Annotated in this window: 53 protein-coding genes, 9 pseudogenes and 2 CRISPR repeat arrays (1 of these 64 running past the window's edge); of the genes and pseudogenes, 13 read left to right on the forward strand and 49 right to left on the reverse strand. The window is 47.8% G+C overall.

The window, feature by feature from the left end; all coding sequences use genetic code 11:
* Positions 1-4 precede the first annotated feature (4 nt).
* Positions 5-568: a CRISPR direct-repeat array (repeat unit 37 nt; unit sequence GTTTCAATTCCCAGAGGGAATTATTTTGTTTTTGGAC).
* Between the two features lie 197 nt (positions 569-765).
* The 26 genes and pseudogenes from cas2 to P378_RS08460 form a co-directional block, all read right to left on the reverse strand.
* A complete protein-coding gene (gene cas2, locus P378_RS08335; protein ID WP_338013874.1) occupies positions 766-1,047 on the reverse strand; it encodes a CRISPR-associated endonuclease Cas2 in 282 nt (93 codons plus the stop codon).
* A 2-nt stretch (positions 1,048-1,049) separates the two neighbouring features.
* On the reverse strand, positions 1,050-2,036 hold the full coding sequence (gene cas1, locus P378_RS08340) for a CRISPR-associated endonuclease Cas1 (RefSeq protein WP_180261029.1): 987 nt from the start codon (positions 2,034-2,036) through the stop codon (positions 1,050-1,052).
* Positions 1,985-2,682: pseudogene (gene cas4 / locus P378_RS24075) on the reverse strand (CRISPR-associated protein Cas4). Before cas4 ends, cas1 begins: the two are co-directional and overlap by 52 nt.
* A gap of 89 nt (positions 2,683-2,771) precedes the next feature.
* Positions 2,772-4,100: a CRISPR direct-repeat array (repeat unit 37 nt; unit sequence GTTTCAATTCCCAGAGGGAATTATTTTGTTTTTAGAC).
* A gap of 611 nt (positions 4,101-4,711) precedes the next feature.
* On the reverse strand, positions 4,712-5,020 hold the full coding sequence (locus P378_RS08355) for a type II toxin-antitoxin system RelE/ParE family toxin (protein ID WP_099082923.1): 309 nt from the start codon (positions 5,018-5,020) through the stop codon (positions 4,712-4,714).
* A complete protein-coding gene (locus tag P378_RS08360) occupies positions 5,013-5,273 on the reverse strand; it encodes a type II toxin-antitoxin system prevent-host-death family antitoxin (protein WP_099082924.1) in 261 nt (86 codons plus the stop codon). The genes P378_RS08355 and P378_RS08360 overlap by 8 nt, the downstream gene beginning before the upstream one ends.
* A gap of 45 nt (positions 5,274-5,318) precedes the next feature.
* A complete protein-coding gene (locus P378_RS21425) occupies positions 5,319-5,705 on the reverse strand; it encodes a hypothetical protein (protein ID WP_238473045.1) in 387 nt (128 codons plus the stop codon).
* Complete coding sequence (locus P378_RS08365) at positions 5,669-6,271, reverse strand: vWA domain-containing protein (protein WP_238473046.1); 603 nt, start codon at positions 6,269-6,271, stop codon at positions 5,669-5,671. The genes P378_RS21425 and P378_RS08365 overlap by 37 nt, the downstream gene beginning before the upstream one ends.
* Before the next feature lie 290 nt (positions 6,272-6,561).
* Positions 6,562-6,765 carry a hypothetical protein gene (locus tag P378_RS08370; protein ID WP_180261030.1) on the reverse strand — a complete coding sequence of 68 codons (204 nt, stop codon included), beginning with the start codon at positions 6,763-6,765 and terminating at the stop codon, positions 6,562-6,564.
* Between the two features lie 67 nt (positions 6,766-6,832).
* On the reverse strand, positions 6,833-7,171 hold the full coding sequence (locus tag P378_RS24080; RefSeq protein ID WP_420795986.1) for a topoisomerase DNA-binding C4 zinc finger domain-containing protein: 339 nt from the start codon (positions 7,169-7,171) through the stop codon (positions 6,833-6,835).
* A 227-nt stretch (positions 7,172-7,398) separates the two neighbouring features.
* Positions 7,399-8,867, reverse strand: a pseudogene (locus P378_RS08385) (DEAD/DEAH box helicase).
* Complete coding sequence (locus tag P378_RS24085) at positions 8,858-8,977, reverse strand: DEAD/DEAH box helicase family protein (RefSeq protein WP_420795987.1); 120 nt, start codon at positions 8,975-8,977, stop codon at positions 8,858-8,860. Before P378_RS24085 ends, P378_RS08385 begins: the two are co-directional and overlap by 10 nt.
* A 2-nt stretch (positions 8,978-8,979) precedes the next feature.
* Positions 8,980-9,429 (reverse strand): hypothetical protein, encoded by a 450-nt coding sequence (locus P378_RS19495; RefSeq protein ID WP_099082928.1) that lies wholly within the window; start codon positions 9,427-9,429, stop codon positions 8,980-8,982.
* Between the two features lie 61 nt (positions 9,430-9,490).
* Positions 9,491-9,646 carry a type I restriction enzyme endonuclease domain-containing protein gene (locus tag P378_RS20095; protein WP_476588326.1) on the reverse strand — a complete coding sequence of 52 codons (156 nt, stop codon included), beginning with the start codon at positions 9,644-9,646 and terminating at the stop codon, positions 9,491-9,493.
* A 53-nt stretch (positions 9,647-9,699) separates the two neighbouring features.
* Positions 9,700-10,224, reverse strand: a complete 525-nt coding sequence (locus tag P378_RS08400) for a hypothetical protein (protein WP_099082929.1) — start codon at positions 10,222-10,224, stop codon at positions 9,700-9,702.
* On the reverse strand, positions 10,221-10,661 hold the full coding sequence (locus tag P378_RS08405) for a protein-export chaperone SecB (RefSeq protein WP_099082930.1): 441 nt from the start codon (positions 10,659-10,661) through the stop codon (positions 10,221-10,223). The genes P378_RS08400 and P378_RS08405 overlap by 4 nt, the downstream gene beginning before the upstream one ends.
* Positions 10,621-11,505, reverse strand: coding sequence for a hypothetical protein (locus P378_RS08410; RefSeq protein ID WP_099082931.1), 885 nt, complete (start codon positions 11,503-11,505; stop codon positions 10,621-10,623). The genes P378_RS08405 and P378_RS08410 overlap by 41 nt, the downstream gene beginning before the upstream one ends.
* 242 nt (positions 11,506-11,747) lie before the next feature.
* Positions 11,748-12,293, reverse strand: a complete 546-nt coding sequence (locus P378_RS08415; RefSeq protein WP_099082932.1) for a hypothetical protein — start codon at positions 12,291-12,293, stop codon at positions 11,748-11,750.
* A gap of 80 nt (positions 12,294-12,373) precedes the next feature.
* The gene (locus P378_RS08420) at positions 12,374-12,898 is read right to left on the reverse strand and encodes an HNH endonuclease (RefSeq protein ID WP_143338442.1); all 525 of its coding nucleotides are present in this window, start codon (positions 12,896-12,898) and stop codon (positions 12,374-12,376) included.
* A 212-nt stretch (positions 12,899-13,110) separates the two neighbouring features.
* On the reverse strand, positions 13,111-15,291 hold the full coding sequence (locus tag P378_RS08425; protein WP_180261032.1) for a helicase-related protein: 2,181 nt from the start codon (positions 15,289-15,291) through the stop codon (positions 13,111-13,113).
* On the reverse strand, positions 15,249-16,763 hold the full coding sequence (locus P378_RS08430; RefSeq protein WP_099082935.1) for an SNF2-related protein: 1,515 nt from the start codon (positions 16,761-16,763) through the stop codon (positions 15,249-15,251). The genes P378_RS08425 and P378_RS08430 overlap by 43 nt, the downstream gene beginning before the upstream one ends.
* A gap of 67 nt (positions 16,764-16,830) precedes the next feature.
* On the reverse strand, positions 16,831-18,417 hold the full coding sequence (locus P378_RS08435; protein WP_143338443.1) for a DUF1156 domain-containing protein: 1,587 nt from the start codon (positions 18,415-18,417) through the stop codon (positions 16,831-16,833).
* Between the two features lie 230 nt (positions 18,418-18,647).
* Positions 18,648-19,529: a DUF1156 domain-containing protein gene (locus tag P378_RS08440; protein WP_099082937.1), complete on the reverse strand. Its 882-nt coding sequence runs from the start codon at positions 19,527-19,529 to the stop codon at positions 18,648-18,650.
* Entirely contained in the window at positions 19,526-19,963 is a 438-nt protein-coding gene (locus tag P378_RS08445) for a DUF7680 family protein (protein ID WP_099082938.1), read from the reverse strand. Before P378_RS08445 ends, P378_RS08440 begins: the two co-directional genes overlap by 4 nt.
* Positions 19,964-19,966: 3 nt before the next feature.
* Complete coding sequence (locus P378_RS08450) at positions 19,967-21,604, reverse strand: hypothetical protein (RefSeq protein WP_099082939.1); 1,638 nt, start codon at positions 21,602-21,604, stop codon at positions 19,967-19,969.
* Between the two features lie 17 nt (positions 21,605-21,621).
* Positions 21,622-23,007: a DUF499 domain-containing protein gene (locus P378_RS08455; protein WP_099082940.1), complete on the reverse strand. Its 1,386-nt coding sequence runs from the start codon at positions 23,005-23,007 to the stop codon at positions 21,622-21,624.
* 210 nt (positions 23,008-23,217) lie between these two features.
* The gene (locus tag P378_RS08460) at positions 23,218-23,406 is read right to left on the reverse strand and encodes a D-Ala-D-Ala carboxypeptidase family metallohydrolase (RefSeq protein ID WP_238473047.1); all 189 of its coding nucleotides are present in this window, start codon (positions 23,404-23,406) and stop codon (positions 23,218-23,220) included.
* Positions 23,407-23,536: 130 nt separating this feature from the next.
* Between P378_RS08460 and P378_RS08465 the strand changes: the two genes are divergently transcribed.
* The 7 genes from P378_RS08465 to P378_RS08495 all read left to right on the forward strand — a co-directional run bounded on the left by P378_RS08465 (position 23,537) and on the right by P378_RS08495 (position 28,090).
* Complete coding sequence (locus P378_RS08465; RefSeq protein ID WP_073234029.1) at positions 23,537-24,121, forward strand: phosphatase PAP2 family protein; 585 nt, start codon at positions 23,537-23,539, stop codon at positions 24,119-24,121.
* Between the two features lie 14 nt (positions 24,122-24,135).
* Positions 24,136-24,678 carry an RNA polymerase sigma factor gene (locus P378_RS08470; RefSeq protein ID WP_073234027.1) on the forward strand — a complete coding sequence of 181 codons (543 nt, stop codon included), beginning with the start codon at positions 24,136-24,138 and terminating at the stop codon, positions 24,676-24,678.
* A gap of 1 nt (position 24,679) precedes the next feature.
* Entirely contained in the window at positions 24,680-25,195 is a 516-nt protein-coding gene (locus P378_RS08475; protein WP_073234025.1) for an anti-sigma factor family protein, read from the forward strand.
* The gene (locus P378_RS08480; protein ID WP_073234023.1) at positions 25,192-26,019 is read left to right on the forward strand and encodes a hypothetical protein; all 828 of its coding nucleotides are present in this window, start codon (positions 25,192-25,194) and stop codon (positions 26,017-26,019) included. Before P378_RS08475 ends, P378_RS08480 begins: the two co-directional genes overlap by 4 nt.
* A 231-nt stretch (positions 26,020-26,250) precedes the next feature.
* Positions 26,251-27,309 carry a phosphatase PAP2 family protein gene (locus tag P378_RS08485; RefSeq protein WP_238473048.1) on the forward strand — a complete coding sequence of 353 codons (1,059 nt, stop codon included), beginning with the start codon at positions 26,251-26,253 and terminating at the stop codon, positions 27,307-27,309.
* Between the two features lie 40 nt (positions 27,310-27,349).
* Positions 27,350-27,742 (forward strand): YkvA family protein, encoded by a 393-nt coding sequence (locus P378_RS08490; protein WP_099083002.1) that lies wholly within the window; start codon positions 27,350-27,352, stop codon positions 27,740-27,742.
* Between the two features lie 51 nt (positions 27,743-27,793).
* Positions 27,794-28,090 (forward strand): glycerate kinase, encoded by a 297-nt coding sequence (locus tag P378_RS08495; protein WP_099082943.1) that lies wholly within the window; start codon positions 27,794-27,796, stop codon positions 28,088-28,090.
* Here the strand turns inward: P378_RS08495 and P378_RS08500 are convergent.
* The 16 genes and pseudogenes from P378_RS08500 to P378_RS08575 form a co-directional block, all read right to left on the reverse strand.
* Positions 28,080-28,937, reverse strand: a complete 858-nt coding sequence (locus P378_RS08500; protein ID WP_099082944.1) for a damage-control phosphatase ARMT1 family protein — start codon at positions 28,935-28,937, stop codon at positions 28,080-28,082. The genes P378_RS08495 and P378_RS08500 overlap by 11 nt on opposite strands.
* 117 nt (positions 28,938-29,054) lie before the next feature.
* Positions 29,055-30,295, reverse strand: a pseudogene (locus tag P378_RS08505) (methionine gamma-lyase family protein).
* 41 nt (positions 30,296-30,336) lie between these two features.
* Entirely contained in the window at positions 30,337-31,281 is a 945-nt protein-coding gene (locus tag P378_RS08510) for an AAA family ATPase (protein ID WP_180261034.1), read from the reverse strand.
* A 127-nt stretch (positions 31,282-31,408) separates the two neighbouring features.
* Complete coding sequence (gene hfq / locus P378_RS08515; RefSeq protein ID WP_073234805.1) at positions 31,409-31,651, reverse strand: RNA chaperone Hfq; 243 nt, start codon at positions 31,649-31,651, stop codon at positions 31,409-31,411.
* Between the two features lie 51 nt (positions 31,652-31,702).
* Complete coding sequence (miaA, locus tag P378_RS08520; RefSeq protein WP_099082945.1) at positions 31,703-32,650, reverse strand: tRNA (adenosine(37)-N6)-dimethylallyltransferase MiaA; 948 nt, start codon at positions 32,648-32,650, stop codon at positions 31,703-31,705.
* Positions 32,651-32,652: 2 nt separating this feature from the next.
* Positions 32,653-33,090, reverse strand: a complete 438-nt coding sequence (locus tag P378_RS23505; RefSeq protein ID WP_338013875.1) for a class I SAM-dependent methyltransferase — start codon at positions 33,088-33,090, stop codon at positions 32,653-32,655.
* Entirely contained in the window at positions 33,015-33,446 is a 432-nt protein-coding gene (locus P378_RS23510; RefSeq protein ID WP_338013876.1) for a hypothetical protein, read from the reverse strand. Before P378_RS23510 ends, P378_RS23505 begins: the two co-directional genes overlap by 76 nt.
* A pseudogene (gene mutL / locus P378_RS08535) lies at positions 33,443-35,358 on the reverse strand (DNA mismatch repair endonuclease MutL). The gene P378_RS23510 and the pseudogene mutL overlap by 4 nt, the downstream one beginning before the upstream one ends.
* A gap of 10 nt (positions 35,359-35,368) precedes the next feature.
* Positions 35,369-36,724 carry a histone deacetylase family protein gene (locus P378_RS08540; RefSeq protein ID WP_099082948.1) on the reverse strand — a complete coding sequence of 452 codons (1,356 nt, stop codon included), beginning with the start codon at positions 36,722-36,724 and terminating at the stop codon, positions 35,369-35,371.
* Positions 36,721-38,403, reverse strand: a complete 1,683-nt coding sequence (locus P378_RS08545) for a hydantoinase/oxoprolinase family protein (protein WP_099082949.1) — start codon at positions 38,401-38,403, stop codon at positions 36,721-36,723. Before P378_RS08545 ends, P378_RS08540 begins: the two co-directional genes overlap by 4 nt.
* Before the next feature lie 138 nt (positions 38,404-38,541).
* Positions 38,542-41,135 (reverse strand): annotated as a pseudogene (mutS, locus tag P378_RS08550) (DNA mismatch repair protein MutS).
* Between the two features lie 172 nt (positions 41,136-41,307).
* Complete coding sequence (locus tag P378_RS08555; protein ID WP_099082950.1) at positions 41,308-41,685, reverse strand: YlbF/YmcA family competence regulator; 378 nt, start codon at positions 41,683-41,685, stop codon at positions 41,308-41,310.
* Positions 41,686-41,718: 33 nt separating this feature from the next.
* The gene (miaB, locus tag P378_RS08560; RefSeq protein ID WP_099082951.1) at positions 41,719-43,098 is read right to left on the reverse strand and encodes a tRNA (N6-isopentenyl adenosine(37)-C2)-methylthiotransferase MiaB; all 1,380 of its coding nucleotides are present in this window, start codon (positions 43,096-43,098) and stop codon (positions 41,719-41,721) included.
* Between the two features lie 590 nt (positions 43,099-43,688).
* A pseudogene (locus tag P378_RS08565) lies at positions 43,689-43,967 on the reverse strand (NAD-dependent epimerase/dehydratase family protein); the annotation flags it as partial.
* 34 nt (positions 43,968-44,001) lie between these two features.
* Positions 44,002-44,991, reverse strand: a complete 990-nt coding sequence (locus P378_RS08570; RefSeq protein WP_099082953.1) for a GDP-mannose 4,6-dehydratase — start codon at positions 44,989-44,991, stop codon at positions 44,002-44,004.
* On the reverse strand, positions 44,972-45,709 hold the full coding sequence (locus tag P378_RS08575; RefSeq protein WP_238473049.1) for a glycosyltransferase family 2 protein: 738 nt from the start codon (positions 45,707-45,709) through the stop codon (positions 44,972-44,974). The genes P378_RS08570 and P378_RS08575 overlap by 20 nt, the downstream gene beginning before the upstream one ends.
* 204 nt (positions 45,710-45,913) lie before the next feature.
* On the opposite strand from P378_RS08575, the pseudogene minC reads away from it, so the two are divergent.
* A pseudogene (gene minC, locus P378_RS08580) lies at positions 45,914-46,605 on the forward strand (septum site-determining protein MinC).
* Positions 46,606-46,781: 176 nt separating this feature from the next.
* On the opposite strand, the gene P378_RS08585 reads toward minC, so the two are convergent.
* The 6 genes and pseudogenes from P378_RS08585 to P378_RS18970 form a co-directional block, all read right to left on the reverse strand.
* A complete protein-coding gene (locus tag P378_RS08585) occupies positions 46,782-47,096 on the reverse strand; it encodes a hypothetical protein (RefSeq protein WP_099082954.1) in 315 nt (104 codons plus the stop codon).
* Positions 47,097-47,184: 88 nt separating this feature from the next.
* Positions 47,185-48,378: a sulfite exporter TauE/SafE family protein gene (locus P378_RS08590; RefSeq protein WP_099082955.1), complete on the reverse strand. Its 1,194-nt coding sequence runs from the start codon at positions 48,376-48,378 to the stop codon at positions 47,185-47,187.
* 47 nt (positions 48,379-48,425) lie between these two features.
* Positions 48,426-48,614 (reverse strand): hypothetical protein, encoded by a 189-nt coding sequence (locus P378_RS08595; protein WP_099082956.1) that lies wholly within the window; start codon positions 48,612-48,614, stop codon positions 48,426-48,428.
* Between the two features lie 648 nt (positions 48,615-49,262).
* On the reverse strand, positions 49,263-49,559 hold the full coding sequence (locus P378_RS08600) for a hypothetical protein (protein WP_099082957.1): 297 nt from the start codon (positions 49,557-49,559) through the stop codon (positions 49,263-49,265).
* Positions 49,560-49,820: 261 nt separating this feature from the next.
* Positions 49,821-50,191, reverse strand: a pseudogene (locus P378_RS24090) (response regulator).
* Between the two features lie 121 nt (positions 50,192-50,312).
* A pseudogene (locus tag P378_RS18970) lies at positions 50,313-51,805 on the reverse strand (ATP-binding protein).
* 1,028 nt (positions 51,806-52,833) lie between these two features.
* Here P378_RS18970 and P378_RS08615 point away from each other — a divergent pair.
* A complete protein-coding gene (locus P378_RS08615) occupies positions 52,834-53,331 on the forward strand; it encodes a hypothetical protein (protein WP_099082958.1) in 498 nt (165 codons plus the stop codon).
* Between the two features lie 189 nt (positions 53,332-53,520).
* On the opposite strand, the gene P378_RS08620 is transcribed toward P378_RS08615, so the two are convergent.
* Positions 53,521-54,060 carry an NUDIX hydrolase gene (locus P378_RS08620; RefSeq protein WP_099082959.1) on the reverse strand — a complete coding sequence of 180 codons (540 nt, stop codon included), beginning with the start codon at positions 54,058-54,060 and terminating at the stop codon, positions 53,521-53,523.
* A gap of 618 nt (positions 54,061-54,678) precedes the next feature.
* On the opposite strand from P378_RS08620, the gene P378_RS08625 reads away from it, so the two are divergent.
* From P378_RS08625 to P378_RS08635, 4 genes are all read left to right on the forward strand, one after another.
* A complete protein-coding gene (locus P378_RS08625; protein ID WP_099082960.1) occupies positions 54,679-55,677 on the forward strand; it encodes an acyl-CoA dehydratase activase-related protein in 999 nt (332 codons plus the stop codon).
* 85 nt (positions 55,678-55,762) lie between these two features.
* A complete protein-coding gene (locus tag P378_RS23515) occupies positions 55,763-55,978 on the forward strand; it encodes a hypothetical protein (RefSeq protein WP_338013877.1) in 216 nt (71 codons plus the stop codon).
* Positions 55,963-56,784, forward strand: coding sequence for a CoA protein activase (locus tag P378_RS08630; RefSeq protein ID WP_338013878.1), 822 nt, complete (start codon positions 55,963-55,965; stop codon positions 56,782-56,784). The genes P378_RS23515 and P378_RS08630 overlap by 16 nt, the downstream gene beginning before the upstream one ends.
* Positions 56,785-56,793: 9 nt before the next feature.
* Positions 56,794-57,671, forward strand: the 5' portion of a protein-coding gene (locus P378_RS08635) for an acyl-CoA dehydratase activase (protein WP_099082961.1). 82 nt of this gene lie beyond the right edge of the window; only the first 878 of its 960 coding nucleotides appear in the window; the start codon lies at positions 56,794-56,796; its stop codon lies off the right edge, out of view.

Consider the following 57,671-nt stretch of genomic DNA (forward strand, 5'->3'; position numbering starts at 1 on the left):
CCAAGTTTCAATTCCCAGAGGGAATTATTTTGTTTTTGGACATGTGGAAGATCCGGAGCCTTTCAGGGATGATTGTTATGGTTTCAATTCCCAGAGGGAATTATTTTGTTTTTGGACCCGCTTGGCACCACTGTGCCAGCCACGCCCGTGAATTGTTTCAATTCCCAGAGGGAATTATTTTGTTTTTGGACCTACGAATTCAATACCGCCCTGTCATCCCCATCGTGGGAAGTTTCAATTCCCAGAGGGAATTATTTTGTTTTTGGACCAGACAGGCACTGGCCGCATTGGACGGTGATAACGCAGTTTCAATTCCCAGAGGGAATTATTTTGTTTTTGGACATCACGCACCCGCTCGTAGTTGGTCAGCAAGATTGGGACGTTTCAATTCCCAGAGGGAATTATTTTGTTTTTGGACATTATTTCCCTTGAGAGGCCGGGCGGGGTTTGGGTGCTGTTTCAATTCCCAGAGGGAATTATTTTGTTTTTGGACAAAAGTTGCCATACAGCCCTCTACCAGATTAAGAAAAAGTTTCAATTCCCAGAGGGAATTATTTTGTTTTTGGACCCTATCCGCTGGAGCTCTTAAAATACATGGGCTGACAACCTATTTTGCGAGAATCACCATAAATCTGGTTACTTTTTCCTATTTTACACTATATCTTTATACCCGTAAACCCCTTATCCCTTATATTTCAAGGGTTTTTAAAAATCGAGCAACCCCCGGGTTTTTGACACACCGGCAGGTGCTCGATGTTTGAATATTCATACAATATATACTCCATCTCCAAAGGGGTCGCTGCATTTGCCTATTCTTATTATATCATCTCTGCACCTGGCACACTGCTTGTAAAAAATGACGCTGTCTTCGTCTTTTTGCAGGAGACGAGATAATTTATGCCGCAGCATAACATAATCTTCCTCGCTCAGACGTGCTTCAAAAACACTGTACTGAACTGGTACCGCATAGTCGCATAATACCTTGTGTATTTTATTTCGTCTCTTGTCATCTGTTATATCATAGCTAATAATGTAATGCGTCATCATCACTACCGGATTAAAAATGGTTTATAATCAGTAATTTCCTTAGTCAAGACCTTGGCTAAAAATCGTGCCTGCAGCTCAATGTTGCGCAGGTAGGGTATTCGGTAACCAAAAATCGGATGGGTAATGACTTCCTTCCTGCGTTCTTCATAACACCGGTATATTTTTTTACGTCCGTTTTCATTAAGAAAACATCCCCCCATCATATAGTCAAAATCCCCCTCGGTAATGATACCCTTGTTTAAGACCATTAGCACAACTGAATCAGCTATTACCGGTCGGAACTCTTCCATTATATCCAGGGCTAGGGCTGGTCTGCCGAAATCTGACCGGTGAAAAAACCCTACAAAAGGATCAAATCCCACTACCTGAACTGATGCGACTACGTCTTTCAACAGTAATGAATAGCAAAAACTTAATAAGGCATTCACCGGGTCTTCCGGTGGACGCCTGCTGCGCTTGTTAAAATCAAAGGGGACTTTATCTTTGATTAGCAGTCCAAATACCCTAAAATATTCATGAGAACCAGCACCCTCCAATCCCATTAACTCATTCAGATTTCCGGCCTTCTCCAGCTTTTTTACAATATTTTTCATTTTTGATGACGCCTTCTCAAGCGCAGGGTCATTCAGAGACCGATTATATCTTAATAGAAGGGTACGCATGTTGGAAAGCTTACCACGAACAAATTCTCTGGCATAGATCATACGCTCACTGTTATGCTGATACGTGCTGTGTTGAGCTATACGCAGGACAGAATTTTTGGAAAGAGTTGGCTGCAGGCATCCATAGTATTTTCCCTTCGTTGAAATAAAATGAACCTCAACACCTCTTTCCAGAAAAAGCTTTGTTAATTGAGAAGAAACATTAACTGTTCCTACCAGAACAACCTGATCCAAGTTGCACAGAGGCATATCTGTTAACTTAACTTCATCTTTAATTACCAGTACCCGTTCCCCTTTTTTATGCAGTGATGCGCCCTGTTGATCCACATACAATACTCTTCCCAAATTGATTCCCGGCAGCGTCGAGTTACTATCTTTTTTGGGCCTGAAAGTTGTTTTACCTCAAAAGGAAGGCATCGGTTTATAAGGGCACATCCTTCACAACGGTTATCAGCCATTGGCGGAGGTATCTCCCCTGAGGTCATAATTTCTCTGGCTTTGTTAACTGCATTTTCCACCATCCGACGGATGGCTTCATCAATCAATACTTCCCGCCTTGCATTGGACTGGGAATAGTAAATATACCCTTGGTGATATCATGTCCCAGTTTTTCTTCCAGAGCCATAGCTTGGGCACATACCTGTATATCATCATTCAGGCTTTCCTTCAGGATACCTTTTTTGTATTCGACCGGATAGATTTCATTCCCCTGCTCCAGGACGTCAATAACACCTATAATGCCTAGCTTTTCCGATGCAACACAAATGCAACGTTCCTGGCGGTATCCTTCCCTCACGATACTCTGCCTTTCATTTCGCCGCTCCTCCTGCAGCTTACCCTCCAGCAGATGGTGATTTGAGTCTTCTGCCGCTTCAACTACCCTGTAATAAAAATTTCGGGGGCAATAAAGAATTTCCGAAACCGCAGATACAGGAAGATACTGCTGCTCCCTGGTTAATTTCTGTCCTTGCATGGTCTCACACACCTTATGATGCAGTGTAGCGGTATATTTGAATATTAAATAATTACAACATTAAATATGATAATGCTCAAGATAAATTAGTTTCAATTCCCAGAGGGAATTATTTTGTTTTTGGACAAAACAGGGGGCAACGTGCTAATTCTAGCGCCGTTGGCGTTTCAATTCCCAGAGGGAATTATTTTGTTTTTGGACGCCAGTATAAATACATTAACGCTGATGTAGTCTATGAAGGGTTTCAATTCCCAGAGGGAATTATTTTGTTTTTGGACGGGAGAAGGAGGAAATATGAAATGGGCCAAAAGAGATGTTTCAATTCCCAGAGGGAATTATTTTGTTTTTGGACATCCCGGACCCGTCCAGCGAGAAAACCGTTCGGCGTTGGTGTTTCAATTCCCAGAGGGAATTATTTTGTTTTTGGACATTGGTGCCCGAATCAGAAGAAAATTAGGAAAGGAGGTGGCCATGTTTCAATTCCCAGAGGGAATTATTTTGTTTTTAGACGTAAAAGCAGTTCCACCACCAGAACGACAACTAACTGAGTTTCAATTCCCAGAGGGAATTATTTTGTTTTTAGACAGACCACAAGTACGACAACCCCGTCCCGGTCATCTGGGGTTTCAATTCCCAGAGGGAATTATTTTGTTTTTAGACTGGGCGAATCAAGGTGGATACTTGTGTGTCCACATGGGTAGTTTCAATTCCCAGAGGGAATTATTTTGTTTTTAGACTGTGGCTGAGCAGTAAAGCCAAAAACAGGGTGGCAGCCATGTTTCAATTCCCAGAGGGAATTATTTTGTTTTTAGACAAAGAAGTATCGACTTAGAACTAGAACACCTGCTGGTGATGTTTCAATTCCCAGAGGGAATTATTTTGTTTTTAGACTGATTGACCAGATACTAATGGCCGGCGGAGGGGCAATGTTTCAATTCCCAGAGGGAATTATTTTGTTTTTAGACCGAACCACAGGTACACATCAGCCGGAGACATTTCCGGGTTTCAATTCCCAGAGGGAATTATTTTGTTTTTAGACACGCCGATCAGGTTCTCGCAGATGACAACGACGAGCTGGTCGAGTTTCAATTCCCAGAGGGAATTATTTTGTTTTTAGACGAGATTGGCGGCTCATCTGCCAAACAGCTGCGGGCGCGTTTCAATTCCCAGAGGGAATTATTTTGTTTTTAGACTCATCCAGGGCCATAGATGAAGGATATGTTTCCGTGGCGTTTCAATTCCCAGAGGGAATTATTTTGTTTTTAGACGGACTGATTACCGCCGACACTGAGTTTGACCTGATGGAGTTTCAATTCCCAGAGGGAATTATTTTGTTTTTAGACGGCCGGGCTGGAGCTGGTGCGGCCGCTGTCGGCTACTTGTTTCAATTCCCAGAGGGAATTATTTTGTTTTTAGACCCTATCCGCTGGAGTTCTTAAAATACATGGGCTGACAACCTATTTTGCGAGAATCACCATAAATCTGGTTACTTTTTCCTATTTTACACTATCTCTTTATACCCGTAAACCCCTTACCCCTTATATTTCAAGGGTTTTTAAAAATCGAGCAACCCCCGGGTTTTTGACACACCGGCAGGTGTTCGATGTTTGAATATTCATGCAACATATACTCCATCTCCAAAGGGGTCGCTGCATTTGCCTGTAGCGAATCACGCTACTAGGGTTATGTATAAGCAGAATTATCTGTCAGTTTACCATTGTATAACAGGGGCCGGTCAACTTTTACTCTATCACAAGTGGTCAACTTAGCACAAGTTACTTGAGAGACATGTAGGTTTCCGGCCAGTTACCCACTTGGGGGACTGGCTTTTTTATCGGGACTGACGGACTGACTAAGCCTATTTATTGATATAGTTTAAGTAGTTGCCATATACAGATATTAGTGCAATAGAATGCCACCTTATTGCCAAACACTACGGTAATTTGCTGCTTTTTACATTGTATTGAATAAAGTAAAAATTTCGAGCATAAAAAAGCACCTCCGAAGAAGTGCTTTTTTCATGTTTTGCTTATATCAATTTGGCATAGTCTTGAGCTCCGTAAAAGAAACGCAGAATGTTTACTTTTTTATCGTTTTCATCCACTTTGTAGATGATGATATAATTTTTTACGACAACCTTGCGATAACCCTCTTTTTCCAATCGGCTGTCCTGACACTTGGAATACATCAGCGGATTCCTTTTCAAATAGCCGTAACACTTGTCGACCTCATCAAGAAAATCTGATGCGGCTGTCAGATTTGCCAATTGAACGGCAATGTATGAAACGATATTGTCCAAATCCTGATGAGCAAGTTCTGTGACAATCAATTTATACATTGTATTTTTCTCTTATACTCTTCAGAGAAGCATCTCCGTCAAGTATTTTTCCTTCCGCCAATTGTTCCTCGGCAGCGTTCAGTTTGCGGTAGACATCTGACATGAACATCTTTTCCTCGTACATTTTCATGCTCATGATAACCATATCGCCATATCCGTTTTTAGTTATGAAAATAGGCTCATCGGAAGCGTGACACATTTGTGAAATCTCACTTGTTTTTTTTAAATCACGAATTGGAATTATCTTAGGCACAATACTCACTCCTTTTTGTGGCTTTATTGTACCATAATTATATCCTTAATTCAAATATATTATTTGTTTGGCTTTTACGCTCAGGTCGGCCTTTAGGTTAACCAGGGCCAGGTTTTCCCGAACGTCTGCATAATCCAGCTCTACACTAAAGAGCTTATGGGTCCCTTCAGCCAGCGGCAATATCACCAGTTCCAGCAGCAGAATTTTTGTTTCCCCACTATATATATCAGGCAGGCTCACGGTAAGCCCTTCACCGGTGGTAAAGGGATAGCCAAGTACCCCGGTTATTGATACATCCTGACCCGGTTTCACTTTCACTGACAGGTTTTGGGCTACAATACTGAGTAAACCGGTCAGCTTTTGATCAAAGATACCAGGGATTTGGTCCGGTGTTTCTATATAATAAAAGTTACCTCCGCCGGCCTCGGCCATTGCCTGCAGCAAATCTTCTTCAAAGTCATCACCCAATCCAAAGGTAGAGAGATTAACCTCACCGGCTGCCATTTGCCGCGCCTTCTCCACCAGGCACCGTGGTCCGTCACTCCCACATTGGCCATACCATCCGTCAACAGCAGCACCCTATTAATTTGGTTTTCCTTGTGAGCCAGCTTAACTTCCCTTAAACCCAGCAGCATGCCTCCGCTTAAATTGGTGCTGCCACCGGGATAGATACTTTCCACCGCCATTTTAAGAGCATCTTTGTTCTCCACCTTGTGGGATGGGGCCACCATCGTAACCATGTCATCAAAGGCCACCACCGAACAATAATCCTGAGGTCTAAGATGGCCAACTGCAAAGGTAACTGCCTTTTTGGTGTAGTCCAGCTTTTCTCCGGACATACTGCCGCTACGATCAATGACAAAGGAAAAATTCTGCACAGGTCTTTCTTTAACTATTTGCTCCGGTGCAGCAAGTTTAACCATGAGATAGGCCACCTGCTTATTGCCGTGTAGCAGAAAAGTTTTATCTAACGCCAGATCAACTTTAATTTGTTCCATTAGGGTTGACCTCCTTATCTCTCTTTTTCTCCCTAAGCGGCTGGCATGGCTCTTTACTAATATCACTGCCACAGTAGGGGCAAATCCACTGTCTTTCCGAAGCTGCACTGTAGGATTTGTTGTTACCACACACGGGACAAATTTTCAGATACATAGGCAACTCCGTTTAATTGATAACCACCGGGATTTTCTGCAACACAAGGCTGCATTTATACCAATTCTTTTGCTTAAATGGTAACAGTCCGGCACGACCACAGCATGTCAGTGGCATAAAAAACACCTGAAAAAATTCAGGCGTTACTTCCATTGTCTTTTAAGAAAGAAGTATTTAAGTTTTCAATCAGTCTATTCCCCGCAACCTCAAGATCACCTTCCAAAGGAAATACCAGCGTTCTAACGGTAATATCTCCAATGGTTTCTTTAAAAGTCCTAATATTAGAAGAGGGATAAATAAGCACCGCCTCCCGACACTCTTTTGCCACCGCATAGGTCACTACCTGGTTAGTATCCGCTTGGGACGGGCACCAGCGGGGCTGTCAAAACAATTGACCATCAAAAAACTTATAAATCCTTAACGCTAATTTTATTTTTACATGCCCAAAAATTTTCACAACTAATGTACAGGCCGTATTGTGAAACCCTTGCATAAAAGGGGCTACCGCATTTATGGCACACTTTTTGGGTAGTGGTCAGATATTTGTTCACTAAGTCAACCGGTATATATGGGAATATATAATTACATTTTGGGTAACCTGTACACCCAAGCAACAGCTTACGGTTTTTCGGGTTCTCAACAATCCTGAGGGGTCTACCGCAATTTGGGCACTTTTCGTTACTTCCTATAAACTCATTAAAACCGAGGCCGACTCCTGATCCTGTCCCAAGCAGAGTGGTAAGCATTTGGGCTGTCCTTTTGCCCTTAAAACGAACGCTTACAAAATATTCTACCTTATCTTTCTTAACCAATGGTTGCCCGTACCATATAATTTCTTGGTCTATTATGATAAGTGGAGCCGGGACAAAATACTTTAATTCCGCATAATGATTAAGAGGTGATGGCAAATCAGCAGGCTTCCCTGCCCTAATTTTTAGCTGTACGCCTCTTTTTTGAACGTCTTGTAAATACTTTAACCAACTAGTGTCAACCAGTGTGCCTCGGGTATATCCATATAAATACTTCCCCTGGCATTTCTTAAATCATAGATAAAATGCTCCTTATAATTTCCCTTGCTATAGAATTGGAGGGCATGCTTTAACTCAAGGGGTTTTAATAAATAATTCTCAAGATCATAACTGGCGTACTGTCGGCCTTTCTCTTCCAGATATCGCAGCAAAACGGATAGAATCTTATCATTATTTATTTTGCTTTTCCAATAAGATCTATTAGTAATAGCAACAAATTTTCCCCTGGCCCTGCTTACGGCAACATTTATTAAACGGGTGGCCTGTTCCAGGTTATCGCTGGTTAGCAACACGCCGGGTCTTTCTTGAGGATAGTTATCAACGCAGTCAAAAATAATAATGTCTTTCTCAGAACCTTGAAATTGGTGTACCGTAGCCGCAAAAATAGGTAATTTGCTTAAATTTTCTTCCCTAAAAACATCCCTAATCATGGACCTAACCAGCCGTGATTGGTACTGTAGGGTGTAATGATACCAATCGGGCTATCTTCCTCCAACTGCTTGCTTGTCTTTGATGGCAATGCCTGTAAAGCCAGGTACAAAGACACAAGGGCTGTAAACGGGTTATACCTGGAACCGGAGCTGTCTTTATAGCAAAAAGCTGGAAAAAGTCTAACATTTATGAGTGATAAGTTTTCTCCAAGCATAGGTGTTGATTTTTTTATGTCTTCAGTTTTTTGAGCCATAGCCGGATCATCATTTAATAAGCCGTGGTAAATATGGTAGCTCACAAAGCCGGATATCTTTGGATGCATCCTCCGCTGGACATCCAGCATTACCATCAGGGGATGATATCTCCTTTCATCTACACCCTCCTTAATTTTTGCTTGTTCAAAAACATCCCTCTTCAGCCATTTTTTAACCTTCTCATCATCAGATAAAGCAATAGGGGCCAGTTGGCGAAAATCACCAATGTAGATTATATGTTTTTTAGCCAGAGAAGCTGCATAAAAGGCTTGAGGAATATAAGCCATACTTACCTCATCTAACAACACTACATCGAAGTGACTATCGTAAATACAACTATCTATTGTAGCCTTGGCTAAACTGGTGGCCACTAATTTGGCATCTTGGAGAAACTGGCTTTCCAGTTCCTTAATTCGTCTTTTCAGAACCGTCAATTCTTTAGAAACTTTCGCCAGTTCCGGGTCGTTCAGTCTTTGTTTTTTAATAATAAATCTCTGCTGTTCCAGCTCTTCTTTCTGCTTTTTAAGCTCTGGATACTTGCGCAGAACCAAATTAAAAGAAGTTAACTCCTCATTATTACGAACATCCGGCATCTTTGGGTAGCCGTAACGAAGGATACTGCCGGGTTTATATTTAAAATTTTTGGGAGTGCCAGGTTCCCATATTTTTTTATATATTCTTCTTATTGCTTCATCAACCGCCACATTACTATGGGAGATCACCAGCACCGGTGTCCCTTAGCCAGGTGATTTATGGCGATTCGAGAAAGAGTTTCCGTTTTACCTGTTCCAGGCGGTCCCCATATATAAAGAACTGGTTCTTGTAAAGCCTTTTTGATGGCTAAATCAGAACCACGTTGGGGAGTGGATAAGAAGTCATAAGATGTTTTCCTATTAACTGCTTTTTAGCCAAATCCACATTTCCTTTTCCCTGTTCTATCTCCCTTAATCGATTCTGCAAACCCTCTAACAACTTCCAGGGTTCACAATACATATTTCCCTGAACAACGGATTGGCCAAAATAATCATCTAAGGCGATTAAAATTTCGAAGTTCTCACAATATATAATCTGGCCTTCTGATTTTTTACCCTCTATCTCCACCCTAATAGGTGAGTCATCAACAATAGATAATTCAACTTCTAAGTTAAATAAATATATATAGGTTGCCTTGTCAGTGGTAATAAACTGGCCATCCATGATACGGTAAGCTTTGCCGCCCGTCTCCTGGGCACACTTTATTTCAATTTCTAAAGCCTGACAAAAAACATCAACTGCATCTTTAACTAACAAGTTAACATCTCCCCTGCTTTCTGATTAAAAAGCCGCACCCTGCGGTACGGCCTGTCCTTCCTTAGTTCGTCCAATACTGGGTCAACATTTCCGCCTGCTTAATCACAGTACTTACCGCCTTTTCCTGCTGATCCGGGGGGTATTTGTATTTATTCAGGGTGCGGCGAACCAGCACCTTTAGCTTGGCCCGCACCGATTCCTTGATATTCCAGTCAATGGAGCATTAGCCGCACCTTATCCGCCAGCTCCCGGGCAATCTGCCGCAGGACCTCATCCCCCAGTACTGACTTTACACTCGTACCATTCGCCAATTTGAGTATCAGCCAGCTTGTCTACTCCTGCTACGTCCATTGTTTTACCTGCCGTGTCTTCCGGCTTAGCCTTCAGCAACTGGCCATCAACACAAACCAGACAGTTTGAGCTAAGACAACAGTATCGTTCAACCAGAAATCGGCTTACTAATACCTCCAGTATGCCACCACGCAGCTTTTTCAAAAATTGCTCCTCACTCTCTCCCTCCGGTGGGGTTAGTGCCAGATCAAAAACCTTTTTTAGCATGGTGGCAAACCTTTCTTGCTTGGCTCTCTTGGCTTTCGCCTTGGCAAGATTATTTAGATTTAAATAACTCATTCGCCATTTTTCAAACTCTCCTAATTTATAGCTTTTTAATACAGCCGCTGCAACCTCTGGCAAGAACTCCGGCTCTGAAAGTAAAAAGTCAGCAAGATCATGAATTTCCTGCTGACTGTGTACGTAGTCCATATATTCATCTGTATGAATAAAATTGACCTTCATCCCTTTGACCCCTTACTTTCTTCTTTTACTGGTTCATTGGAACGAATCGTGGCAAAAACATCAATTAAAGGTAAAAGCAACGGGGGCAACCCCATAGACAAGGTTAATGAAGCTACTGCCTGCCTGGCCCAAGGCAGTAATAGAGGTAAACCCTGTTGTTCCACAAATCTCTTTAGCTCTGTTCGGTTTGTTGTTTTCTCACACTTGAATTCACCACGCACTGTAATATCCAAGTTAAAAATTTTCGGTTCCTTGTCAAATAATATCTTTATTCTAAAGTAACCGTATGCCAAATTATTATTAATAGTCTTGGCCTTTACACTAAAAACTACATCGTAAGGGATACCACTTTGGAAGTCTGCTACCCTTTGGCAATTAATTTTTTCTATAAAAACATCAAGCAGCTGGACTTTGTGGGCAACTACTTGTTTCTTCATTTTTGCCACTCCCTGGTATTACTTTGCTTAAATCTCTGATTGTAACTTCTTTATTCCATTTGTTGCCGTAAGATGATGTCATATATCTTTTTTCTGTGCCGTATCTATCAGACGGAAGATATTCTTGCCTGAAATCAGGTAATGATTGGTTGTTTTCTTCAACAGTTACAGAAAGCCTAATGGTTATCTGATTAACTGACGGAAAAACAACTTCAGTTTCTCTACCTTTGTACCTAAGTAGTTCCATCCATACCTGGTCGATCCGCAGGAGTTCCAACTCCTCCATATCCTTAGGCAATCTTTCCAGAATGTCCACTAAAAAGCTAAAGCTTTCGCACTTCTCCGGGTCATCTGTAAAATACTGCACATAATACTCAAGCTGGCGCACCAAATCACTCAGTTGTTCAATGTTTGAAACACTTAGTTGCTTTCGCACCTGGTTTAGGTTAGGTGCACCTGTAGCCACAAACCACTCCAGTACCGGATCGTCCAATGTCAATACTTCCAGGTAGTTAAGCACATGATCCAGGGATATTTCTTTATCTTTACTCTCTGGCAATTTTGCTTCCACTGCGGTTTCGCGAATCACCATTGAGACGTAAGCACACAACTGCTCCAGATAGGCTTTAGCAAAACTGTCATAGGCAGCAAAGGCCAGTGTCTCATATAAAGAGCTATCCGGTTTACCCTTGCCAGCTAACAATAAATTAAAGGAGCCCTTGGGCAACAGCGGGGACTGGATAAACGATTTTTGCACCTGCTCGTGATATTCAGGTGCAAATTGCTGGCAAAGATTAAGCAAAAACTCACTTTCTTGCCGGAAAAAATCTTTGATTTCGGACAAATTATCGCCCTCTTTTAATTAATCGTACAGGCAAAATATTGCCTGTAATATATTTATTTATTCACTCAATAAAAAATTTGTTACTTTTTAGTACAATATCAATTCTACACCAGGAAGAGTTTTCCTGCCTGTAGACAATAAAAATCTGCTAAACATACATTAGCAGATCATGAATATTCTGCACTGTGTGGCTGCCACTGGTCTTTACATTAGCTGAGATTAGAATGTGGAAGACCAATCCCTTAGATCATAAATGGTGGCAAACCATTATTCCTGCTCATTTCATTTTCCAGTTCTGACAAATCAGGGTCAGAAAAATCTCCTTCAATTTTATGTGCTATAAATGTTCCTATGTTTTTAGGACCTACATATCTTTGTAAGCCAGGAGATATGACATAGACAAATCCTTCTTCTTTAATTATACCTTCCCAATGTTCCGGTTCGGAGGATATTATAATAGTCGCTGCCTGTGTTTCGTAGAGGGATAAAAATAAACTTAAACTGGACTGATATCTCAAAATACAGATTAAATGTCCCCCAGGCCAGTGAAAGAAATTTTGTAACTCTTTCAAATTACCCCTGAAGAAGCTTGAGCCTCGAACAGGAATATTGGATCTTTCGTTGAAGTCTTTCGTCCACATAAATTTCCTTAGGATGTCAGCAGAGGAACTGGTTTTAAAACTATCTCTAAGTAATATTGCCCCTAAGCCCAGAGCAACTTTCGCTATAAATCTGTCTCCATAGCTCACGTTCATCTTTACACTTAAGCTGTGTTCTTTACCAGACATACTTTTTAGCCTTTGATGTAAACCTTGAAGTTCAAGAGGTATATCTGAAAAACGACCCCCTTGCGGCGTGGGCCCATTTCCTAAAAATATAACAGATTGTTTGAATTGTTCATTAAAGGAATGCAGGATGCAGGATGCCAAACCGGATTATTGGAGCGGACAAAAAGAAACGCAAAGCCATGATCGATTTGATCATTCCGGGCATAGGTAGGTATTCCTACCATTGGGGGAACATCAGGTTCTTCCGGGTAAGGTTCATGAAAGTGATAAATTGTATCACCAGTGGGTCCTAACCACAATTCACATATTTTTTCTTTATAGACAAGTCCATTAACTGGGCCACAGTAGATTAGTGGTAGAATGGGGTTACTATTAATGTTTACGTATTTTTTAGCGATTTCGGCCCTGTAGTTCTGGGTCAACCAGTTCTTAACAAAGGGACCATCGATGTACGCACCACATATGCTATTACACCTTTTACATACCTGATTTAATGTAAAAGGGTTATAAGGTCTTAAATTACCTCCAATGGCCCTAGGGATAACATGTTCTCGCGAAAATTGTTCAGCAGGCTTTTCTTGACCACAATAAACACATAGAGGCATGATCCAACCCCCTTGTATCATATTGACCAACAAATAATTTCCAGTTGGTCATTTTTTTAAATAAAGTAATTAACCTTTGGGTTATCCCTTCCGACAATCACGGTAGAACCGATATATGTCTATTCATTACTAATATTGATATAATCTTGATGAGTAGATTAATCATAAAGGGTATCCCGGCCCAAAACGACCGGGATACTTTGGTACAATGATTAGTTCTTAAAACTCCCCGTTAAATACTTGTACTCCTCCACCAGATTATCTGCCTCTATGTACAGGGCACCGGTTTTAGCAAATAGTGATTCTGGTTTCATTCCTTTATACCCGGCCACCTCTGCAGCATTGAGTTTGATGCTGGCCGGAGATGCCTGCGCCATTTTGAGCAAAGGACCATAGTGAATATCTCCCCGCTGAATTTTGGTATCCAGGATTTTTTGCACATTCAGGGTATCCTGGCGGACCGCTTCATAACACAGCAGCTTATATAAAATCTGCCGCGCCTTCTCCCGGACCGCTGCCAGGCGCTCCTGCCTGCGTTTTTCCGGGATTTGTGCTGCAACTTGAAGCTCACTGGCTCTGGTTCTGATCAAACGGTTCTGTAACTCCGCTCTTTCCTCTTCTGTTATTTCTACCTGGCCGTTGCCATTGACCAGTTCCTCGTATTGTGTGGCATTGGTGATCTCCTGCCACTGGTTTGCTTCGTCTTTATAGAAATATCCCACCAGGGGTGGATCCTGTGCTGCCTCTATCCTGACCACCGGTAACGGATTTGTCTGTTCCAAAGAGATCCCTTTTAGCAATTGTTCAAAAAGCGGTTCCCCATAGGCCAATAGTTTTACGCTGTCTGGTCTTCGATCGTACACCCTGGGATTAAAGGTAACTCTATAGATTTGGTTTTTAAACGATAGAAGGTAAACACCTTTTTCCTGCCCCGGCTGGAGGGATACTCCCTCCGGCAAAAGTGTGGCTGTAAAAATTCTTTCTAACTCCAGAGGGGTCACCGGCGGTCGTTGCTTCTCCGGTAGAGCGCTGAGCTGCTGGGCATAAATATCCAAATTAATGGCGTTATCTTTCGCCTTCTCAGCCTCTTCCAACAGGTCGGCCACCACTTCTGCCAACACCGCTTCCTTTTCCTCACCCCCGGACATAGCCACCTTTTTAATGGCCAGCGGGATTTTAGCCGCCAGGGAACCCAGGGACAGGATGGGCTGCAGTTCCCCCACCACCTGGTTGAACCAACCGATGCGGTGTGACAGGCGTTGGTAGATGGTTTCCTCCACCGTATCCTTGTAGAAATAGTTGAGGATTTCCACTGTTTTAAACTGCTGGCCGATGCGGTCAATACGGCCGATGCGCTGTTCCACCCGCATGGGGTTCCAGGGCATATCGTAATTGATCAAGAGACCACAAGTCTGTAAGTTCAAACCCTCACTGGCAGCGTCTGTACAGAGAAGAATCTGATATTGCCCGGCGGCGAACTTTTCCTTAATATCTTCTTTGGTGGTCAACCGCCAGCTATGGCCGTCCCAATATTCACCCCCATCGCCTGAATAACAGGCCAGGCGGTTGCGGTAGGACTGCAATTGCTCCCGCAGGTACCTCATGGTGTCGGTGTACTGGGTAAAAATAATTACTTTAGAATGGCGGTTAAGGTAGTCCCGCAAGTGGTTATCCAGTTGCGCATATTTAGAATCTTTGCCTAAAGATTGCAGGTCGTAGAGGAAATTCTCCAGAAATTCAATTTCCTCATCGGCATTTCCCCTCTGATCCAGTAATTTTTTACTGTCCTCGCTGAGCTCTTGTCGTTCATCATCAAACAATTCTTCCAGTTCATCCAGCCATTCCTGAGCAGCCGTGTCATCTCCCTTAAGAAACGCCAGCCTGCGCTCCAGGCTTTTGGTATTGGCGAAAAAACTACTGGTTAGACGCCGGCGGTAAATGGTCATAATAAAACCCAGGCCGCTTCGTTTTTCTTCCAACGCCTTTTTGTAATATTTGCTGATGTATTCCTCAATCCGATCGTAAAGGGGTTTCTCATCCACCGGATCAAGATCAATAAACACATCTTTTACATCCCGGTTGGGAATGTTCTGGTCCAGCCAACCTTTCTTTTGGTAATATCGCAACACATTGCGAGTGTTGCGCAACATAAAATGCTTGATGGGTGTGTTGCTTGACAGGATTTTAGTTAAGACTTCCTTATCCTTCTGATTAAGAGATTTATATTCCAGCGCAGGAACATTGCTTTGGAACAGGCTTGCCAGCTTGCGCCTGGTAATTAACCCCACGTTATCGTTGCCAGGTAGTTGGCAGAGATCAGCCTCCGGACCAGCTAGTCGTTGGTAATCCTTCAGCATCTTAATGAGAAAATCAATTTCTCCGGCTTCCGGCATTTTTCGGACTTCCAGGAAGTATCTTTTGAAATCCTCCGCCCGGGCTCCCACAAACCGCCCATACCCAGAATTACCAGCAAGTCCCATAACTCCACCGGGTCCAACTGCATAGGTGTTGCCGACAGCAGCAGCAACCCCCGGGTCTTGCGCTCCAGCTGATCCATCAACTGCAGCAACTTGTTGCGGTCACTGTACTTATTAGACACCCCGCTGCGGCGGGCGTTGTGTGCCTCGTCCAGGATGATTAAATCCCAATCCTTAGCTGTCAGCAGTTCGCTCCAGCGGTCCTCACGCTTCATGAGCTGGCAGGAAGCCAATGCCACATCCGTGCTGTCCCAGGGATTGCCCCCCGGCACCGGTATTTGCCGTCCCTTCGCATCCCAAAAGGCATTTTGCTCGTAACGAGGAATATGCAGGTTGAATTTCTCACGCAATTCCTCCTGCCACTGCCGTATTACCGACTTTGGGGTTAAAATAAGACACCGCCGTACCAGCCCGGTAAGCAGTAGCTTCTTGAGCACCAAACCAGCTTCGATGGTTTTCCCCAAACCTACCTCATCGGACAACAGGAACCGCCCGGTATAATTGGCAACCACTTTGTTGACCACCTGCCGCTGGTGGGGCCAGGGGTCCACCGTACTGAAAGCCTCCGCCAGGGCATGCCCGTTTTTCAGGTAAGGCGCATCTTTAATAAACTGCCATAGGAAACCGGGGTTACCGGTTGTCACTTGTTCGAGTTCACTAACTTCCAGCGGGTCCTGGCGGGGTTCCTCCTCCGGCTTGTATTTCAGCAGTTCCTTCTCTACCGCCTGGGGAAAATCCACCACCAGGGTATACCGCCCGGCCCCCTGCCAGAGCAAACGAAATTCCTCTTCTTCCTCTACCAGGTGTGCTGCATCCTGTGACCAGGATTTAAACACGTGAAAACTCTCCCGGTTTTTCAACCAACCTTGTTTGGTTTCATTGATACTGCCGCTAAAAGCCAGCTTTTGACCCAGGGCATCGGTAAAGATGCCTACCTTTTCATGGAAAATACCTTCGTCGCCGTCACTGGCTACCACCTGGCCGTTGCCATCGGTGGGTAAGGCCACTTTGATTTCCAACGTGCCTTTCGCCACCATGTAGGCCAGGGCGGCCAACCGGTCTTGCATAATCTGATCCACCGGCTGGTTGAACTTGTCCAGTAAGTTCCGGGCCACCTTTTCTTTCAGATCATATCCTTCCTGAATGGCCTGGACATCCTCTGGTGACAGTTGGCAGCCAACTAAAAGCTGCATGCGTCCGCCGTTGGCAATGAGCCGGGCCACCCCCTGGGCAGCCACCGCCAGCGCAGTACTGCTGAAATAACCGGCCTTGCGCTGGTACAGTACACTGCGGGAGAGAGCCGGCACATAGAAATCTTTTACCGGATTACTCACTTCCCAGCTATAGCGGTGACGCCAGGGATATTCCCGTAAGTTCAGGTGGGTCATGGTTTACTCACCTACCATAAAGACAATTGATCCAGCTTCTCATCCATTGCAGCAAGGGCCATATCCTTTAACTGCCGGTGCTCGGGCTGCCCTGCCGGAATGGCCCGCACCAGGCCGCATAAGCCGAGAGAAAATCATCGCTCTGCAACAGGTTTGCCTGCTGGACAAAGCGGCGAAGGGCTGCCGCCCCGTCCTCTTCATAAATCAAAAGAGCGGTGTGGATGGCGTCAATATAACTGGTAAAGGACTGGGCATTGACGTCTACCTGTCCTCGGCGGGAGCGTTCTTTGGGGCTGGTAAGAACAATAAAGTTGCCGTCCTTTTTATAAATTTGTTTCTGGGTGCGCAGGGCATCGATATCCACACCCACACTCAGTGCCAGCTTGTGTCCCTCGTCAAAGGGGAACTGGGGTGCTTGGTAGATATCCCAGGCCAGGATGTACCAGCGGGTCACCGGGTCAAACCGGCCCCGCCGCCCCTGCAGCAGGCTCTGCACCCGGTAATCGGTGACCACCCGGCGGGCTTCGTCCAGGGCTTTGTCCGGGCTGATGGGTTCGCCGCTGCGGTCCTGTACCGGCCAGTGGCGGGAAAGAACTCCCAGCACCGGACCGAAGGTGGCCAGGTAAAGGTCCACACCGGTGATATCCGCTGCCATAAATTCCTGCACCTTTTGCAGTGCAGTCCGCCGTACTTCCGGCAGGATATCCTCCCACCAGCCGCCGGAACCGTCGGTTTCCCGCTTGCGGCAAACCAGCAGGATGGTGCTGGCAGCGGCATTTTTCCGGGCCTGGTGCAGGCTGTGCTCGCTTTCGGTATGCACCGGCCAGGAAGCCGTGATTTCAAAACCGGCGCTGATGAGGGCGGTGGCCAGGGTGTCCCAGGCATCCACCTTTTTGTGGGTGAACATGATGGTAAGTACACCATCTGGGCGCAGTACCCGGTACATTTCCTGGAAGCAGAGTTGCATCTTTTGCTGATAATCCTGCCTGGCCAGTTCCGCCGGTGAGACATCGAAGCCCCGGAAACGGGCCGGGTTGGCCACTGCTTCGTCGTCTTTGTTGGTTAACTCGTCAGAGAAGGCCTCGGGATAAATATCTCCCAGGGTGCGTTTCATCCAGACGTAGAAAAAGTCGCTTAGTTCGGCATACATGACGTTGTCATAATAGGGCGGGTCCACGACAATGGCGTGAATGGTGTTGTCTTGGATGTGGTGCAGGTTGGCTGCGGAACCCTGGGTAAGAATTAGTTTATTATTAATCTTCTCGTCAGGAAATAACTGTCCCCCGTTACCATTTAGCAGTTCACAAATTCCCTTGTAGGCATCTAATACCTGATCTTTTACCCAGGGCCAAAGCATACGGCTGTGATCAAATTCACCGTGACTCCATTTAAATGAAAAATCGTGGCGATCGAATGTATTTGCTATTTTATTTCTAGTACCATCCCATCGAACCAATCGTGAATTATAGTCAACTGCCTTGTCAAACATAATTGCCAGGTAAGTGATAATTGCCGCTGCTTTTGATGGTTCATATTGTTCTTTAATTTTATCTTTGACCTGAAGTATTGCGTCTAAATATGTTAAGTGGGAGAGAAGTTGTCGGGGACTAAAAATGTTATGCCATAATTTAAATCCATATCTTATAGCCTCCACAGTTTTCTCTCCTATCGGTATAGTTTCGTCAGGTACGTATCCCTTCATTTGCAACTCTAGAATTCTTGTTATTAAAACCATTTCTGCTTCTTTAGCGGTCGCTAAATCATCATCTGCTGGCGCTCTAAACATTCGTTTAGGTCTTTTTCCAACTAACTTCTTATAACTTATAGAGTAAAGCTGTTGATCCATCTGTCCTGTTTGGGCTTGTTCCTTTATATAGTCACCTTTCAGAACGCCAGCACACCGTGGCACTTACCAATACCTCGTGCGACAGTTCCCTGGTCGGGGTCGTACTGATGCTTTTTTACGTTTTCAATCAGCTCAAAAGAACATTCATTAGATTCCTTGCTAACTATAAGTTTAACTGCAACCTTTTTCTTTTCAGTTTTTTCCAGCCACCAGTTGGGGCTCAGTGGTACTTTCAACTGGCAATCTGGACAGGTTACCGTTCTTGCCCAGATATAGGCAAAGATATTTTCATCATCCCCTTTAGGAAAAAACTCCTCCAATTGGGGACCGGCGATTTCTTGAACCCGTTGTGCCCACTTCTCTATCTCATCATATAGTTCTTTCCCAAACAAGGCCGGGTATTCGATGGTTGCCCGTTCAATGACATGTGCCACTGGGTTTAACTCGTTAGCATATGTATCAAAGCCAAGCCTATATGCCTCAAGAGGAATACTTCCACCACCGGCCATTGGATCTAAAACAGAAATATCTGCATTCCCCCATACTTCCGATGCTTTCTTTTTTATCTCTTCTTGTTTATTAGCATCCAATACATATTTAAAAGCACGTTCATAACCAAAAGGATCTTTTAACTTTTCACCAGTTTTAGCTGCTTCTTCAATTCTTTTTTTTGCTTCTATAGGAAGCCCTAAAATACCTATAGATCTATTAAACCATTCTTTATTGGTGGTAGTAGGTAGTACACTGGCAAGAACTGCTGCTTTACATAATGTTAAAGGACGACGTGCCCACCAAACATGAAGAAAGCTAATGGGTGGAAGTGCACTGCTTGCTCCCCGCTCCCTTTGACACTCAATGCCCAACTCCTGCACCGGAAACCACTTCTCTATTAAAACCGCCGGTCGCTTCTCCTTGGTCACTTAATTCTCCTCCTCGGAAAGTAAAATCCTGAGGCTCGTAAGGCCCGCTGTCGTTCACCGTTACGGCACTTGGCAAACCAGTAATAGGCCTCCTCATCACTCATGCGGCTGATGCCCAGGTATATTTCCTCCACCCGCTGGATTTTTTGCAGCGGTTTCACCGCCAGGAAAATTAATCCGATTTTTATGCCGCTGATTTCTTTTATATTGTAAGGGGCCCGGCGTCCGGCCTTCAAAGTAGACGGGTCGTAGCCGTTTTTCCTTAGTTCCTCCAGCAGCACCGGCCGCACAGCCTGCAGCCGCCAGCCGGCGAGAGTCTCAATTTTCATCGGCAGCTGGGGCATTTGGCCCTTGAGGTGATAGGGTACCTGGTATAAGGTCACCTGGTAGTCGTTATCCGGTAACTGCTCCACCTGTAGTGTGAAAACCTGCATTGACTATTCATCCTTTGTCTCTTTAGCCTCAATTTCTATTTTTTCCACTTTAAAGGTATTGAGCGATTCATTCATCTTGGCCAGCTCTTCCCCCTGCGGAGAAACCGGTTCGGGATACTCAAAGGTCAGCCTGGTTTCCACATAAGTTTCCCTGGCTGATTTGGCCAGCCGCTCGGTAAAGTTCTTTACTTCCCGGTAATTTTGCCAGCCACCGCTAAATTTCAACTCCAGGCTGCCATCGGGTAGTTCCACTGTAAAGTCCTGCTCAATAACCGGATTTTGCTTCTGGTATTGGGGCAGCATCAAGGCTACCGCCTGGACGGACTTAATATCTTTTAATTTAATGGTGAGGCTGGCCAATGCCTCAACCTTTTCCTTTTCGCAGAGGTCCCTTAAATCTGCAAAGGCTTTGTTGGGGACCCCGGCAGCCACCAGAGGCTTTTTCTCATGGAAGTACCCCTCACCCCCACCGGAATTAAGACAAACACAGGGGTTTTGGCCGCAGAGAGGACACACCTGTTTGGGAGGTTTGGGGCCCGTCGTACCGCCGCCTCCGGTCGCCGGTTGGGCTGGTTTTGGCCTTTCCAGGATGCCGTCTCGTAACGCCTTTTCTCTGGTATAGAGCTTATGGCCGGGGGTTAATTGTACCATTAAGCCAGCGGCATTATCCCGGGTAAAGGCCTTCTGGCCGTTATAATAAACCCACAGGCCCTTTTGCACGCCCTCTTTAATAGTTTCTTTCACCTGTTCCGGATCAAACAGGATGGGCAATACCCGCTTCTGGCAGAAAGCCTGCCGGAATTCCTCGGTGGTCATTTCTTCTTTGGTGCCGGTCCAAATCTTGCTCTGGGCGTAGGCTGCCGCCAGGGGTTTGTCCTGGGAGGTCAGGGTCTTGCCCAGTTCCGATAATACCTGCAGCAGCAAGTCCTGCTGGTTGGTATTATTGATTTGACCCACATCCTGGGGTGGCAGCACATGCTGGGCCAGGCCGGCCACCGCACCGGCCTCTCCGCTGGGATAGAACAGGTGCCGGTAGGCCGAAGCCACCCGGACTTTCAGGTCCAGCTCGGCGGCCGCCGCCCGGTTTTTCAATTCCTCTCGCTGCTCTTTGGTAAAGTCCTTGAGCCTTTCTTTATCGGTTAAGGCCGCCAGGGCTTTGTACTTGCGGGCTTGTTCGATCATCGGGGCTACTTCGTTGGCGTTGGCCACCAGAAAAATCAAGTTATTTTGGTTTATGCGGAAGGCCTGCTGTGCACCGGCCTTCTGGTAAATGCGGTCCACCAGCACCGGCGGATCATCATAAGCCTGGCTCTGGCTGGCATTGACCGTTTCACTGTCAAAATGTATAATCACCAGTTTAGGCTTGCCGGTATCATCGTCCACACTTTCCGGCCCTTCAGGAAAGAAAACCGGTTTGAAATGCTTTTCAGCGTAATAGTTTTTAATGCGGGCAGCCAGTTCCTGTTTAGCCACTGCCTTGGTGTAGTTGTCGGTTTCGTCGGCGACTATTTTGTTGATGGACGGTTCGGTTTTAAACCGGTAGCGGGCCCCGTCAAACTCCATATACCAGCAGGTTTTTTCCAGGTCTGTTAGGGCTTTGCTGATAAATTGGTAATCCAGCCCCGGCTGCCCAACCGCCAAATTTAATAAAGCCGGTTCTACACCGGAGGCAACGCCTGGGTGATGCTATGCAGAAAAACCGTTTGGGCCACCCGTTTACCCAAGGGAGGCTTGTCTTTGGACAGCCAGTCCTGGTCGATTTCCTGGACGTGGGTATCTTGCTTTTCACTAAATATATCTGCTTCAATGACGGAAGTAAAGGCATCCCGCCCCAAACGGCTGGTCAGATCGTCCCGAATGATTGGCACTGCCAGTTCCACATGATGGGGGTGGATCAGATATGTATCCGCTTCCTTTTGTTGCCAGAGGTTTAGAATTACGCTGGCCAGGAGACGCAGGGCACCCCTGGTTTTTTGAAAATTTTGGATAGTAGCTGTCTTTCGGTTCAGGGTATCCAGCAGTTCAGGGTGGAAGGGGTAACTGCGGCATAACTCGTCTTTATATTCTACCCGCATAGCCTTTTGTGGCAGTGCCACTCCTTGTTCATGGGCCTTACGATAATAGTCAAAAAACTCCTGCGCCACTGCTGCACCGGCACTTTCATCCACCCGGGTAAAGAGGCGACGTTTAACAATGGCGGCAATCTCGGTCTCCGCAGTGGGCCGCAGTACCTTTTCCAAGCGGGCGGAAACCCGGGAGGTTTCCCGTAAAGCAGTCTTCAAATCCTCGGTTTCGGAGGCATAGGCATCACTGGTTTCCGCCAGTGTATAAACCACCACTACCCTTTCCTTGCTGGCAGCAAACTCCAGAAGGGTGTGCATAAAGGCCACAGTCTGCCCCGCCAGGGTATCCTGACCCACCATTTTTCCATTGGCGGCCCGGTAATAGCGGGCAATTTCATCAATCATAATTAAGGTGGGCCGGTTGCCGATTAATTTTTCTAACCGCTGGGTACCGGGAGCGATACCTGAGCGATCGTTTTCTTCCATAATTTTATAACCGGTGGGTCCTGCCAGTTGGTAGGCAATCTCCCCCCACATGGTGTAGGTAACGATGCCGTCAGCATGCTCTATACCACTCTGGGGATCCAGGTCGCTGCCCACCACAGCGGCTACATCGGTTGCGTTGTTGGGTATAACCCCCGGATCAGCCAGTTGTTCTATGCCTTGTATGTTCCGCCCTTGCCTGGCCAAATGGTACAAAGCAATCAGGCTATGGGTTTTACCACCACCAAAAGATGTTTCCAGCCGAATGATAGGGTTATTGCTGGAACGAACTCCGCTGAGGCGGCCAAATACTTCTTCTATTAACGTGGTAAGGCCACCGGTGGGAAAGGTTTGGGCAAAGAATTTTTCCGGGTTTCCGTAAACATCCGGAGCTTTGTTATGCATCACGTCGGATAGTTTGGCAGCAAAAATGTCTGCCTCCACCCGCCCTTCCAGTACCTCCTGGCGGGGTTGGCAAGTTTGAAAAAACGTTTCCATTTGACCACTCCTGTTACCAATTATTGCCAATTGATTTGACTGGACAATTGACACTTGTTGATGTTTTTATTATTCTGCATGTTGTTTGTGATACCTGTATGAGCGTTAAAATGTTTTAAGCATCATTTCTTTGCAGGTTTTTGATTTAATTCAGTTTGTCGGTAACAAAAAAACCAACCCACTGACGTGAAAGTTGGTTTGAAATGATTTTTATTTTACCCCTGCCACTTGGCCCGCCAGCTCCGCACGTCCACATGGACAAAACCCTGCTGCTGGTAAAGCCGATGCCGTCAAACCCGCCTGCTCCGCCAGGCTGGCTGCTTCTTCAGCCGCCAAACCAAGCACCCGGATGTCCGCCGCCATGCCTTTTAAATGGTAAGAATTAGCGGCACCGCCCACCGCCCGGTTGTGGGCCGGGCAGCGGTAGCCGTTAAAATCAATAAGATTTTGCGTTTTTTTATATCTCCGCGAACTTTTGGAGCTTGATTTGTCTCTTTATAAGTGGAATAAATGAAAGGAGGTTGATCAAATGAGTTTCGATTACCATCTCTTTGTCCAAATCAACAGCCTGGCGGGTCATGTCCACCTACTGGACGTTTTCATGCTGGCATTTACCAGGTGGGGATTTCTCCTCTATGGTCTGGCCCTGGCAGCCCTGTGGTTCCAGAGGACCCGGCCCGAGCAAAGGGGCCTCCGCCGCAAAGGGGTGCTGAAAGTATGCTTTAGCGCCGCCATCGCCCTGGGGCTGAACCAACTCATTGGCCTGCTTTACTTTCGGCCCAGACCCTTTGCCACCCATGAGGTGACTCTGCTGCTGGATCGGTCCCCGGATCCCTCTTTTCCCAGTGACCATGCCACCGGGGCATCTTCGGTGAACGCCAGCATCATGAGGGTCCATAAAGGTTGGGGCATACTATTGACACCCCTATCCCTAATTATAATCTTTTCCAGGGTCTATTGCGGGACCCATTACCCCCTTGACGTTGTGGGAGGAGTTGCCACCGGTCTTTTAGGAAGTCATCTGGCCAACAAACTTTGGCCCTATATGGACGGCACAGCCGATAAAGTGATTGCCCTAGTGGAAGGTTTCACCCGTAGGTCTGCCGGGGTCTAAGGGAGGTTTACCCGTTGGTCGAAGTTTCACTTATCGAGCAGCTACAACGGGGCGATATAAAAGCCTTTGAAAAGCTGGTAGAGAGCACCCGGCAGCGGGGGTTGAATATTGCCTACGGTATTTTGCAGGACCCGCAGGATGCTGAGGAGATTCTGCAGGAGGCTTACTTACAGGTTTATCATCATATCGGGCAACTGAAGGCACCGGAAACCTTTCGAAGCTGGTTTGGCAAAATTGTCACCCACCTGGCCTTGCGGCGTGCCAAAGAAAAGGGGCGGTTTAAAACCATCCCTTTGGAAGACTTGCCTGCGGCAGGGTGCAGCATAACCGAGGGTCCGGAATACTTCCTCTTAAAAAAGGAGAAGCAGGTACACGTGGCCCAAACCCTGAAAACTCTCCCGGACGAGTACCGGGCGGCCCTGATCCTCCGGGAATGGGAGGATTATTCCTACCAGGAAATTAGCGAGGTATTGGACATCCCACTGGGAACGGTAAAGTCCCGGATTTACTGTGCCCGCAAACTGTTGTCGAAGAAATTAATCGAAGGAGGCTGCTAAAATGGTCGATGTCATGTGCTGCGAAGAAAATGTATCGGCCTACCTGGACGGGGAACTGCCCCCGGAGGAAGCCCTGGCCTTTGAACAACATCTCCGCTCCTGTGCCCGCTGCCGGGAGTCCCTAAACCAACTACAAGCTCTGTCCGGGGCTGTTCAGGCACTCCCCCGCCCGTCGGTGAACCCTTGGCTTACGGCGCAAATTATGGACCGCCTGCAGGCAAGTCAAACCGTCAGCGACCTGCCCTTAACCCGGCTGCTCCGCTCCTGGGGGCTCTTGAGCCTTCTGGCCTTTGGAGCGTTGTTTGTTCTCTTTGGCCCTGTCATACTGGGTTTTTTCTCGGTGGTGGTAAAGGATTTCTTCCTCCTTGCCTCCCTGGTGGTAAAAATCAGCCGCCAGGTGCCTCCGGGGGCCGTTAACGGCGTGACGGGTTTGGCGCTGCTGGCAGGAGCGTTGGTTGCGTTTTATGGTTTTGGACGTATTTATGCCACTTTGTCCCAGGAGGAGTTGATTTCATGAAGCAAGTCTTGATGGTTTTAGTAACGCTATTATTTTTATCGGGAACCCACGCTGCCCCTGCCCGGGCCGATGAGCCCTTTTATCACCTGAACCGAGTTGTGCAGGAAGGGCAGCGGGTGGAAAATGTTTTTCTTTATGGGGAAGACGGTATTATCGCCGGGGTGGTGGAGGATGAAGTGGTTGTCATTAACGGCAACCTGACCCTGACCAAAACCGCCCGCATCCAGGATCGGATTTTTCTTATCGGAGGGCAGTTGAACCAGGAGCCGGGGGCCGCTGTCGGCAAGGGCATCTTTCACATTAACCTGGCCAATGAAAATCTCAACAGTCTGCTGCTGGGGGCCGGGGCCTTTGTGCTGCTGGAACTGGCGAAGCTGGCCCTGGCCCTGTATGTTTTCCTGGCCAGTCTGATTTCTCTCTTTGTCCTAAAAAACCGAATGAACCGGGCCAAAGGCGCTCTACAGAGCGGCACCGTCAAAGTGGGCCTCCTGGGCTTCTTTGGTGCTCTTGGTCTGGGGCTGGTTTTCCTGGCCCTGGTGGTAACCGTCTGGGGCATCCCGTTGGCTCTTTTGCTGGGGCTTTTGCTTTTGGCCCTGCTGCCGGTGGGGCTCTCGGCTTTAAGCCTTCTCACCGGAGAGCTGCTGTTAAAAAATTTTGCCTGGGGCCAGAAGCCCCTTTACCAAGTTCTCATCGGGTCTTTGTTCTTGGTGGCCCTTTTTAATTTCCCGGTCCTGGGTGTCCTCTGGGGCATCCTGGTCCTGGTCTTTGCCCTGGGCGCGGTGGCCGCCAGTCTGCTGCCTGGGAAGGGGGATCATCATGCTTAGCCAGTGGCTGCATTACGCGGCGGAGACCTTCCTGGTTTACGGACCCTTCGGGTTATTTTTGTTGGCCTTTGCAGAATCCTCCTTTTTTCCGGTGCCGCCGGATGTCTTGCTGATCGCCATGTCCCTACAGGAGCCAAGACTGGCTCCGTGGTATGCCCTGGTGACCACCGTTGGCTCGGTCCTGGAGGAGTCTTTGGCTATTTCATTGGCACCAAGGCTGGCCGACCCCTCTTGGACCGCTGGGTGGCCCACGAAAGGATACGGAAAATGGAGAAACTGTTCCACCGCTACGGCGGCTGGGCAGTGGCCATCGCCGGTTTTACTCCCATTCCCTACAAGGTGTTTACCATTGGTGCCGGGCTGTTCCGTATTAACAAAGGGGTGTTCCTCCTGGCTTCCCTCCTTAGCCGGGGTGCCCGCTTCTTTTTGGAGGGTTTTCTTATCTATTTCCTGGGGTCTGCGGCCAATACCCTGCTTAGCTCCTATTTGGAAATCATCACCATCTCCGTCACTGTCCTCATTCTCCTTTTGTACCTGGTTTTTCGGCATACTAAAACGGTAAACTATTTTCAAACGCTGTGGCTTTCCTTGAGGAAGAAAGTGGAAGAATTTTATAAAAAGAAAATCTCGCCCCTGGGGGCCTTTGGGAACTTTTTAGTCGTAGGTTTGGCGCTGGGTGTTGGCTTTATGCTGCTCTTTGCCAAGCTGGCAGAGGATTTGCTGGATAATGAATTAAAACTTTTTGATCAGATCGTCATTGGGATTGTGCATACCCTCCAGGGCCCCGTCATGACTACGGTGATGAAGGTCATTACCAACATAGGTTCCCCGCCGGTGATGATCGGCTTTGCACTCGTGGCGGTTGTGCTGTTGTTGGTGAAAAAACATATCTGGGACGCCACGATGGTGGGGACGGCTCTAGCAGGTAGCTGGCTCATGAACGAATTGTTAAAAGGGCTTTTTCAACGCACTCGTCCTGACGCGGCTCGTTTAGTGGAGGTAACCGGGTACAGTTTTCCCAGCGGTCACGCGATGGTATCCTTTGCTTTGTATGGTATGCTGGCCTACCTCATTTGGATTAATTTAACGTCCGGCTGCCTTAGAACGGTTTCAACCCTTGCCTTTGCCTTACTGGTGGTGGCCATCGGTATAAGCCGGATTTACCTGGGGGTCCATTACCCCAGCGATGTGCTGGCGGGTTTTGCCGCCGGAGGCTTTTGGTTGGTGGGGTGCATCCTGGGACTGCAAACCATTCGGTACTACAAAGGAAAGCAGCCTCCGCCCAGGTAACGATACTGCCGATGAAAGAAGGAGGTGTCCTTTGCCAGATATGACCACAATGGGACAATGGAAGCAACAAGCAAAAAAGATAAAAAGAGACGTATATGCCCTGTACTTTGCCTATCGGGACCAGCGGGTTCCCTGGTATGCAAAAGTATTTATCGCCTGTGTGGTGGCCTATGCCTTTAGCCCCATCGACCTGGTGCCGGATTTTATTCCCGTACTGGGATACCTGGACGACCTGGTTTTAATCCCCCTGGGAGTAGCCCTGGCTCTAAAGATGATTCCCGCTCCCGTGATGGAAGAATCCCGGGATAAGGCAGAACGCCTATTGAAAGAGAAGCCGAAAAACTGGGTGGCAGGGGCTATTATTCTTCTGATCTGGGTTTCTTTGTTGGCCTTGATTCTCGCCTGGGTTACTAAATTTGCGAAATTTGCTTGATCTCCCCGGGGGTTATGCAACTGCATACTTTTTCCTGTAAGAGGTGAAAACATGCGTAGAGTTATCGTAGCTCCCGACTCTTTTAAGGAAAGCCTGGATGCCGTGGCAGTGGCCAAACATATAGCATCCGGGATCAAAAGAGTTTTTGCGGAAGCCGAGGTTGTTGAGGTTCCCCTTTCCGACGGTGGTGAAGGTCTGGTAGACACCCTGGTGGCGGCCACCAACGGAAAGATTGCCACCCGCTTGGTAACCGGTCCCCTTGGGTATCCGGTGGAGGCCGCCTACGGTTTACTCGGGGACGGGGAAACGGCGGTAAGTGAAGTAGAATCTTCAGATTTCACCTTGTGAAAAATACGACGTCGCCGAAATTTGCCCCTGCTACTTTGGCGACACATTCACATTTTATTTTTAGCAGGAAAAAAATCCGCCCTTCAGCCATCTCTTCATGCTCCAGGGACTCGAAGTTGGCCTGGCCTTTTGATATAACCAGGCCTGATTCCTTCAGCAGCCTTCCAACCTCTCCGGATACCTTTTGCATGGGCACACCGAGATAGTTCGACCCTGTGGTTATAACCCTCGCTGCTTTATCCATGCCTACCTGTATAGCGTCTTCCATTGTAGCGTCATTTAACACGGGGCCGCCTTTAACAATATAGGTGACCTTTTTCCCCATGAATGACAGTTCTTCTACCAGCAGCTTGTCGAAAACTATTTCGCCGGCATTGTCTCCCACGATAACTATCTCATCTTCTTTATCCAGCTTATTAAAAAACATGCCGAAATCATCTTTTGAAAAGCCCGCATCCAGGCTATGCTTTAAACTGGCATTTATATCGAAACTTCTATTGATGCCCAGGTCTATTACATTGCCGGAAGCAGATATTTTCAGGGCATCATGGAGCCTGTTTTGGGATCTTTTCAAGAAATCCTTCAATAGGGGGTACCATTCCAGGGCCAGGAGATTTGATTTTTTCTTAACCTCTTTGAAAGGGTCATCACTATTTATCAGTTTATATACTTTTAGCAGAATTTCCGTTGAATTTTCCGCCGGTGTCCTCTTGCGGTCCATGCTTTTGATATCGTCCATAAGATCAAATAAAATTCCATACTGCCTGTCCTCGTCTATTCCGGCAATGCTCATACAGGTGACTGCCTGTTTGAGATAGCAGTGAACACAGTCAACAAAGGATTGCATGACGGTACCCTCCATTTTATGCCATCATTATACAGTTTAACACAGATTGGAAAACCCCATTATTACACTTTAATTGAACAATGCTGAAAAGTAAACCCCTCTTAGTTCAGCGATTCTCTATTTTACCTCCAGCACGTTCTTGGCCGCGTTAATGACACCAATGCGCACGTATTCCTTGGATAAGCCGCCCTGCAGGTAAACTGCGTAGGGTTCCCTCAGGGGAGCATCAGCGCTTAGTTCCAAGGAAGCGCCCTGGACAAAGGTGCCGGCAGCCATGATTACGTCATCTTCGTAGCCGGGCATGTAATCCGGCTCCGGCAGGGCGTGGGCGTCAATAGGGGAAGCCGCTTGAATGCCCCGGCAGAAGGCGACAAGTCTCTGCGGCGTTTCCAGGGCAATGGATTGAATGATATCCGACCTGGGTTCATCGTAGGCGGGCGAAACTTTGAAGCCAGTCTATCAAATAACCGGGCGGCAAACACCGCTCCCTTGAGGGCTTCGGCCACGATGTGCGGCGCCATGAAGATGCCTTGAAACAGCAGCCGCTGGTGTCCCAGGGACGGCCCCACCTCAGCCCCGATTCCCGGGGCTGTCCAGCGGTTGGCGGCCATCTCCACCAGTTCCCGGCGCCCCACCACATAGCCCCCGGTGGGAGCCAGGCCGCCGCCGGGGTTTTTAATCAATGAACCGGCGATCAAATCCGCGCCAACCGCCGGCGGCTCTGCGGTGTCCACCAGTTCACCGTAGCAGTTGTCGACAAACACCAAGGCCCGGGGAGCATGGGTTTTGATAAAAGACACCAGCCTTTTTAACTCCTCCAGGGTGAGGGCGGGGCGCCAGGCATAACCCCGGGAACGCTGCACCAGCACCACTTTGGTCCCAGGAGACAGTGCTCCCTGTACAGCTTGCCAGTCCAGGGTGCCCTCGGGAGTCAACTCGACTTGGTTGTAGCCGACTCCCAGGTCCTTTAGGGATCCGGGGGCATTGCCTCTTTTGCCGATTAACTCTTCCAGGGTATCATAGGGAGAACCCTGAACGGCCAGCAGTTCATCGCCGGGGCGCAGCAGGCCAAACAAGGCGATGGCAATGGCATGGGTGCCTGATACAATCTGTCCCCTGACCAGGGCTGCCTCTGCCCCAAAAACATGTGCATAGATTTTTTCCAGGGCTTCCCTGCCGGCATCGTTATAGCCGTAGCCGGTGGAGCCTTTGAGATGATAGTCCGACGTTCGGGCCAGGTGAAAACCTTCCAATACCCGGGCATGATTCACCATGGCCCTGGCTTCGATTTCACGGTAAACCGGCTGCACTTCCGTTTCTACTTCGTTTGCAAGCATGTCCAATTGATCGAGACGCATTATTTCCTCCGGTATTGCAATTATTGATGGCTCTGGAGGTATTATATTTCCTCCAGAGCCTCTGTCAAGTCTTCTTTATGAATGGCCATCAAGTCTTCCCTGGAAATGTTTTTTCTACCCACCAGGCGCACCGCCTGGTGGCGCATGGCCCGCTCAATCAAGTTGCGGACCAGCCTGGCGTTGCCGCTGTGTTCATGCTTCCGTGTTTGGTTTTGCAGGATTTTGTTGAGCTCCTCCCGGGCCAGGGGGGCCAGCACATACTGGCGCTGCTTCAGCATCAAATCGGCGATCTCCATCAGCTCATCGAGGGAGTAGTCCGGAAAGGTGATGTGTATGGGGAAACGGGAGCGAAGCCCCGGGTTGCTTTCTAAAAAGTAATCCATTTCATCCTGGTACCCGGCTAAAATAATGATTAAATTGTCCTTATTGTTCTCCATGCTGGCCACCATGGAATCAATGGACTCCTTGCCGAAATCCTTCTCGCCACCTCTGGCCAGTGAGTACGCCTCATCGATAAAAAGGATCCCCCCGAGGGCTTTTTTAATTTGATCCCGGGTCTTGGCAGCGGTATGGCCGATATACTCCCCCACCAGATCCGCCCGCTCTACCTCAATGAGATGACCCTTGGGCAGTACACCAATTTCCTTAAATAACCGGCCGATGATTCTGGCCACGGTTGTTTTGCCGGTGCCGGGGTTCCCTTTGAAAATCATATGCAGCACCATGGGTTCGTAAATCAGCTTTTCTTTTTGCCTTAGTTTTTGGATTTCCACAAAGGCCTGAATTTCCTTCACCAGTTTCTTGACACTGGACAAGCCGATCAGTTGGTCCAGTTCACCCAGGATCTCCTGGGTGGCTTTTCTGTTCGCCTCCTCGTTACCCTGGGATTTCTCCAGCTGCGCAGGCTGCCTAGCGGTAAGAGGAGGTTTTCGGATCGGGCCGCTTGGTTTTGGTGGTTCAGGCCGGTTGGGCGGGTTTTGCCACATTCGTATCTTAACCAGGGGATTCACCTCCGGGCGAAAACAATAGGTTGTTACACATTATACGCTCGAAGGTTCAAATAGTGACCAAAAATCAAAAGCCCCTCCGTCGGGAGAGGCAATCAGTGTTTTATTACACAGGCTTATTTTCCGAAAAGGAGGTATTTACGGGACGAAGCGGACTGATTGTGGAAATGGCATGCTTGTAAACCATTAGTTGTTTACCGTCACTCTCCAGAATGACAGTAAAGTTATCAAAACCTTTCACCATACCCTTCAGTTGAAAACCATTAATGAGAAATATGGTTACCGGGATATTTTCCTTTCTTACTTGATTTAGAAAGGCATCTTGTAAATTAATCTGCGGTTTCGTCATGAGGGTTCCCTCCATTGGAAAATATTTTCTTTCTCTAATTTTAGTACTGTTCTACAAAGTTATTAATTCTCCTGCTATTTGTTTAGCAATTTCATTGGCAACTGCATTTTTATTGCTGTAGTCTTCCATATACAGCCAGTGAATTCGTTTATCGGCCTTAAACCAGGTAAGCTGTCGCTTGGCAAAGCGGCGGGTATTTCGTTTCAGGATCTCCACCGCCTCCTCCAGCGTACATTCTCCTTTGATGTACGCGATGATTTCCTTGTAGCCCAATCCCTGCAGCGCAGTGCCCCAGGCATCGTACCGCTGCATCAACTGCCTTACTTCCTCCACCAGGCCCCTTTGCAGCATCAGATCCACCCGTTGTTCAATTCTTCTATATAGTAATTGCCGATCCATGGTTAATCCAAACATTTTCAAACGGTACTTGGGCGTGATGTTTTGTTGGCTGTACTGGTACTCGGTGATGGATTTCCCGGTCTGGTAATACACTTCCAGGGCCCGGATGACCCGCCGGGTGTCATTGGGATGCAGCCGGGCAGCAGATGCCGGGTCCACTGCGGCCAGTTTTCTGTGCATTGCCTCGGCTCCCATTGTAGCCGCCTGTTGTTTTAGTTTTTCCCTCAACCCTTCGTCCCTGGGCGCCGGGGTAAAATCATAGTGATCAATCACCGAACGAACGTACAGTCCCGTGCCGCCCACCAGCAGCGGGAGGTTCCCCCTGCCGGTTATTTCCGTGATTAATTTTTCCGCGGCCGATTGATACATGGCCACGCTGAATTCTTCATCGGGGTTCACGATGTCGATCAAATGATGGGGAATGCCCTGCATTTCTTCCGGGGTGGGTTTGGCCGTGCCAACATCCATGCCCCGGTAAACCAGCATGGAATCGGCGGAAATCACCTCTCCCCTTACCATTTTGGCCAGCTCGATGGCGACGTCCGTTTTGCCGGAGGCAGTGGGACCTACGATAACCACTAAAGGTCTTAACTCCTTCACTTTTACGGCACCACCTTTTCAATAATGCCGTAGGCCACCGGAGAATACCTTCCTCCTTGGATGGTATGAAAGTTTAACCGTTGAAATTCCTCACTGGCCCGATTTTCTTTCATAACCACTCTCTTTCTGGCCACCCGGACCGCCTCGGCCACCGCTTCCTTTGTTAAAGGACTGTTGTTGGCCAGAGGACGCAGCGGGGCCATGGAACTGGACTTTTCCCTGGCAACCCGGAACATGGGGTCAAAATAAACCACGTCAAAGGAATCCGAGGGTAAGTTTTTAAGATAGGTCAAGTGATCGGCATGGACCACTTGAATTCTCCTCATGGCATTCAACAGTTCCGGCCTTTCACCGGTGTAGGTTTTTAAACCCCGTCGGACGATTTCCGCCACCGGAGCGGCATTCTCCAGGCCGATAACCGTCCCCCCGGGGCCCACCACATAACTGGCCACCAGGCATCTGCAGCCAGCCCCAGGGTGCAGTCCAGCAGGGAATCACCCTCCTCGAGATTCATTGCTCTAATCATTTGGTCAGTTTTCCCAGTCTGGATTTCCTTTATACGTAATTTGGCTAATCCTGGATGAAAAAACAACTCATTTCCATCAACAACTAAAGATAATTTATCCTGACGCACCAGCAGGATGATGTCCGCCCGACCTTGCTCCCGGAGAGCTGCCAGGGACTTCTTTTCCCGTCGTATGTAAGGAACATTCAACTGTCGGCTTAACTCCAGGGCTTTTTCCTCCAGTTCGTTGGCGCTGCGGATTCCTGTGGTGATAACGAGAGAACTCTTCATCGTTTGAACCTTTTATTCAGCTCCTCATGGGTAATTTGGATGAGGGTGGGCCTGCCATGGGGACAAGTAAAGGGCCTCCGGCAGCGGGCCAGCCCCTCCAGCAGAGCCTTCACCTCTGTGCCGCCCAGGTTCTTCCCCGCTTTCACCGCATCCCGGCAGGCCATGGCCGACGCCAACCGGTCGATCACCAGTCCCCTGTCCAGTTTATGGGAAGGACTTTCCTGCAGCCGGGCCAGCAGGTCCATGAAGGTTTCCCCGGGAGCCGCCAAAGCCTGGGCGGGAACCCCCCTTAACAAAAAAGTATCTCCACCGAAGTGTTCCAGTATAAACCCGATCTCATTAAAATCAATCACGTGCCGCACAACCAGTTGAGCCTCATGATGGGGTATTTCGAGGGTGACGGGCTCCAGCAGCATTTGGGACGGAACCTCCTGCTGCAGCAGGTCCAGGTATTTTTCATACAAAATCCTCTCATGGGCAGCGTGCTGGTCAATGATATATAAGCCGCCTTCACCGTAGGCCAGAACATAGGTGGGGGGCACCTGGCCGGCCGGTGTTAAAGTCGGAAAAAAGTCTCCGGTTGATAAGGACTTTTATTTTCAAAAACCCTGGGATGATGCAGGGTTTGGACCGGCCTATCCTTGCTCTCCGGAACCCTGACAATTCTTTGAGGTTCTTCCGGTTCCGGCGTTTCCCCGGTCTGAACAGGCAGAGAAAGACGCAGCTGCTCCTTGCTCTTGACAGGGGCAAATTGCTGCCCGGCCCTTGATTCATTTTGATGAGATCGGTGTTCCGGAACCTTTTCCAGGTGTTCATTTTCTGCGGGCTTTTCAGTTTGCCTTTGCTCACCGGAGGCAGCCTGTTCTTCCTCAGACCGGGTCTTTACCCTCCCTGGCAGGATCTTCCACAACCCGGTGATGGCCCCGGGTAAATCAAGGGGTTTGCTCAGAGCCTCCAGCAGTTCCTCCTGGACCTCCTTCTCTCTGGCCAGCCGTACTTCCATTTTTGTGGGATGAACATTCACATCCACCTGGGTGGGGTCGAGGGCCAAGTGCAGGATGGCAACAGGAAAGCGCCCGGCGGGGATTTGGGTTTGATAGGCCTGCTGTAAGACGGCAGAAACCAGCCCACTGCGAATGTACCTGCCGTTAATAAAGAAATTTTGATACTGCCGGGAGGCACGGGTCAACACAGGCTTGCTGATGAGCCCGGTCAGGGATAACAAACGCCCCTGGCAGTTGACCTCCAGCATGCTGCGCACGTTATCCGTCCCGAAGATGCCGGCAGCGGTATCCTTTAACGAACCGTTCCCGGGACTGGAAAAAAGAACTCTACCGCCGCTGCGCAGTTCAAAACGGACATCCGGTCTGGCCATGGCCAGTCTGGAAAGTAAGTCACTGATCTGACCGGTCTCGGCGGTGGCTGATTTGAGGAATTTCCTTCTGGCCGGGGTATTAAAAAAAAGGTCTCTTACCTCAACAGTGGTCCCAACGGGGCACCCGGCGGAGGAAATTTCTTTTACCTGCCCGGCCTCTATACGGACCACGGTGCCGCCCAGGTCACCTGCTGTTCTTGTAGTTAGCGTTACGCGGGCCACGGAAGCGATGCTTGGCAAGGCCTCGCCCCTAAACCCCAGGGTATGGATTTTATTTAAATCCTCGGCCCAGCGGATTTTACTGGTGGCGTGACGTTGAAAGCAGAGTTCGGCATCCCGGGCTGACATGCCGCAGCCGTTGTCGACCACTTTGATGGCAGCAATGCCGCCCTGGGTCAATTCTACGGTAATTCGATTTGCCCCTGCGTCCAGGCTGTTTTCTACCAATTCTTTGACAACCGACACCGGGCGCTCCACAACCTCTCCGGCTGCAATCTGGTTGGCCGTGGTTTCATCCAGTACTATGATGTTCCCCAAAATGTCACCCCTAACCGTCTGAACGAACCTCCTGGCGTTCCTCACGCCGGTACATCATGAAGGTGTCGGTGGATTTGTCCTGTAAGTATACATAATTAAAACGGTAGTCCTGCTTGAATTGTTCGTAGGCATCCCAGCCCTCTTCCTGACAATATTTGCAGGCTTGAATGGGCACGGTGATGGCCAGCACGTGGTAGCATTTGCCGTCGGGATGGTACGCCTGCGAGTCGATGGTCATATAACCGGGGCACTGGGCGCAAACCCGCACCTTTTCAACCTGTTTTTCTTCAATAAACTGGGTGTCGTAATAAATGGGTTTGGTGCGCTGGTAGTATTTGGCCCCGTTGGCCAGGGAAAACTTATCTACCTTATGACGGTTGGCCCAGATTTCCTGCAGTTCCTCCACCACCCTGTGAATTTCGGAGGTTACCCTGGGATTTTCTTTAAAACTGGCCGGGTTATATTCCGGCTCCAGGACAGAGGAATAATCCTTACCGGCCAGCGCCAGCAAAATGGCCAGGTTTACATAGGGCAAAGCGGTCTCAATGGCGTAGCCGCCCTCAAGGACAGCCAAATCCGGCTTTAGCTTTTCCGTCAGCCTGGCGTAGCCCTGGGCAGTGATGCGCATTTTACCCAGGGGATCGGTAAAGTGATTGTCCTGCCCGGCGGAATTCACCACGAGGTCCGGTTGAAAATCCGCCAGGATGGGAGAAATTAGGTGATCCATAACATAGTGGAGACCGGAATCCGTCACCCCGGGCGGCAGCGGTATGTTGATGGTGGACGCATAGGCGCCCGGCCCCCCCAACTCGTAGGTAAAACCGGTACCGGGATAAATGGTACGGCCGTCCTGGTGAAAGGAAATAAAGAGCACATCCGGGTCATGGTAGAAAATGTCCTGTGTCCCGTCACCGTGGTGGACGTCGGTGTCTACGATGGCGATTTTTTTCACCCCGTAGGTCCTTCTCAGGTACTCCACCAGCACCGCTTCATTATTAATATTGCAAAAACCCCGGTTGCCGTGGACCACCCGCATGGCGTGGTGCCCCGGCGGGCGAACCAAAGCAAAACCGTTCTTAATTTGTTTGGCCATAATTTTATCCCCCAGGTGCATGGCCGCCCCGGCTGCAATACGGTGGGCCTCCAGGACCTGGTCACTGACCGCCGGCACGCAAAAATGGACCCGGCAGATATCGTGTTCGGTGGCCAACCGAGGAGAATATTCTTCAATTTCCGGCAGATCCAGAATGCCTTCCTCAAACATCTGGTCCCGGGTGTAGAGCAGCCGCTCTTCACGCTCCGGGTGTGTGGCGGAAATGGCCCAGTCAAAGGCGGGAAAGAAAATAATGCCGGTCTTTTTCATCATTTCATCAACCTCCCCCCGGAACCGATGTGCCCTAAAATCCCCCTGGGTGTTTGCACCGAGATATGGTACAGTCTGCCGGTGGTTTGCCAGTCGCGAACAACATTAAAGACATCCCGGTTGGTGATTTCGATCTCCTGGACATATTCCAGCAGGTTCATTTTTTCCGCCCGCTTGATCAACCAGGATTTGGCCAACTCCACCGCTCCGATTTCATCCAGCTTGCCGGCCAGTTTCCCCTGGTGTCCCTCTTCTTCTACAATAAAAATCTGACGTTCGGTATCCGCCAGCAGGTTCACCTGCAGCGTAGGTCTGGCCACCGCCGCTCCGATGGCGTTGGCCACCGGCGCATAGGGAGGCAATATGGGCGTGCACCCCAAGCGGGCGGCGATTTGAGGCACGAAACCGGCAGCGCCGCCCCCCACCCCCACGACGTTTTGGGGGCGCAGCTTTTTCTTCTGCATCACTTCCCAAACCCGGTAAGCCGGCTCCTGCTCCCATTCCACAAACATCTGCTCGATTTCCGTTACCACCGTGTTAATCACCAGGCCGACAATGGTGTGAGCCACTTCCATGGGCCCCATGCCCACCGGGGCCCCCAGCCGGACCATGGCCTCACGGGCCCGGTCTTCATCGCCTATTTGTGTCATGCCCATAACCCGTAAAGCATCGGTAGGTGTAGGCAGCGGACCACCCAGGCAGTAGGCATGGCCCACCCGCTCCGAATAAATAATCAATTCCTTGCCTACCCGTTCCACCACACTGTCGCCGCCTACCGGCACCGAGTGAACGGACAGCGCCCGCACCTGGGTAAACCGGTCGCCGATTTTAGCACCCCGGGAAGCCAGCAGCGGCTGCCCGGAGAGAATTAAGGCCAGGTCGGTGGTGGTGCCGCCGATGTCCACCACCAGGGAGGTTTCCCCCGAGGGCGTCAGTGCCTGTACCCCCAGGGTACTGGCAGCAGGTCCGGAAAAAATGGTTTCCACCGGTACTTGTTCCGAGGCCGTCAGGGGCAGGGTGCCGCCGTCCGCCTTCAGGATGAACACACCGGCGCTGATGTCCCTGCGGGCCATGGCATCCCGCACAGCGTTGGCAAAATAATGGTACTTGTCGCTGGTGGCACAGGTCAGCACGGTATTGGCAATGCGGCGGGGAAAATTCAGTTTTCCGCCGGCCCGGTGCCCCATCTCCACCCGCCATTCGGGATGATGTTGCGTAATATATTGAGCCACCTGAAGTTCATGGGCATTGTTTCGGGTGGAAAATTTCCCTACCACGGCAACCCTTCGATATCCCTTGTCCTCCAGCCACTGAAGCGCTTTTGCCAGTTCAGATTCTTCCAGGGGAATGATTTCCCGGCCACGGTAATCAATGGCGCCGGTTAAGAAGAACACGTCGTCCTGTTTACGGAACTCCATGAATGTACGGCCGGGCCCGGGCAGCAAAAGCACACCCACCGGGTCGTATTTCTTCTCGGCGATCAGATTGGTAACAATGGTGGTACTAAAGACAACACGTTCAATCTTGTCACCGGGTATCCCCTTTAATAAGTTGTCCAGCGCATCCCCCAGTGACAGCAATAAATCTTCCTGGGTTTCCACCTTTGCGGTAGCACGAACAGCGTCGCCATCCAGCAGGACAGCATCCGTGCAGGTACCGCCAACATCAATGCCGATATACATGACGGGCCTCCTTACTTTTTCAGGTAATCGAACCGACATCCCCTGCAGAGTAACAGTTATTCGCCTCCAAGTGGATATCATATCCCAAGTTTATCATAATCTCATTTGTAATTGCATTATGAAAAAGTAAACAATAAATTATTTCTTTTTTCGTAGTTTCCTTTGCAGCTTATCCAGGTAATTGAGACTCTGGAGCGGCGTCATGTCGGAAATATCCAGGGCTAATATTTCCTCCCTCAACCGGTTATGGTCCGTCGAAAACAGGCTAAGCTGTTCACTCATTGCAGCAGCCACCTGGTTCTTCCCCGCCACAACCTCCCGGGCTGCCCGCTGGTGAAATTCCAGTTTTTTGACCAGCTCCCCGGCCCTGTCGATAATGTCTCCGGGCAGGCCGGCCAGCCTGGCACAGTGTACGCCGTAGCTTTTACTGGCCTTGGCCCGTACCACCTTCCGTAAAAAAGCCACATCGTCCCCCTGCTCCTTGACGGCAGTGGCATAATTCTTCAGCCCGGGCAGCAGTCCCTCGAGTTCGGCCAGTTCATGATAATGGGTTGAAAAAAGGGTCCGGCATCCTACAGTATTATGTAAATACTCAATGACAGACTGGGCAATGGCCATCCCTTCCAGGTTTGAAGTGCCCCTGCCCAGTTCATCGATAATAACCAGGCTTTTAGGAGTGGTATGGTCAATAATTTGCTTGGTTTCAAACATTTCTACCATAAAGGTACTTTGTCCCGAGGTAAGGTCGTCCGAGCCCCCACCCTGGCAAAGATCCTGTCAACAATCCCGATGCTGGCCCAGGAAGCCGGCACGAAGCTCCCCACCTGGGCCATCAGCACAATTAAGGCCACCTGTCTCTGGTAAGTACTTTTCCCACCCATATTGGGTCCGGTTATTAAACACAGCCGCTCGTTCTCTGTGTCCAGGTAGGTGTCATTGGGCACAAACCCTCCCGGTCCCAGGGTCATTTCCACCACGGGGTGCCGTCCCTCCGTGATTTCAATTCTGCCGTTATCGAATACCTCGGGCCGTACATACCCATGGCGGGCTGCCACTTCGGCCAGGGACACCAGCGCATCGATTTGGGCCAACAGAGCGGCGGTTTTTTGGATTCTGTGCACCTCGGCAGCAACCTTATTTCGTATTTCCACAAATAAATTGTATTCCAGTTCTACCAGCCTGTCTTCGGCTCCTAAAATCATACTCTCATATTCTTTAAGCTCCGGGGTAATAAACCGCTCGGCATTGGCCAGCGTTTGACGGCGCTGGTAATAATCCGGCACTGCATTGAGGTTGGCCCGGGTCACCTCCAGGTAGTATCCAAAAACTTTATTAAAACCTACCTTTAAGGTTTTGATACCGGTCTTTTCCTTTTCCCTGGCCTCCAAACCGGCCAGCCAGGTCTTGCCGTCCCTGGCGGCGGCACGCAGTTGATCAACCTCAGGATGAAAACCGTCTTTGATCAACCCCCCGTCCCTGAGAGAAACAGGCGGGTTTTCCGCCAGAGCGGAAAACAGCAGCTCTTTCAGGTCAGTCAGAGTATCAAACTGCGAGTAAATATTTCGTAATAACGGGCTCCGGCAGTCCTGCAGTGCTTGGTGAATCAGGGGAAGCTTGTCCAGTGAACCCATCAGGGCCGTCATGTCCCGACCGTTGGCGCTGCCGTAGGCCACCCGTGCCGTTAACCGCTCCAGATCATAAATTTGCTTAAGGGCGCCTGCCAGTTCCTCTCGCAGCAGGAGGGAGTTCAGCAATTCCTCCACCGCGTCCAACCGTTCCTCAATTTTGACCAGGTCGATCAGGGGCTGTTCCAGCCAGTTTTTCAACATCCGCCCACCCATGGCGGTCCGGGTTCTATCCAGGACCCAAAGGAGAGTCCCCTTTTTCTCCCCATCCCTTAACGATTTAGAAATTTCCAGGTTCCGCCTGGCAATGCCGTCCAAAACCATGTAGGCTTTGGGAGAGTAAGATGTAATATCATTAATATGTTTTAGCTCACGCTTTTGGGTGTCCGTCAAATAACGGAGCAAACTGCCGGCTGCCAGGTACACCGCTTGCTTGTCCAAATACGCTTTTATCTTGCCTTCTCCGAAATGGTCTGTGAGAATTCGTGTGTAGTCAGGAAAATCAAAATTATTGCCAAGAGATGTAAAGGTGGTGGCGGGAAGGCTGTTGAGCACCCTGGTCGCCTTTTCATCATTATACATGCCGTAGTCTAAAAGCACTTCTCTGGGTGACAACCGTACGATCTCATCCAGCAAACTGTCCAGAGCCCAGGGGCCTTCCATCTCCGTCACCTGGAATAATCCCGTTGACAAATCGGTTACCGCCATGCCGTAGGTACTTGTATTCACTTGACAGATGGCCAACAGGTAGTTATTATCCTTTTCATTTAACATACTCCCGTCGATGACCGTACCGGGAGTAACCACCCGCACCACTTCACGTCTGACAATTCCCTTGGCGGCCCTGGGGTCCTCTACCTGTTCGCAAATGGCCACCTTATATCCTTTATCAATTAATTTACTGATATAATTGTCCGCCGCGTGAAAGGGCACGCCGCACATAGGGACACGTTCCGGTTCCCCGGCATCCCGTCCGGTCAGGGTTATTTCCAACTCTTTGGATGCCAGTTTGGCATCTTCAAAGAACATTTCATAAAAGTCTCCCAAACGAAAAAATAAAATGGCATCGGGAACCTGTTTCTTTATATCTAAATACTGCTGCATCATTGGAGTTAAGGCCACAAATATCTCCCTCCCGTTCCCCAATTATACCATAGACAAGCCCTCTACAGGTGGCATTGTGCTAAAAGGAAAACCCCCTGGAAGGTCCCAAGGGGCTTTGCTCTTAACAATTCATTTTTACAGGTGAATGTCGTAGAACTACGACTGTTCCTTAGCCTCAGGAGTGAGGACCGCAAGCGGAGCAACTATGGGCTTTTGGGGGGTTCCCCTCAATTCCTTCACTAATGCGTTCATTTACTTGATTGAGGAATTTTTGGAACTGCTCCTGAATTTCTGCAAATTCCCTGATCAGGGGATTTGACATCATCTTGTCTTCCATGGCGTACACTTCGTTCAACTGTTCATCGGTCAGTTCCTGGCCCTGCATCCGCATAATCTGATGAGACTGCTGCAGATGCTGAAATTTTTCAATTAAAGCGATGGCATCAACATCTGACATCATAGCAGCTTCTTTTTCACGCATGGTTTTGTATTTCTCAGACTCGGCGATAAATTTTCCCAACTCCAAAGCCTTGTCTAAAACCATATCACTCATAATTTTCACCTCCCCCAGTCATGTTCAGAGAATTTATTGATTGGCACCCTCAAGCACCATTTCTCCCTCCAATAAGTTGGGCCTGCCCTTGGTGATTCTGACTTGAACCAGTCTCCCGGTCAGTTCAGTGGGGCCCGGAAAAACCACCAGTTTGTTGGTGCGGGTACGCCCGGCCAACAGATCGGGGTTGGTTTTAGTTTTCCCTTCCACCATCACTTCAAAGACTTTGCCTTCTTCCTGCCGGTTGTTTTCATAGGAGATTTTGTTCTGTAATTCGATTAACCGCTGGATTCTCTCACTTTTTACTTCCTCCGGCACCTGCTCCATTTTGGCAGCTGGTGTGCCGGTCCGAATGTTGTAGACAAAGGTGAAGGCGCTGTCGTAACGGACCCGCCTGACCAAATCAAGGGTGTCCACAAAGTCCTCTTCGGTTTCACCGGGAAAACCAACCATTAAGTCCGCCGTGATACCGGCGTTGGGCACCGCACTTTTGATTTTTTGGATGAGTTCCAGGTAATGTTCCCGGGTATAGCCCCTGTTCATCAACTTCAGAATGCGGTTGCTGCCCGCCTGGGCAGGTAGGTGAAAATGCTCGCAGACCTTTTCCGCCGAGGCGATCACATCAATCAAGCGCTGGTCAAAATCCCGGGGGTGGGAAGTCATAAAACGGATGCGCTGCAACCCGTCGATTTTGTCCAGGTCAACGAGAAGATCCGCAAACCGGTAATCAATATCCAGTTCTTTGCCGTAAGAATTCACGTTCTGCCCCAGCAGAGTGACTTCTTTATAACCTTCCTGAACCAATCCTTGAATTTCTTTAATGATATCCTCGGGTTTCCGACTGCGCTCCCGTCCCCGCACATAGGGAACGATGCAATAGGTGCAGAAATTGTTGCAGCCATACATGATGGTGACCCAGGCCTTAAGCTTGTCTTTGCGGCGCACCGGGATATTCTCGGTGATCCCTTTCTCGGTGGCCCAAACCTCCAGCACCGCCTCGTGATTTTCCTGCACTTGATGGATCATGCGCGGCAGTTCGTGCACATTATGGGTGCCGAAGATCAAATCCACAAAGGGAAAGCTGTGACGTATTTTCTTTGCCACATCCTCCTGCTGGGGCATACACCCGCACACCCCTAAAATCAAGTCCGGCTTCGCCACCTTTAATTTTCTTAAACGCCCCAGCAAACCGAAAACCTTGCTCTCGGCCGTTTCCCGGACACAGCAGGTATTTAAGATGATAATATCCGCCTCTGCCTGGGATTCCGTAGGACTGTAACCCAGATCCTCCAGCATTCCGGACAGAGATTCCGCATCCCGTTCATTCATCTGGCAGCCGAAAGATTGGATCATATATCGCTTTTGACCCTCTACCTTTTTGTTTGGGGATGTGTATTCAATTCTTTCTGCCATCTATGTTTATGCCTCCGACAAGCAGTTGGGATAAATTTCATTGAGCACTAACATTTTCCCATATTTATAGTGGGAATGCAAATCATTCGTTATATTTTTAGGAAAATGTAATGGAAAAATACTTTATAAAAAGTAAAAGGACCCAAACAATAACGATTGCTTGGGTCCTTTAGTTTTATCAAGTTATAACAAGTGTTTGCCGTTTCTTAAAAGCACTTCCATGACAGCCGAGGTATCTAAGGTAACGTTGGGAACTACCCAGAGCGCCAGTAACACAATGGCCATTGATAAAACTGTTATTAAAATTTTTCTCATTTTAGAAATTCATTCCTTTCTTGGTGCCTCCGATATTCCACAATTATATAGCCTAAATATTAAAAAACGAAGAAACAATTCTTAAAAATTTATGGATTTACATAAAGGACGCTTTATAAAGGTTTTTGTAACATAAAATTTTAATTAATGCAATGGACAGGCCAAAAAAATTAGACCACTTCTTTTTTATTATAAGCCGCCAGCAGCATGAATTACGTTTCGAACAGGAACCACACAAAAAGGCACCACTTGAAGTGATGCCCTTGCTGCTATTATTATCGTTTTTTTCCTTTCATGGTGCCCATAAGGTTGGTTTGGTAGGCCTGTTGAATGGCTCCCCAGGAGCGCCCCCGGGGCCTGACGCCCGCTAAATGAAAAACAATCTCCGGCTGAGAACGCCGGATTTCATGATGAAGGGTTGTGTAATCCAGGATATCGGCAGTACTATACGTTATGTCGGCATTGTCCGGAGTTTGCGATCCCCTGCTTCTGGTCACCGCCAGGATCGCAACCTTTTCGCCGGTCAAGCGACGGATCAGGTGGGAGCCGATGAAGCCGCCGGCCCCGTTACCAGCACTCGTTTCTTCTTTACCCCAAGGTCCTCACTCCCTCGAAGTACTGACGGTACCAGGCCAGGGTTTTCGCCAATCCCTGCTCCAACTCCCACCGGGGAACCCACTGCAAAATCTTCCTGGCTTTGCTGCTGTCACTGTATTGATGCTCGATTTCACCGCCCGGGATACTCTTTCCCTTCACCTGGGGCTGTAGATCTTTCCCGGACACATTGATGACAGCCTGAACCATCTCCAGCACGGTAAGGGGGCGGTGCGGGGCAAAGTTAAAGGCCTGACCCATCACTTCCGGGCGGTGGAGGTTTTCGGCCAGGGTGAGATAGGCGTCCACCGCATCTTCCACATAAAGATATTCCCGCAGGGGAGAGCCGTCGCTGCGAATCACGGGGGCCCGGTTTTCCAGTACCGCTTTCATGCTGCTGGGGACAATCCGGTTAAAGTTCAAGTCGCCGCCGCCGTACACATTGGCCAGCCTGGAGATGGCCACCGGCAGGCTGTAGATATGATAATAACTCTGGGCGATTAAATCGGTACAGGATTTTGATACATCATAGGGATGTTTGCCCCTGAGCGGGTGGTCCTCCGCATAGGGCAGCTGTTCGGCCTCACCGTAGGCCTTATCACTGGAGGCCACCACCACCCTTTCCACCGTAGGGGAAAGACGGCAGGCCTCCAGGACGGTCCAGGTGCCTTTAATGTTTGATTCAAAGGCGGAAAGGGGCGAACGATTGGCAATGGTTACGATGGTTTGGGCGGCCAGGTGAAAAACCGTATCCACTTCGTATTCCGCCAGCACCCGGTTGACAAAATGAAGGTCGGTAATATCCCCGTAGGCAACCTGAATACGGTTGATGACACCCTCTTGAAAAAGATTGCTGTACCCCACGTGATCCCGGATGATACCAACCACCCTGGCTCCTTCCTTAACCAACCGGCTGGTTAACCAACTGCCGATGATGCCGGTACAGCCGGTCACTAAAACATATTTATCCCGCCACTGACTCATCTCCTACCGCAACATTTAAATAATTGGCCTTCAGCATAACCTCCGCGTCCAAAAACCAGTCCTTGGAGCTAAGATTTAACTCCTCATAACACTGCCGGCTCATAATTTTGGGCGACCCGTTAATATCGCCAACATTTACCTTAAATGTATATACAAATAATTTGTTAAATATGTGGGTTACTATTTTTCTCGTCAGGCCGTCTTCCCGGCGGCACCGCTTCACCTTGCAAAGCTGGTATTCCCCCGCTACCATTTCCTTAAATACCCTGGTGACATCCGCAGGGTCAATTTGACCGTCGCCGCCCATAAAGCCGAGGAAATCCCCGCCGGCCCAGCGGAGCCCGTTGATGATCCCCCAGCCGTAGCCCTGATTTTGCGGCACTTTGACCACTTTGCAGGATGGATTGCTTCGAGCCAGTTTGGCCAGGATCAAGCCGGTATTGTCCGTTGATCCGTTGTCCACCAAAACCAGTTCATAATCGATTTGTTCCCTTTTCAGTTCATGTCGGAGTTCTCTTACGACCTTTTCTGCGTTTGCTTCTTCGTTATACATCGGTATGACCAGCGACAGTTTTGGACCTACCGGGTTACCCATTGGCTGGTCCCGTTGGCGGGAAATCAGCTCTGGCTGGCGGTACTGTTGTTTAAACTTTTTGCCGGCCTGGTGCACTTGATAAACACCCTGTTGATAGGCCTCACCGCTAGCCGCCTTTATCATTACCTGGCTTCCCCTACTCTTTTACAGGCGGATAAAATCAGCCTGTAAAAAATGCTTTCTGTAAATTTGGCGGGCCTTCGGCAAGTCTCTTCCTGGAAAGACAAATTACTCTTGTTTTACGATTTTTTCCGGTTTACTAAGAAGGATTTTCTCACCTGTGGTCGAATAATCTACCTAACATGTAAAAATTGGAAGGTGACTTTCATGAGTGACGCGGTCAGTATCAAAGGAACCCGGCACGGGCTGTTAATCCTGGTTGACCAGGAGCGGGACTTTGAGGATATCAAACAGAATTTATATAAAAAGATGGAAGCTGCCCGGGGATTCTTTAAAGGGGCGAAATTCGCCTTTTACCAGGAACCTGTCGAAAATGATCAAAGACGGGTGCTGGAAGAAATCTGCCAGCAGTACGGGTTAATCCACCAACCGGAAATAAAAGCAAAGGTCAACAGCACACCGGCTGCCACCCCTTCCGCCGAGAAGCAGGCAGTAAACCAACCGGAACAAACGCAGAGGACAACAAAGTCTACAACCAAATCGGATACCCTACTGGTGAAAAGAAGTTTGCGTTCCGGCCAGCGGATCAACTATCCCGGTCATGTGGTTGTGCTGGGCGACATACACGCCGGCGCCGAAGTGGTAGCTACGGCAATGTTCTGGTCATGGGCTGCTGCCGGGGCGTGGTTCATGCCGGGGCCAACGGCGATCAAACCGCCCGGGTGGTGGCCCACCGCCTCTCCCCCTCCCAGTTAAGAATCGGCACCTCCATCGCCTGCGCCCCGCCGGATTCCCAAAGCCAGGCAGCCTACCCGGAGATTGCCTACCTTTCCGAAGACAGCCAAATCATTGTAGAATCCTACAACAGCAGCCGCCCCGCCGGGCGAAACACCGCTTAAAAAGCAAAAACCCCGGAACTTCTGAGGTTTCCTCAGTGGTTCCGGGGTTTTATTTTACATCTGGACTAATATGCAGAGCCTATGGCAAGTGTTAATTCCCAATATAATATAAAAAAATTATTAATATACCCAAGGTTGGCCAGGAATACAGGCAAAGGTTGTGTGTATGGTAATATCTATATTCCGGGAGGCCTTGGACGCCAAACAACTTTGGGATTTTCGGGATCCCAGTAGGCATCACAGGCCAGACAACAATACTTACCCAAGGATGGGGTTACAGCCAGTATCAAGCCAAAAAATAACAAGAAGGGAATCATTAAACGCCCTAGTGGATAGATAAATCCAAAGAGATAGCAAAAAACAGATAATATAATTCCTACACCAAATCCGGCCGCCAACTTGACCAATCTTGCGGTGGAGGTGTTTTGAGACCCACATTCCGGGCAGGTAGGCCGTTCTAAAAGGCCTGTTTTACGGATAAATGCTAACATTAGATCACCTCCGGAAAATTAATGTTAAATACACTGGATAAATCTTTTTAGGGCACCCCGGTATACAGCCGGGGTGCCTCCATGCTACTTATACAGTTGCAGATGTATTAGATGATTTGCGCTTTTCACTTCGCTCTTTAGCCATTCCCTGGAAGCAGAGATATAAGATGTAAGCGCTGAGACCTACTGCAGAGCCTAACATAATCCACTGACTCAGTTCCCTCAACCACCAGAACTTGATAAAAGCGGAGTACCATTCTGGCTTACCCATTTCCGTAACTACATATTGATGCATAACATCCTTTTTAACCATCATTTGCTTAATTTGATCTGCCTTAAAACCTGCATCTTTCAGAAAAGCGGATACAGGCTTTTTATAGGTGCGCTCAAAAAGCCAACCGATTTGACGCAGAGTAACTGAAATGCAGGCCAGTGCTACGGTTATACCAAATAAAAATCTTATAAATAAGCCATGAACATACTTGGTAGTCAGTGTGCCAAACTGGGCGCCAACCGCGGCTCCTAAAAGCATGATTACGGCTCCAGCCAGTTCAACCTTACCCTTTACGGCATAACTGAAACCACCATAAGCACCGGAAATCATTACCTCAAACAAGTCAGTACCAACAGCCACCTTGGTAGGTACACCAATGACATACAATAATGCCGGTACCCTCAGGAAACCGCCGCCCACACCCAGAAAACCTGCTACAACACCGGTAATGCAACCCACAAATATAACTGCCCAAATAGATATTTTAAGGTTTGCCACCTTGCAGTGAACTACCGGCGCCACATTCAGGGTTTTCTGGACATAATCTGAGAGTTTTGTTCCTACGACGTCGGTATACTTTTTGCCTGTCACTATTTCTTTTTTACGGGCCTTAAAATATTCATTAAGAATATAAACAGCCAGACCACCGAGAATAACAATGTAAACCCACCGCACCACCGGACCTTCAATACCTTTGCTAGTTAACCACATAATTAACTGGGCACCCACTTCGATACCCGCAAAGGTTCCAATAATCATTAGTATAGCAATTAATACACTTACATGACCAAAACGCCAGTGCCTAAAGGTTGATACAACGGACTTACCTGCCACATGTGCCATATCGGTACCAACCGCATAAGCCATTGGAAAACCAAATATATTAAGGGCCGGAGTTACCATAAAAGCGCCACCGATTCCAAAATAACCGCCAATTACACCTACACAAAATCCAATTAACAGTAGTGGCCAGATAGCCATTTCCACGCCAGATATTGGCATATACATAAGTTCCCACCTCCAATTTATAAACAAAAAATTTTAAACAAAAAATTTTAATGCATGCCGCCACCTTCTTTATATTTACCAAGGTCAATTTTCAGAGCTTTAAAAACTAATTCTGCACAACCAGCAAGTACTGCCCCTATTCCGGCCATAGTTACAACAGTTAAAAGTCCGAACTGCATAGGCTTTTCCTTGGACAACACAGCAGACCACTGCCAGAAATCATTCAAGAATTCCATATTCCAACCTCCTTACATGAATTATTTATTTGCCAACCATCTTGCCGCTAAATATACAATAAAACCAGTAAGATACGAATATTACACATGTCGAAACCATAATTGTTCGATATAAAGCAGCCATTAAATCAACCTCCTTTTTAAAACTTGTCTTTGTGATTACTATCACTTATTAAATTTAAACTACTAGATTCCGACAAATATCATTTTTTAATACATAATAAGCTCTTCGTAACCACCTCCCCTTTTCTGAAAGTCCTTGCCCTATTATTCATCATGGCCACATTGCCCAGGTTAGCGACAACCCTTTGTTTAACTTTACCTTCTTCCCTATAGTTCTTGATAAGCTTGACATAGGTGTGCTCATTACCATTAACACGAGTAATTAATTCCGGAAAAACATCATAGGCATCCCTCCTTATTTTTTTATCAAAGTGCTATAGGCCCTTATCAGTTAATTTAGCCTCTATGGCTTGTTAGCGAATTAACTAGACAAGCCGTTTTGTCTGGTCATTCCGGTGGCATTACCTGTTTATCCAGTACCCAATTATTTTCACTGCAGGGTACAAAAAATAATAGGCCGGTTAATCTTGCTAAATGGCTTGCAAGATTAACCGGCCTATCGTTGTTCGATTCGGCCACCATGAGTTATTTAATTATGCTATGAAAGGTAACAAAAAAGTGTTTTATTGTCAATTGGTTAAATGATATAAGGTTGTAGTTATTATGTTTTTTTATAGTAGCGTCTCCATCATTTCTTTGACGTGTATTCTTTAGGTTTAGCGGTTTGTCATCAAGTCTAATTGTTTTTACGGCTTCATATATAAGAACAGGTTCACCATTTTCTACGCGTATCTTCATATCACCCCAACCAAACTCACGGATAAATAAGACTAATTGCTTTTCCTTATTGCTTAGGCCTCGAGTAGTCCGTTCATCTGACATGCTGGAACCCCCCTTAGCTACTTTGACTTTATAGAAAAAGAAGTAGTGGAACCAATATTGGGTATTATAGAAATAACAAACCGGTTTTTCGTTACATTTGGAACAAAAATAATAGGACGATTACCTTTGCACTGGCAAAGGCAATCGCCTATCGTTGTTCGATTCGGCCTACATTTTTATTCTTGACGGAAAAGTAACACATACCTATTTTTTTGTCAATCAATTAAAATCGTTTTATTTTAACAAATGTTGGTGCAACCTTTATTTCACAGTACTGAGCACCCTTTTGATAGTTTCCTTGATGTCATCCAGGCGAAAAGGTTTTGATACATAAGCCGTAGTCCCCTTGGCTATAGAGTCAGTCGCGGTAGGAATGCTACTGTATCCGGTCATGAAAATCACCGGCAAGTCCGGCCACTGCTTTCTAATCTGTTCCAGAGCCTCCAACCTGTCATCCCGGGCATTTTGTAATCCAGCAGAACTATAGAAACCTCCTGTGAAGCAAGTATCTGCAGCCCCTCAGTACCGCTGGCTGCCTTAAGTATCTCATAGCCCTCCTGTTGCAGCGCTTTTTCTAGTGCCCAGTGCATTTCAAGTTCGTCATCAATAATTAAAATTATAGTCTTAGACATTAAACCATACCTCCCTATTCGTAATTTTAGTTTTTCCTCCAAAATTCACCTTCTATTTCTTGCTCTTTATTGCACAATATGTTACGTTCAGATTTTACAAAGTTAAATAATGACCAAAACCCTAACCATTCGCAGGTAAACAAATAGTAAAACTTGCTCCTTTTCCTGTCAAGCTTTCTACACTAATTGTTCCGCCGTGGCTCTCCACAATTTTTTTGCTAATGGCTAACCCAAGCCACTGCCTCCGGTTTTTCTTGAAAAAAATGGTTTGAATATCTCAGTTAAGTCCTCCTGTTTGATTCCCTCTCCTGTATCAGTGAATGATACACAAACCGCATCCCCCTTAACAAATGTTTCTATTGTAAGGGTACCTCCATGAGGCATAGCCTGTATTGCATTGATAATGAGGTTCATGAAGGTCTGGGTCAACTTTTCCTGATCACCTTTAACAAAAGGTAACTCTTCGGAATGAATAATGCTTAAGACAATCTTGTTTTTTCGAAAAAGTTGTTTGACCGTTGATGTTACTGCACTCACCAGTTCCCGAAGGTCAAAAATCTCCCTTTTAACCCGGGTTGGGCTGCCAAAGTTTAACAACTCTGTGGTAAGGAGGTTATGGCGGTCTAGCTGTTTCTGAATCATAGCCAGACACTCTTTTAATTCCAACTGGTTTCTTACCTGTGGTTCCATTAACTCAACCGTAGTCTGTATAATGCTAACCGGGCTACGCAATTCATGGGCAATATCTGTAACAAACCTGCCCAGAGCGGATAGGTACTCAGCACGGCGGAGTTCTTCCGCCATTAGTTCTTTTTCCGTAAGGCTGGCTGCCATCTTGTTAATAGCCCTTGTAATCTGTCCCATTTCTCCAGGCATATCCGGTAATGGGCTGTTTAAATTACTTTCCAGCTTTATCAGCCCGTCTCTAATATGTCTTACTTTCCTAACCCATGATACTATGGAGACCAAGGTAGTGCCAACTCCAAAGACAAATATTACCAGTGTAAATATCAATATTATTTGGCGGGCATTAGCACTTTCCGCAAAAATCGGATGCATTCGCTCCTGTGCCCAGACTACCGCAACCAATTGGGAATTAACGCGGATAGGGGCCAGGTATTCCAGAAACCTATCGTCCCAGGTTTTCCCCAATTTGGTAATGGGGACTCCCCCTGCCAGTACGGCTTTAATGCCGTCAGCTGTTTCATTATAGATACGCTGCAAGCGGGTGCTCGGGCTCTCGCCTCCCGGCGGGGGGTTTTCATGTAGGTAACCTTGAATGTAAATTTTATCTTGTTCTACAATATATAAACCCAGCCTAACTCTCTTGTTAATGTCGACTATCGGTTCTGCGCCTTCCTCAAAGGATTTTCTTAAGGCAGAAGAAACATCCAGTTCGGGATTCTCCTTTAATTGGATCGTTACTTGATTTTGTATTTGGTTGCTCATTCTGTCAACAATACGGGTAAGTTTATTCTCCAGATCCTGCACCAAAACATCATCTGTCCTGGAAAGAAATGTAATGTCAAAGGCCATTATCATTACCGGAACAAGAAGAACAGATACTAGAATAACCATCTGAAATCGAAAGTTCTTCGGCCAGAAACTAAACATAATTTTATCCCCCTAAACTAAAGAATAATACCAGGGATACTACAAGAAGAGAACGCAATGATTACCTTAGCACATGAACAACAGAACAAGTAAGGAAGTGGCTTTGAGATATTTTTTTGGGACTGGCTTTCAGTGGTTGACGTAGGTGTTATTTAATGCTAATATTTAATCAAAATAAACAAATATATGCAAGGTCGAATCGAACAACGATAGACCGGACGCCTCACAATTGGGGCTGCCGGTCTATTTTATTTTTGGTGAAAGGAGCATATAATATGTCAATCCATTCACATTCCAGCGAACATTACTCAGGAATAGGTATTTGCCATTTGGTAAGCCAGATCAGGAAAACTATAGCGGGATTTTTCCGTAGTAAGCATATAACAAAAACCGCTAAACTTTATCATGACAATTTTTCCTATGATTTAGTGCCAGACACAGCCATAAACAGCTTTGCCAATATGCCCAGGGTTACATCCGTAGACACCGGCGACCTGTATATCTGTGTTTTTGAAGAACCCCACTACCAGGGGGAGTACCAAATTCTTAAACCCGGTGAAAAAGTAATCCTCGGTCAATGTGGGTCAATCGTTATAAGCTTGCACCCGGTTCCAGTTGACAGTTTTCGAAGTAATGCCAGACCGCCGTCGTGGTGCTGGGAATTATCAGGCCACATGTATATCTGGCGCTTTTCCTCGAATTATAAGTATGTCTGATTTAAAAAAACACCTTATTCCAAAGTCCATTTCCGATAATGTTCTGGGTATTCCCGTAGCGTCCCAACCACATTCAAGTTGGCAAGTTACGGGAATACCTTGTTAGATGACGTCACAACACCCATTAATTAGTCTAAAAACCAATATCCGTTGCAAAGACATTGTACTTAAACTCGGAATTATAATCCGAAGTGTGAACCTTCTTCTCAAAACTGCAAATTTTTTAAGAGGTACAATTCGGACAGAAGATACATTATTTTAATTGAAAACGTGATATTTTTGTAGACCTACAATCAATGGAGGTCATTGATTATGATACAGGTGAATCATTTCAGAGAGGTTGTTGGTATTCGCAAGTCCTGTGGTGAAAAGGATTTTGCATCGTGTGAAAACGGCTCCTGCCCGTTAAAGGCAAAGGGAACCCTTAGCATGACGGTCTGTGAGCTGGTCACTTCTCATATGAATACCGAACCGGCTTCTGTGGAAATAGTTTGCAATTGCCCTGTGGAGGACGACCCGCTGGGGATTAAAGACTTCTTTGAACACTGTGAAAAGGGTTATATCCGCCCCACTTCCCGGCAATTGGAGTTCATGAAGCGCCAGCATGAAAAATGTCAGAACTGCCCTGCCAACACCAGGTACACCATGCATCATTCTAAATTAAACATTAAAATATCTCCCCACCTCTGCACGACCCTTAAGTCAACGGCCCAGACCATAAGAGAGGCCGCCAAGGGTAGTTCATGCTGCTTAATCAGCCCGAGGCCCTCTAAAGAATTTCCTCCCAGAGCTCTTTCCATGGGAAAATAATCTCTAATAAAACCAAACCCGAGGGTAGGCTTTTGCCGTCCCTCGGGTTTATTCATTGGCGCAAAATGTTTTCTGCAGGCAATCTCTGTTCATTTTCCAGATGAATACTTTCCAAACCAGTGCTGTCCAGAATTTGATTAATTCTTTATTCAACATTTCACTCCTTTTTGCAATGACTATTTTAAGACGTTACTCCTTTAACATATTATAGGCCGCCAGCAGTCCGGCAATGGTCTTGCCGTCTCTGATTTTTCCGTTGTAGATCATGGCAATGGCGTCCTGCAAGGAAACGGCTTCGACCTGGACAAACTCGTCTTCGTCGGGGTTCTGTTCGCCGGGGGTCAGTTCCTGGGCCAGAAACACGTGCATTAATTCATTGGTAAAGCCCGGGGTGGTGTAAAATTCGCAGATTTTCTCCAGAGAACCGGCGGTATAGCCGGTTTCTTCCTGCAGTTCCCGGCGGGCGCATGTTTCCGGGTCCTCCTTTGGGTCCATTTTGCCCGCGGGGGCTTCCAGCAAAACATCTCCCACCGGGTAGCGGTACTGGGTTACCAGCAGGACTTTGCCGTCCTCCGCAATGGGCACAATGGCCACCGCCTCGGAAAATTCCACCACCTCTCTGCCGCTTTCTTTCCCGTTGGGTAAAAGCACCCGGTCCACTCTCAGGTTTAAGATTTTCCCTTCATAAACACGTTTCGATGAAATGGTTGTTTCTTTTAAATCCTTCATAACATCCACCCTTTTCAATTACTTTATAACCTTTATTCCCCGCAACAAAACTTTATCCTGCTTATAAAAATACTGTCCTTATTTTTAGGTTTTATTTACGGTTCCGGATTTTTTCCTGGGTATAAAAGTCCATTTTGACAAGGTACTTCTGACATATTAAAATAAACCATGTTAGCGCCCACTAACATTGCAGGATCCAAAGGGGTGTGACCGTGAATACAGTAAACACATCCGAAAAAATTCTGGAGGCTGCTGACAAACTATTTCTCAGAAATGAAGGAGAATGGTATCGTTCATGATCCTCCAGATATTGGTATGAATTTTATTTCTGCTAATTTCGGGCTGTTTATGTATTTTTTTATGATCGGAGGGTTAACCAAAAACCTCGATATTCACACCTGTATGAGTCATTACGTTAAAACATTTACCAGGGGAATAACTTCATAGTTTATTTTCTCAAAAGATTATGAGTATTCATCAATGAAAAATTAACGTGAATTTATAGATTTGCTCACCGGTTAGTAAGCAAATGTTTGCACTGAAGTTGGCCTATTTTATGAAGGAGTTTCATAGAGTATGTAGAAATTATTTCCTGTCAGTAGTTAAGGAGGGCATGGAATGTCTGCTGCTACAGTAGGGATACCACGGGCGTTAGCCTATTATTTATACTTCCCCAGATGGCGTGCTTTTTTGAATGAATTGGGCGTAAATGTTGTCACCTCAGGTTTAAGTAACAGACAGATGCTTGACGACGGTGTCAAGGAAGCACTGGCGGAAGCATGTGTCCCTATTAAGCTTTATTATGGTCATGTCCTTTCTCTTAAGGATAAGGCAGATTATATATTTATTCCCAGGCTGTACTGTCTGAACAGTCAAACCCTTTACTGCCCAAAATTTTTAGGTTTGCCGGACATGATTAAACACAGCCTGAGTCATTTGCCTCCGGTCATCGACACCATGTTTAACAACCGTTCTAAAGGATTTCTGGCCAGGCGGACTGAATTGGCCAAGTCCTTCTTTGAATTGGGCAGTAAATTCACCAATGATAAACTAAAAATTCTTAAGGCCTTTTATCGTTCATTAACTACCGAACACCGGTATCTGGAGTTATTGCAATCCGGTCTGCTGCCCAACCAGGCCATTACCGTTTTGGGCGGGGCGAAAAATACTGACACTGTTTATGCCGAAGGCTCTCTTAAGTTTGCCGTCTTGGGTTATCCCTACCATCTTTACGATGATTTTATTAATGTCGGGGTTCTAACCAAGCTGCGCCGCCTGGGCGTTCAGGTGGTAACCACAGAGAATTTGTCGCCGGCGGTATTGGTCAGACAGAAGCACCAGTACCCCAAAGACATGTTCTGGACCTTTAGCGACCGGGCCTTTCGCTCTGCCCTTCACTTCTTTCAGGAAGGCCGGGTGGATGGTGTTATTTATGTTACCGCCTTTGGCTGTGGGCCTGATGCGATGGTTTACCGGATGATTGAAATGGAATCCAAGAAGTACCCGCATATTCCCTTTATGATTTTGATGATTGACGAGCACAGCGGAGAGGCTGGCATATCCACCAGACTGGAAGCCTTTACAGATATGGTAAGACGCAGAAAAAAGGGGGTCTAGTGGATGCTGAAAGTGACTTTTCCCCGCATGGGCCATTCCTATATTGCCTTTAAAATGCTGATGGAGGAAATGGGCAATGAAGTAATTGTTCCCCCCGGCCCAGCAAAAAACCCTGGACCTGGGGGTCCAACATGCTCCGGAGTTTGCCTGCTTGCCCTTTAAAATCCTGCTGGGCACTTATTTAGAAACCATCGAGATGGGCGCCAACACCCTGGTTACTTCCGGCGGACACGGACCCTGCAGGCCGGTTTGTATGCCCAGGTCCACCACAGGATTATTGAGGACTTGGGACATAAGGTAAATATGGTTTGTTTTGAAGCGCCGCTCCGGCACCCCATCGACTTTTTGAAAAAGGTTAACTTCCTTAACAGCGCCAGGCTGTCTTACCGGGCGGTCTACCAGGCCATTAAAAAGGGCTGGCACAAGCTGAAGGCATTGGATAACGTGGAGAAACTGACCCACAAAATTCGACCCAGAGAACTGGTGGCCGGCACCACTTCCAAGGTGTACCACAAGGCCCAGCTCTGGCTGGACAAGGCGAAAACCTACGGGCAAATCGATGAAGCTTATAACGAATCCGTCAAGGCGCTGAACAGCATTCCCCAGGACCCTGACCGTATGGTTTTAAAGGTAGGCATGATCGGGGAAATTTACGTTCTCCTGGAGCCGGCCAGCAATCAGGAAATTGAAGAAATTCTGGGTAATTTGGGTGTAGAAGTGGAACGGTCCATGTTTTTAACGGGCTGGACCAGGGACAATTTGAACAAAAACAGTGAAGATGTGGTGACCTGCCATGAAGCGGCAAAATCCTGGATCCCGGTGGCCATCGGGGGACACGGTCAGGACTCGGTGGGACACACGGTGCTTTATGCCCAGCGTGGTTTTGACGGGGTGGTTCAACTGGCCCCCTTCACTTGTATTCCGGAAATCGTTTCCAAAACAGTCTTAACAAAGGTAAGCCGTAAGTATGACATTCCGGTCCTTACGTTCTTTTTGGATGAACAAACAGGCAAGGCCGGGATGGCCACCCGTTTGGAGGCCTTTGTGGATTTGTTAAAAAGAAAAAAACTTGCACGCCTGGATACCCATCCGGCTGTAACGAGTTAGGAGTAATGTATGAAGGCTTATTTAGGAATAGACGTTGGCTCCGTAAGTACAAACATTGTTATCGTTACAGAACAAAATGAAGTGGTCACTTCCTTATATCTCCGGACCAGGGGTCGTCCCATCGAGGCGCTGCAGGCGGGTTTAAAGGAGGCTGCCGCAGAAATTCCCTCCGACCTTGAAATCTCCGGGGTCGGTACCACCGGCAGCGGGCGCTTTTTGGCCGGTGTGATGGTGGGTGCGGATGTCATTAAAAACGAAATCACCGCCCATGCAGTGGCCGCTTCACTGGTCGAACCCAACGTGCAAACGGTGCTGGAGATCGGCGGCCAGGATTCCAAGATTATTATTCTGAGAAACGGCGTGGTTACAGACTTTGCCATGAACACCGTCTGTGCGGCAGGCACCGGCTCTTTTTTGGACCAGCAGGCTTCCCGGTTGAGCATTCCCATTCAGGAATTCGGCGGTCTGGCTTTAAAATCCACCTCCTCCGTCAGGATTGCGGGACGGTGTACGGTTTTTGCGGAATCCGATATGATTCACAAGCAGCAAATGGGGCACCGGGTGGAAGACATCATTAACGGCCTCTGCGAAGCTTTGGTCCGCAACTATTTAAACAACGTAGGCAAAGGCAAGGAGATCCTGCCCCCAATCCTGTTCCAGGGAGGGGTTGCTGCCAATGAGGGTATTAAGGCTGCCTTTGAAAGGGCCCTTGGCTTTGATGTACAGGTGCCCAAGCATTACAACGTGATGGGAGCCCTGGGCGCCGCCCAGCTGGCCAGGGAGGAACTGAGCCGGGGCGGTAAGACAAAGTTTAAGGGCTTTGATGTAACCAGCCTCTCTTATAAAACCCGCAGCTTTGAATGCAACGACTGCTCCAACCTCTGCGA

The organism is Desulforamulus profundi (genome assembly GCF_002607855.1).

Excerpts from the sequence above, each read along its gene's own strand:
- P378_RS08495 (WP_099082943.1), top strand. The coding sequence starts at position 27,794 with ATGCGTAGAGTTATCGTAGCTCCCGACTCTTTTAAGGAAAGCCTGGAT.
- cas2 (WP_338013874.1), bottom strand. The coding sequence starts at position 1,047 with ATGATGACGCATTACATTATTAGCTATGATATAACAGATGACAAGAGA.
- P378_RS08555 (WP_099082950.1), bottom strand. The coding sequence starts at position 41,685 with ATGAGTGATATGGTTTTAGACAAGGCTTTGGAGTTGGGAAAATTTATC.
- P378_RS08415 (WP_099082932.1), bottom strand. The coding sequence starts at position 12,293 with ATGTCTGGTAAAGAACACAGCTTAAGTGTAAAGATGAACGTGAGCTAT.
- P378_RS08585 (WP_099082954.1), bottom strand. The coding sequence starts at position 47,096 with ATGTTAGCATTTATCCGTAAAACAGGCCTTTTAGAACGGCCTACCTGC.
- P378_RS08590 (WP_099082955.1), bottom strand. The coding sequence starts at position 48,378 with ATGTATATGCCAATATCTGGCGTGGAAATGGCTATCTGGCCACTACTG.
- P378_RS08625 (WP_099082960.1), top strand. The coding sequence starts at position 54,679 with ATGTCTGCTGCTACAGTAGGGATACCACGGGCGTTAGCCTATTATTTA.
- P378_RS08400 (WP_099082929.1), bottom strand. The coding sequence starts at position 10,224 with ATGAAGGTCAATTTTATTCATACAGATGAATATATGGACTACGTACAC.
- P378_RS08465 (WP_073234029.1), top strand. The coding sequence starts at position 23,537 with ATGAGTTTCGATTACCATCTCTTTGTCCAAATCAACAGCCTGGCGGGT.
- P378_RS08545 (WP_099082949.1), bottom strand. The coding sequence starts at position 38,403 with ATGTATATCGGCATTGATGTTGGCGGTACCTGCACGGATGCTGTCCTG.
- P378_RS08365 (WP_238473046.1), bottom strand. The coding sequence starts at position 6,271 with ATGGAACAAATTAAAGTTGATCTGGCGTTAGATAAAACTTTTCTGCTA.
- P378_RS08500 (WP_099082944.1), bottom strand. The coding sequence starts at position 28,937 with ATGCAATCCTTTGTTGACTGTGTTCACTGCTATCTCAAACAGGCAGTC.
- miaB (WP_099082951.1), bottom strand. The coding sequence starts at position 43,098 with ATGGCAGAAAGAATTGAATACACATCCCCAAACAAAAAGGTAGAGGGT.
- P378_RS08475 (WP_073234025.1), top strand. The coding sequence starts at position 24,680 with ATGGTCGATGTCATGTGCTGCGAAGAAAATGTATCGGCCTACCTGGAC.
- P378_RS08455 (WP_099082940.1), bottom strand. The coding sequence starts at position 23,007 with ATGGAAACGTTTTTTCAAACTTGCCAACCCCGCCAGGAGGTACTGGAA.
- P378_RS08570 (WP_099082953.1), bottom strand. The coding sequence starts at position 44,991 with ATGAGTCAGTGGCGGGATAAATATGTTTTAGTGACCGGCTGTACCGGC.
- P378_RS08430 (WP_099082935.1), bottom strand. The coding sequence starts at position 16,763 with ATGACCCACCTGAACTTACGGGAATATCCCTGGCGTCACCGCTATAGC.
- P378_RS08425 (WP_180261032.1), bottom strand. The coding sequence starts at position 15,291 with ATGCCGGAAGCCGGAGAAATTGATTTTCTCATTAAGATGCTGAAGGAT.
- P378_RS08595 (WP_099082956.1), bottom strand. The coding sequence starts at position 48,614 with ATGGAATTCTTGAATGATTTCTGGCAGTGGTCTGCTGTGTTGTCCAAG.
- P378_RS08445 (WP_099082938.1), bottom strand. The coding sequence starts at position 19,963 with ATGCAGGTTTTCACACTACAGGTGGAGCAGTTACCGGATAACGACTAC.
- P378_RS08405 (WP_099082930.1), bottom strand. The coding sequence starts at position 10,661 with ATGAAGAAACAAGTAGTTGCCCACAAAGTCCAGCTGCTTGATGTTTTT.
- P378_RS08575 (WP_238473049.1), bottom strand. The coding sequence starts at position 45,709 with ATGATAAAGGCGGCTAGCGGTGAGGCCTATCAACAGGGTGTTTATCAA.
- P378_RS23510 (WP_338013876.1), bottom strand. The coding sequence starts at position 33,446 with ATGAAGAGTTCTCTCGTTATCACCACAGGAATCCGCAGCGCCAACGAA.
- P378_RS08600 (WP_099082957.1), bottom strand. The coding sequence starts at position 49,559 with ATGTCAGATGAACGGACTACTCGAGGCCTAAGCAATAAGGAAAAGCAA.
- P378_RS08540 (WP_099082948.1), bottom strand. The coding sequence starts at position 36,724 with ATGATGAAAAAGACCGGCATTATTTTCTTTCCCGCCTTTGACTGGGCC.
- P378_RS08355 (WP_099082923.1), bottom strand. The coding sequence starts at position 5,020 with ATGTATAAATTGATTGTCACAGAACTTGCTCATCAGGATTTGGACAAT.
- P378_RS08420 (WP_143338442.1), bottom strand. The coding sequence starts at position 12,898 with ATGCCTCTATGTGTTTATTGTGGTCAAGAAAAGCCTGCTGAACAATTT.
- P378_RS24080 (WP_420795986.1), bottom strand. The coding sequence starts at position 7,171 with ATGCTTACCACTCTGCTTGGGACAGGATCAGGAGTCGGCCTCGGTTTT.
- P378_RS08510 (WP_180261034.1), bottom strand. The coding sequence starts at position 31,281 with ATGTGGCAAAACCCGCCCAACCGGCCTGAACCACCAAAACCAAGCGGC.
- P378_RS08490 (WP_099083002.1), top strand. The coding sequence starts at position 27,350 with ATGACCACAATGGGACAATGGAAGCAACAAGCAAAAAAGATAAAAAGA.
- P378_RS08480 (WP_073234023.1), top strand. The coding sequence starts at position 25,192 with ATGAAGCAAGTCTTGATGGTTTTAGTAACGCTATTATTTTTATCGGGA.
- P378_RS08620 (WP_099082959.1), bottom strand. The coding sequence starts at position 54,060 with ATGAAGGATTTAAAAGAAACAACCATTTCATCGAAACGTGTTTATGAA.
- P378_RS08615 (WP_099082958.1), top strand. The coding sequence starts at position 52,834 with ATGATACAGGTGAATCATTTCAGAGAGGTTGTTGGTATTCGCAAGTCC.
- hfq (WP_073234805.1), bottom strand. The coding sequence starts at position 31,651 with ATGACGAAACCGCAGATTAATTTACAAGATGCCTTTCTAAATCAAGTA.
- P378_RS21425 (WP_238473045.1), bottom strand. The coding sequence starts at position 5,705 with ATGGCCGAGGCCGGCGGAGGTAACTTTTATTATATAGAAACACCGGAC.